The sequence below is a fragment of the Ligilactobacillus salivarius DSM 20555 = ATCC 11741 genome, assembly GCF_001435955.1.
Classification (GTDB): Bacteria; Bacillota; Bacilli; order Lactobacillales; family Lactobacillaceae; genus Ligilactobacillus; species Ligilactobacillus salivarius.
The window spans coordinates 1-57,671 of the sequence record NZ_AYYT01000010.1 but is presented as its reverse complement, the minus strand read 5'-3'; the positions used below and the strand labels follow the sequence as shown (position 1 = coordinate 57,671).

Annotated in this window: 47 protein-coding genes, 1 tRNA gene and 1 riboswitch (1 of these 49 running past the window's edge); of the genes, 41 read left to right on the top strand and 7 right to left on the bottom strand. The window is 32.5% G+C overall.

All coding sequences use genetic code 11. From position 1 onward, the window contains the following. The 6 genes from FC55_RS05905 to FC55_RS05880 form a co-directional block, all read left to right on the top strand. On the top strand, positions 1 to 1,409 hold the 3' portion of the coding sequence (locus FC55_RS05905) for a malolactic enzyme (RefSeq protein ID WP_035150363.1). The gene continues 217 nt to the left of window position 1, outside the view; only the last 1,409 of its 1,626 coding nucleotides appear in the window; its start codon lies off the left edge, out of view; the stop codon is at positions 1,407 to 1,409. Between the two features lie 43 nt (positions 1,410 to 1,452). Next, a complete protein-coding gene (locus tag FC55_RS05900; RefSeq protein WP_035150366.1) occupies positions 1,453 to 2,421 on the top strand; it encodes an AEC family transporter in 969 nt (322 codons plus the stop codon). Between the two features lie 141 nt (positions 2,422 to 2,562). After that, positions 2,563 to 3,159, top strand: coding sequence for an ECF transporter S component (locus FC55_RS05895; RefSeq protein WP_003705198.1), 597 nt, complete (start codon positions 2,563 to 2,565; stop codon positions 3,157 to 3,159). A gap of 32 nt (positions 3,160 to 3,191) precedes the next feature. After that, positions 3,192 to 3,848: a glycoside hydrolase family 73 protein gene (locus FC55_RS05890; RefSeq protein ID WP_003703028.1), complete on the top strand. Its 657-nt coding sequence runs from the start codon at positions 3,192 to 3,194 to the stop codon at positions 3,846 to 3,848. A 43-nt stretch (positions 3,849 to 3,891) separates the two neighbouring features. Continuing rightward, positions 3,892 to 3,989: riboswitch (purine riboswitch) on the top strand. Positions 3,990 to 4,056: 67 nt separating this feature from the next. Beyond that, a complete protein-coding gene (locus FC55_RS05885; RefSeq protein WP_035150371.1) occupies positions 4,057 to 4,635 on the top strand; it encodes a xanthine phosphoribosyltransferase in 579 nt (192 codons plus the stop codon). 2 nt (positions 4,636 to 4,637) lie between these two features. Continuing rightward, positions 4,638 to 5,972 (top strand): nucleobase:cation symporter-2 family protein, encoded by a 1,335-nt coding sequence (locus FC55_RS05880; protein ID WP_004563796.1) that lies wholly within the window; start codon positions 4,638 to 4,640, stop codon positions 5,970 to 5,972. A gap of 42 nt (positions 5,973 to 6,014) precedes the next feature. On the opposite strand, the gene FC55_RS05875 is transcribed toward FC55_RS05880, so the two are convergent. Then, a complete protein-coding gene (locus tag FC55_RS05875) occupies positions 6,015 to 6,551 on the bottom strand; it encodes a sugar O-acetyltransferase (RefSeq protein ID WP_004563797.1) in 537 nt (178 codons plus the stop codon). Between the two features lie 74 nt (positions 6,552 to 6,625). On the opposite strand from FC55_RS05875, the gene FC55_RS05870 reads away from it, so the two are divergent. The 17 genes from FC55_RS05870 (at position 6,626) to FC55_RS05790 (ending at position 30,265) form a co-directional block, all read left to right on the top strand. Further along, positions 6,626 to 8,701: a DNA topoisomerase III gene (locus FC55_RS05870; protein ID WP_004563798.1), complete on the top strand. Its 2,076-nt coding sequence runs from the start codon at positions 6,626 to 6,628 to the stop codon at positions 8,699 to 8,701. Between the two features lie 100 nt (positions 8,702 to 8,801). Next, positions 8,802 to 9,446 (top strand): GTP pyrophosphokinase, encoded by a 645-nt coding sequence (locus tag FC55_RS05865; RefSeq protein ID WP_003703093.1) that lies wholly within the window; start codon positions 8,802 to 8,804, stop codon positions 9,444 to 9,446. A gap of 20 nt (positions 9,447 to 9,466) precedes the next feature. After that, complete coding sequence (locus FC55_RS05860; protein WP_003703056.1) at positions 9,467 to 10,273, top strand: NAD kinase; 807 nt, start codon at positions 9,467 to 9,469, stop codon at positions 10,271 to 10,273. Next, entirely contained in the window at positions 10,263 to 11,150 is an 888-nt protein-coding gene (locus tag FC55_RS05855) for an RluA family pseudouridine synthase (RefSeq protein ID WP_011476266.1), read from the top strand. Before FC55_RS05860 ends, FC55_RS05855 begins: the two co-directional genes overlap by 11 nt. Before the next feature lie 17 nt (positions 11,151 to 11,167). Then, positions 11,168 to 12,535: a magnesium transporter gene (mgtE, locus tag FC55_RS05850; protein WP_004563800.1), complete on the top strand. Its 1,368-nt coding sequence runs from the start codon at positions 11,168 to 11,170 to the stop codon at positions 12,533 to 12,535. Positions 12,536 to 13,128: 593 nt separating this feature from the next. Beyond that, complete coding sequence (locus FC55_RS05845) at positions 13,129 to 13,443, top strand: hypothetical protein (protein WP_003703026.1); 315 nt, start codon at positions 13,129 to 13,131, stop codon at positions 13,441 to 13,443. Positions 13,444 to 13,460: 17 nt separating this feature from the next. Beyond that, positions 13,461 to 13,943: a GNAT family N-acetyltransferase gene (locus FC55_RS05840; protein ID WP_003703092.1), complete on the top strand. Its 483-nt coding sequence runs from the start codon at positions 13,461 to 13,463 to the stop codon at positions 13,941 to 13,943. Between the two features lie 178 nt (positions 13,944 to 14,121). After that, on the top strand, positions 14,122 to 15,495 hold the full coding sequence (locus tag FC55_RS05835) for an NAD-dependent succinate-semialdehyde dehydrogenase (RefSeq protein ID WP_004563801.1): 1,374 nt from the start codon (positions 14,122 to 14,124) through the stop codon (positions 15,493 to 15,495). A 186-nt stretch (positions 15,496 to 15,681) separates the two neighbouring features. Continuing rightward, positions 15,682 to 17,016, top strand: coding sequence for an NADP-specific glutamate dehydrogenase (gene gdhA / locus FC55_RS05830; RefSeq protein WP_003703082.1), 1,335 nt, complete (start codon positions 15,682 to 15,684; stop codon positions 17,014 to 17,016). Positions 17,017 to 17,105: 89 nt separating this feature from the next. Beyond that, positions 17,106 to 18,215: a hypothetical protein gene (locus FC55_RS05825; protein WP_004563802.1), complete on the top strand. Its 1,110-nt coding sequence runs from the start codon at positions 17,106 to 17,108 to the stop codon at positions 18,213 to 18,215. Between the two features lie 39 nt (positions 18,216 to 18,254). After that, positions 18,255 to 20,018, top strand: coding sequence for a glycoside hydrolase family 13 protein (locus FC55_RS05820; RefSeq protein ID WP_004563803.1), 1,764 nt, complete (start codon positions 18,255 to 18,257; stop codon positions 20,016 to 20,018). 205 nt (positions 20,019 to 20,223) lie between these two features. Further along, positions 20,224 to 22,173, top strand: coding sequence for a 1,4-alpha-glucan branching protein GlgB (gene glgB, locus FC55_RS05815; RefSeq protein ID WP_004563804.1), 1,950 nt, complete (start codon positions 20,224 to 20,226; stop codon positions 22,171 to 22,173). 101 nt (positions 22,174 to 22,274) lie between these two features. Further along, positions 22,275 to 23,417 (top strand): glucose-1-phosphate adenylyltransferase, encoded by a 1,143-nt coding sequence (locus FC55_RS05810; protein WP_004563805.1) that lies wholly within the window; start codon positions 22,275 to 22,277, stop codon positions 23,415 to 23,417. Then, positions 23,407 to 24,579, top strand: coding sequence for a glucose-1-phosphate adenylyltransferase subunit GlgD (gene glgD / locus FC55_RS05805; RefSeq protein ID WP_004563806.1), 1,173 nt, complete (start codon positions 23,407 to 23,409; stop codon positions 24,577 to 24,579). The genes FC55_RS05810 and glgD overlap by 11 nt, the downstream gene beginning before the upstream one ends. Then, complete coding sequence (gene glgA, locus FC55_RS05800; protein ID WP_004563807.1) at positions 24,579 to 26,009, top strand: glycogen synthase GlgA; 1,431 nt, start codon at positions 24,579 to 24,581, stop codon at positions 26,007 to 26,009. Before glgD ends, glgA begins: the two co-directional genes overlap by 1 nt. A 28-nt stretch (positions 26,010 to 26,037) precedes the next feature. After that, positions 26,038 to 28,461, top strand: a complete 2,424-nt coding sequence (locus tag FC55_RS05795; protein ID WP_004563808.1) for a glycogen/starch/alpha-glucan phosphorylase — start codon at positions 26,038 to 26,040, stop codon at positions 28,459 to 28,461. Continuing rightward, positions 28,442 to 30,265, top strand: a complete 1,824-nt coding sequence (locus FC55_RS05790; RefSeq protein ID WP_035150378.1) for a glycoside hydrolase family 13 protein — start codon at positions 28,442 to 28,444, stop codon at positions 30,263 to 30,265. Before FC55_RS05795 ends, FC55_RS05790 begins: the two co-directional genes overlap by 20 nt. A 109-nt stretch (positions 30,266 to 30,374) precedes the next feature. Here FC55_RS05790 and FC55_RS05785 read toward each other — a convergent pair whose 3' ends face one another. After that, entirely contained in the window at positions 30,375 to 30,740 is a 366-nt protein-coding gene (locus FC55_RS05785; RefSeq protein WP_004563810.1) for a DUF4828 domain-containing protein, read from the bottom strand. Positions 30,741 to 30,971: 231 nt separating this feature from the next. On the opposite strand from FC55_RS05785, the gene FC55_RS05780 reads away from it, so the two are divergent. From FC55_RS05780 to pgmB, 10 genes are all read left to right on the top strand, one after another. Further along, complete coding sequence (locus FC55_RS05780; protein WP_003703057.1) at positions 30,972 to 31,982, top strand: Gfo/Idh/MocA family protein; 1,011 nt, start codon at positions 30,972 to 30,974, stop codon at positions 31,980 to 31,982. Positions 31,983 to 32,000: 18 nt separating this feature from the next. Next, on the top strand, positions 32,001 to 33,281 hold the full coding sequence (locus tag FC55_RS05775) for a DEAD/DEAH box helicase (RefSeq protein WP_004563811.1): 1,281 nt from the start codon (positions 32,001 to 32,003) through the stop codon (positions 33,279 to 33,281). A 32-nt stretch (positions 33,282 to 33,313) separates the two neighbouring features. After that, entirely contained in the window at positions 33,314 to 33,727 is a 414-nt protein-coding gene (locus tag FC55_RS05770; RefSeq protein ID WP_003703086.1) for a DUF3284 domain-containing protein, read from the top strand. Positions 33,728 to 33,812: 85 nt separating this feature from the next. Further along, a tRNA-Arg gene (locus FC55_RS05765) sits at positions 33,813 to 33,886 on the top strand. Positions 33,887 to 33,985: 99 nt separating this feature from the next. Continuing rightward, positions 33,986 to 36,010, top strand: coding sequence for a KUP/HAK/KT family potassium transporter (locus FC55_RS05760; RefSeq protein ID WP_004563812.1), 2,025 nt, complete (start codon positions 33,986 to 33,988; stop codon positions 36,008 to 36,010). 139 nt (positions 36,011 to 36,149) lie between these two features. Next, the gene (locus FC55_RS05755; protein ID WP_004563813.1) at positions 36,150 to 37,145 is read left to right on the top strand and encodes a LacI family DNA-binding transcriptional regulator; all 996 of its coding nucleotides are present in this window, start codon (positions 36,150 to 36,152) and stop codon (positions 37,143 to 37,145) included. Positions 37,146 to 37,300: 155 nt separating this feature from the next. After that, positions 37,301 to 38,656 carry an SLC45 family MFS transporter gene (locus FC55_RS05750; RefSeq protein ID WP_003703075.1) on the top strand — a complete coding sequence of 452 codons (1,356 nt, stop codon included), beginning with the start codon at positions 37,301 to 37,303 and terminating at the stop codon, positions 38,654 to 38,656. Between the two features lie 3 nt (positions 38,657 to 38,659). Continuing rightward, positions 38,660 to 39,652, top strand: coding sequence for an aldose epimerase family protein (locus tag FC55_RS05745; RefSeq protein WP_004563814.1), 993 nt, complete (start codon positions 38,660 to 38,662; stop codon positions 39,650 to 39,652). 14 nt (positions 39,653 to 39,666) lie between these two features. Continuing rightward, a complete protein-coding gene (locus tag FC55_RS05740; RefSeq protein ID WP_014568610.1) occupies positions 39,667 to 41,931 on the top strand; it encodes a glycoside hydrolase family 65 protein in 2,265 nt (754 codons plus the stop codon). Positions 41,932 to 41,940: 9 nt separating this feature from the next. Next, positions 41,941 to 42,612, top strand: a complete 672-nt coding sequence (gene pgmB / locus FC55_RS05735; RefSeq protein WP_014568609.1) for a beta-phosphoglucomutase — start codon at positions 41,941 to 41,943, stop codon at positions 42,610 to 42,612. A 111-nt stretch (positions 42,613 to 42,723) separates the two neighbouring features. Here the strand turns inward: pgmB and FC55_RS05730 are convergent, their stop codons facing one another. Beyond that, on the bottom strand, positions 42,724 to 44,331 hold the full coding sequence (locus FC55_RS05730; protein ID WP_004563817.1) for an APC family permease: 1,608 nt from the start codon (positions 44,329 to 44,331) through the stop codon (positions 42,724 to 42,726). Between the two features lie 328 nt (positions 44,332 to 44,659). Next, a complete protein-coding gene (locus FC55_RS05725) occupies positions 44,660 to 45,895 on the bottom strand; it encodes an aminopeptidase (RefSeq protein ID WP_004563818.1) in 1,236 nt (411 codons plus the stop codon). Between the two features lie 125 nt (positions 45,896 to 46,020). On the opposite strand from FC55_RS05725, the gene wecB reads away from it, so the two are divergent. From wecB to FC55_RS05705, 4 genes are all read left to right on the top strand, one after another. Then, positions 46,021 to 47,163, top strand: coding sequence for a non-hydrolyzing UDP-N-acetylglucosamine 2-epimerase (gene wecB / locus FC55_RS05720; RefSeq protein WP_004563819.1), 1,143 nt, complete (start codon positions 46,021 to 46,023; stop codon positions 47,161 to 47,163). A 172-nt stretch (positions 47,164 to 47,335) separates the two neighbouring features. Continuing rightward, the gene (locus FC55_RS05715) at positions 47,336 to 48,130 is read left to right on the top strand and encodes a TrmB family transcriptional regulator (protein ID WP_004563820.1); all 795 of its coding nucleotides are present in this window, start codon (positions 47,336 to 47,338) and stop codon (positions 48,128 to 48,130) included. Positions 48,131 to 48,147: 17 nt separating this feature from the next. Next, the gene (locus FC55_RS05710; RefSeq protein ID WP_003703062.1) at positions 48,148 to 49,014 is read left to right on the top strand and encodes a sulfite exporter TauE/SafE family protein; all 867 of its coding nucleotides are present in this window, start codon (positions 48,148 to 48,150) and stop codon (positions 49,012 to 49,014) included. A gap of 13 nt (positions 49,015 to 49,027) precedes the next feature. Continuing rightward, positions 49,028 to 50,014 (top strand): ornithine cyclodeaminase family protein, encoded by a 987-nt coding sequence (locus FC55_RS05705; RefSeq protein WP_004563822.1) that lies wholly within the window; start codon positions 49,028 to 49,030, stop codon positions 50,012 to 50,014. Positions 50,015 to 50,072: 58 nt separating this feature from the next. On the opposite strand, the gene FC55_RS05700 is transcribed toward FC55_RS05705, so the two are convergent. The 3 genes from FC55_RS05700 to FC55_RS05690 all read right to left on the bottom strand — a co-directional run bounded on the left by FC55_RS05700 (position 50,073) and on the right by FC55_RS05690 (position 53,887). Next, positions 50,073 to 52,931, bottom strand: a complete 2,859-nt coding sequence (locus FC55_RS05700) for a YfhO family protein (protein ID WP_004563823.1) — start codon at positions 52,929 to 52,931, stop codon at positions 50,073 to 50,075. Positions 52,932 to 53,021: 90 nt separating this feature from the next. Continuing rightward, on the bottom strand, positions 53,022 to 53,432 hold the full coding sequence (locus FC55_RS05695; RefSeq protein WP_003702760.1) for a GtrA family protein: 411 nt from the start codon (positions 53,430 to 53,432) through the stop codon (positions 53,022 to 53,024). Continuing rightward, positions 53,432 to 53,887, bottom strand: coding sequence for a flavodoxin (locus FC55_RS05690; protein WP_003705137.1), 456 nt, complete (start codon positions 53,885 to 53,887; stop codon positions 53,432 to 53,434). The genes FC55_RS05695 and FC55_RS05690 overlap by 1 nt, the downstream gene beginning before the upstream one ends. A gap of 156 nt (positions 53,888 to 54,043) precedes the next feature. Here FC55_RS05690 and map point away from each other — a divergent pair, with 156 nt between their 5' ends. The 4 genes from map to FC55_RS05670 all read left to right on the top strand — a co-directional run bounded on the left by map (position 54,044) and on the right by FC55_RS05670 (position 57,346). Further along, positions 54,044 to 54,835 carry a type I methionyl aminopeptidase gene (gene map / locus FC55_RS05685; protein WP_003705135.1) on the top strand — a complete coding sequence of 264 codons (792 nt, stop codon included), beginning with the start codon at positions 54,044 to 54,046 and terminating at the stop codon, positions 54,833 to 54,835. Positions 54,836 to 55,004: 169 nt separating this feature from the next. After that, positions 55,005 to 55,877, top strand: coding sequence for a UTP--glucose-1-phosphate uridylyltransferase GalU (gene galU / locus FC55_RS05680; protein ID WP_003702763.1), 873 nt, complete (start codon positions 55,005 to 55,007; stop codon positions 55,875 to 55,877). A 114-nt stretch (positions 55,878 to 55,991) separates the two neighbouring features. Beyond that, the gene (locus tag FC55_RS05675) at positions 55,992 to 56,444 is read left to right on the top strand and encodes a LysM peptidoglycan-binding domain-containing protein (protein WP_225355445.1); all 453 of its coding nucleotides are present in this window, start codon (positions 55,992 to 55,994) and stop codon (positions 56,442 to 56,444) included. A gap of 17 nt (positions 56,445 to 56,461) precedes the next feature. Further along, positions 56,462 to 57,346 carry a YihY/virulence factor BrkB family protein gene (locus FC55_RS05670; protein ID WP_004563826.1) on the top strand — a complete coding sequence of 295 codons (885 nt, stop codon included), beginning with the start codon at positions 56,462 to 56,464 and terminating at the stop codon, positions 57,344 to 57,346. Positions 57,347 to 57,671 lie beyond the last annotated feature (325 nt).

Sequence of the window (57,671 nt, the reverse complement as noted above, 5' to 3'; positions counted from 1 at the left end):
CATTATTCTTTTATCTAATGGGACAACATTTAAGAGAATTTATGCCAATTGTTTATGATCCAGTAGTTGCTGAATCAATCGAAGGATACAATCATTTATTTATGCGTCCTCAAGAAGCAGCATTTATTTCAATCGATAAACCTGAATCAATTGAAACAACTTTGAAAAATGCAGCTGATGGTCGTGACATTCGCTTAATTGTAGTTACTGATGCTGAAGGAATTTTAGGTATTGGTGACTGGGGTGTTGATGGTGTTGATATTGCTATTGGTAAATTAATGGTTTACACAGCTGCAGCAGGTATTAACCCAGCACAAGTTTTACCAGTTTCTATTGATGCAGGTACTAACAACAAAGAATTATTAAATGATCCATTGTATTTAGGTAATAAACATAAACGTGTTTATGGCGAAAAGTACAACGAATTAATTGATAAATTTGTAGCTGCAGTTCAAAAACTATTCCCAGAATCAATGTTACATTTTGAAGACTTTGGTCGTTCTAATGCGGACGTTATTTTAAATAAGTATAAAGATAAAATCTTAACATTCAATGATGATATTCAAGGTACGGGTATTGTTTGTTTGGCGGGTGTCTTAGGTGCTTTAAACATTTCAAAACAAAAATTCACAGATCAAAAATTCTTAACTTTTGGTGCTGGAACAGCTGGAATTGGGATTGCTCGTTTAATGTTTGATGAAATGAAGCGTCAAGGCTTGAGTGAAGAAGAAGCTAAGAAACACTTCTATCTTGTTGATAAACAAGGATTATTATTTGACGATACAGAAGGATTAACTGAAGGTCAAAAAGCATTTGTTCGTTCACGCGATGAATTTGAAAATGCTGATGAATTAACAAACTTAGAAGCTGTTGTAAAAGCAGTTCATCCTACAGTTATGATTGGTACTTCAACTCAACCAGGTGCGTTTACTGAAAGTGTAATCAAAGAAATGGCTGCACATACAGAACGTCCAATCATTTTCCCAATTTCTAACCCAACTAAGTTGATTGAAGCACATGCAGATGACTTAATTAAATGGACTGAAGGTCGTGCCTTGGTTGCAACAGGTATTCCATCAGATGATGTTGAATATAATGGGGTAACCTACAAGATTGGTCAAGCTAACAACGCTTTGATTTATCCAGGTGTATGTTTTGGTGCAATGGCAGCAAGTTCTAAAGTGTTGAATGAAGAAATGATTTCCCAAGCAAGTCATGCTTTAGGCGGAATTGTTGACCCTGATGAACCAGGTGCACCAGTTTTACCACCAATTGATAAGTTACAAGAATTTACAACAACAGTTGCTGAAACTGTAGCTCAATCAGTTATTGATCAAGGATTGTCTAAAGAAAATGTGACAGATGCTAAAAAAACAGTAGCTGATATGAAATGGGAACCACGCTATTAATTAATTTAAGAGAGATAGAGAGATTAGATTAGGAGGAGATAGAGTGGCAGCATTTTTAACTTCAGTATCTAGCGTAGTCGTTATCGTTTTGATGATGGCATTAGGATATATTTTACGAAAGAATGGATGGTTTGACGATTCATTTTCAAGTAATATTTCCAAATTAATCACACAAATTGCTTTACCAGCTTCAATTTTTATTTCAGTTCAAGATCATTTGACAAGAGATGGCTTAGGCAATTTATTCCAAGGATTACTATTTCCAGCTTTAGGAGTAGTAATAGGTTATATCATTGCTTGGTTAACAGTTAAGATTTTTAAAATTTGTCCAGGTCGTCGAGGCATCTTTATGAACACAGTAGTAAATGCCAATACAATTTTTATTGGTATGCCATTAAACAATGCTTTGTTTGGTTCAAAGGGACTATCTTACTTTTTGATTTACTATATTATTAATACAGTTTCAACCTGGGCATTTGGTGTTTATTTAATTTACAATGATGATCCAGTTGCTAAAAATAAAAATGTAGCTAAAAAGATTAATTGGCGTAAATTATTACCAATGCCATTGGTAGGTTTCATTGTTGCAATTTTATGGTTATTGACTGGTATCAAAGTTCCAGCATTTGCGGCTCAAACATTGACATATGTTGGTGGTTTGGTAACACCATTATCTTTAATTTATATTGGTATTGTACTTTGTGATGCGGGATTGAAGAATTTTAAAGTTGAAAGAGACACAATTTTAGGTTTAATAGGAAGATTTATTCTTTCCCCACTTGTATTAATTTTACTTATAAAATTTGTTGCTCCAGCAGCAGGAATTCACATGGTAAGTTTAATGAGAGAAACATTTATCGTGCAAGCTGCGACACCAGCATTGGCAGTCTTACCAATCTTAGCAAATGAAGCACATGGCGATGTAAAATATGCCACTGACATTGTTGTCATGAGTACAGTATTATTTATTGTAGTAGTACCAATCTTAATGACAATTATCCAATATATTTAGTTTTAAAGCATAAGAGAGAGAAACTAATCATATTATGACGATTAGAAGTTCATAATATGATTAGTTTTATTTTTATAATTTTATTTCTAATAATGTGATATAATCTAAGCTAATGAATTATCTAAGAAGGGATTTTACATTTTGGAGAGTAAGGATAAGATTTTTAGACAGGTACTAATTGCTTTATTTAGTGCAATTATTATCATTCAAAATTTCATACCATTTTTAGGTTATATTCCAATGGGGCCACTAAATTTAACAATTATCCACATAACGGTAATTGTTACAGCCTTAGTTTTTGGTACTAAATATGGATCGATCATAGGTGGAATATGGGGTGTCATTACTTTTATTAGGGCTTTTGTTTGGCCAACCAGTCCCTTAGCAGCAATTGTTTTTGTTAATCCATTAATTTCAATATTACCTAGAATTTTAATTGGGACAGTCGCTGGCTGGTTATTCAAGTTCTTAACACTTAGAACTGGGAAAAAATATTTAAGTATGACAGTTGCAGCTGTTGCAGGATCATTAGTTAATACTATCCTGGTCCTAGGTCAAATCTATCTATTTTACCGTGGACATTCGATGGCTTTATATCATATCGACATTCAAGCATTATTACCTTATTTATTAGGGGTAATCGCAACAAATGGAATTCCTGAAGCTATCTTAGCAGGAATATTAGCTCCAATGATTGCAAAGCCTTTAAGAAAAATGATGATTGATCGTATCAAATAATAAATAGACTAATAGGAAGGAAGTTACAAAGTTTGGCACGAAAAAGAACACAAAACAAGAAAACAGTCAAAAAAAGACGGAAAAAAGCAAAATTTAAGTTCTTATACGTAAATGGCAAACTTCGGTTATCAGACTTATTATTAGTAGTTATTTTGTTAAGTTTATTATTTGTACAATTTATAAAATGGTCTGGTGTAAATAACAATACACAAATGACCAAAATTGAAGATGTAAAAAAGGAAGAATTTGTAGAGAAAATTGCTCCAATTGCGCAAGATGAACAGCGAAAATACCATATTTTTGCTAGTATTACTATTGCTCAAGCAGCATTAGAATCAAATTGGGGTCAAAGTGAATTAGCCACACAATATTACAATTTATTTGGGGTAAAGAGTGATACTGGAGGCTTAATGACAACTAAAGAGTATGTAAATGGACAATGGATTGTTGTAAGGGCACGATTTGCTATCTATCAAAGTTGGAGAGAATCCATTGAGCAACATACAGCACTTTTTGTAGATGGAACAAGTTGGGATAGTAGCCATTATCAAGCTGTGTTGTCAGCAGATAATTATGTGGAAGCTGCTCAAGCTTTACAACAAAGAGGATATGCCACAGATCCTAATTATGCTCAAAAGTTGATTTCATTGATAAAAACATATAATTTAGATAAATATGATAATAATTAGATTTAAAAACCGAATTATAATGGTTGTTAAAGTTGTTATTGTATGTTATCTTTAAATATATACTTATATATCGTCATAATATGGGTGACAGTTTCTACCCAGGACCTTAAATCTTGGACTATAAGTAATTAAGCATAGTATATTTTAGTATGGGCTTTTTTACTTATGGTAAAAGAGCTTTTATTATTTTATGGAGGAATTAGGAGTTATGAAGCTATTAGAAGAGAGAATCAAGAAAGATGGAGTTGTTTTACCAGGAAATGTGTTGAAGGTAAATCAATTTTTAAATCATCAGATTGATCCTGAATTGATGTACAAAATGGGAGAGGAATTTGCAAGATTATTCAAAGATGAAGAAATAACAAAAATTATTACAGTTGAATCATCAGGGATTACACCTGCTGTAATGGCTGGATTAGTTATGAAGTTACCAGTTGTTTTTGCACGTAAACACAAGAGTTTGACATTGGTAGATAATCTATATACTTCAGATGTTTATTCTTATACAAAGAAAGTTACTAATACAATTTCTGTTGATAAGAAATTTTTAACATCAGATGATAAAGTGTTGATTATTGACGATTTCTTAGCTAATGGCCAAGCTGTTCAAGGAATATTCAATATTTGCGATGCTGCTGGTGCTGAAATTAAAGGTGTAGGAATTGTCATTGAGAAATCTTTCCAAGAAGGTGCAAAGATTATTCATGATAGAGGAGTTAGATTAGAATCTCTAGCTGTTATTAGTTCATTTGATGATAACCAAGTACATTTTGAAGGGGAAGAATAATCATGCAAGAAAAAAATGTAAATCATGGTAGAGCTGCGATTTTAGGTTTACAACATTTATTGGCGATGTATTCAGGAGCAGTTGCCGTACCATTACTAATTGGTACAGCATTAAAATTTAATAGCGAGCAAATGACATATTTAGTTTCAATTGATATTTTTATGTGTGGTTTAGCTACCTTTATTCAATTAGCTCGTAATAAGTATTTTGGAATTGGACTACCAGTTGTTTTGGGATGTGCGATTCAAGCTGTAGAACCTTTGAAGATGATAGGTAAACAATTTACAATTGGAACGATGTATGGTGCAATTATTGTCGCCGGAATTTTTGTATTTTTGATTTCAGGTTATTTTTCTAAGATTAAGAAATTATTCCCACCAGTTGTAACTGGAACATTGATTACAGTTATCGGTTTAACATTAATTCCAATTGCTCTACAAAATATCGGTGGTGGCGATGCAACTGCTGCTGATTTTGGTAATTGGAAGAATTTAGTTACTGGTTTTGTAACAATTTTGATTATCTTGATTATTCAGATTTGGGGTAAAGGTTTTTTGAGTTCTATAGCTGTATTAATTGGTTTAATTTTAGGAACATTACTGGCAGCTACAATGGGTATGGTATCCTTGCAACCAATTGTCGAAGCTGCATGGTTCCACGTGCCACAACCATTTTATTTTGGAGCTCCACACTTTGAATGGTCATCTTCTGTAACAATGATAATCATTTCCTTAGTATCAATGGTTGAATCCACAGGTGTATTCTTTGCTTTAGGTAATTTATTAAACAAAGATATTACTGAAGATGATTTAAAGCATGGTTATCGTGCAGAAGGTTTAGCAGTAGTTTTAGGGGGTATTTTTAATACTTTCCCATACACAACTTTCTCACAAAATGTAGGTTTATTACAATTAACAGGAATTAAGACTAAGCGTCCAATTTATTGGTCAGCAGCTTTATTGATGATTTTAGGATTACTTCCAAAAATTGGAGCATTAGCAACTATTATCCCAACTCCAGTTTTGGGTGGGGCTATGTTGGTAATGTTTGCGATGATCAGCGTTCAAGGTATTAGAATGTTGATTGACGTTGATTTTAAAGATGAACGTAATATTTTGATTGTAGCTGTTTCAATTGGTTTAGGATTAGGTGTATCTATCTATCCTACAATTTTCCAAAACTTGCCTCGTACAGTGCAATTATTCTTAGGTAACGGTATTGTTGTTGCAAGTATCTGTTCAGTTGGTTTAAATGTTTGTTTCAAAGGTAAAGAAGGATTAGATCAAGAACAAATTACTCAAAAAGATGAACGACCAATGACAGTTGAAACTAAATAAAAAGCAAAATTCACGAGATGTTAAAACATTTCGTGAATTTTTTCATGGCTTATCATCAATATTGATTTTACGAATAACTCTGGCAGGATTTCCAACAGCAACTGAATTAGCTGGAATATTTTCTGTAACGACGCTGCCAGCACCGATAATAGAGTTTTTACCAACTGTTACTCCAGCACTAATTACAGCATGTCCTCCAATCCATACGCCATCTTCAATGTTAATGGGAGCAGCTGAAAGATAATGTTGTTTTCTCAATTTAGGATCATCAGGATAAATAGTAGTATAGATACCAACCTTTGGAGCAATATTGACATTATTTCCAATCTTAACTGGTGCATAATCTACAATAGTTGCATCATGATTTAGAAAAGAGTTATTTCCAAATGAAATATTGGTACCTAGTTCACAATAAAAATTAGATTCAATGTAAGGATTATCTCCTAAATTTTTAAATAAAGATGACAGTAATGAGTAATCATACTTACTTTCGAAATTTATTTTATTATTATATTTACGACAGATATCTTGAGCTTGAGCTTTTAATGCCGTAAGTTTATCAGTTTGACTATTAAACAATCTTACAATTCCTTTTCTTCAATATAGTGTATAATTTTATTGTAGCAAGAATGTAAAAGAATGGAAGATTTTTAATGAAGAAATTAATTTTAGCAGAAAAGCCAAGTGTTGCTCGTGACATTGGAAGAATTTTAAATGCTAATGAAAAGAGGAAAAACTATCTTGAAGGTAAAAATTATGTTATAACTTGGGCTCTAGGACATTTACTAGGTTTAAAAATGCCAGAAGATTTAAACAAAAAGTGGGAGAAGTGGCAATTAGAGACATTACCAATGTTACCTAAATTCATTGGAATAAAACCATTGCCAAAGACTAGAGGCCAATTAAAGACAATAGAAAGTTTAGTCAAAAGAAAAGACATAAATGAAATTGTAATAGCTACTGATGCTGGTCGTGAAGGAGAATTGGTAGCTCGTTGGATATTACAATATGTACATGCAAATAAAAAAGTTACGCGTCTTTGGATCTCTTCACAGACAGATAAAGCTGTTAAACAGGGATTTAAAGAATTAAAACCGGCAGAAAAATATGATAACTTATATGAATCAGCATTAGCTCGTGCCACAGCAGACTGGTTAGTCGGTTTAAATGTTACACGTGCACTAACTGTTAAGTATCAAGATAATTTATCAGCTGGACGTGTTCAAACTCCTACATTAGCTTTAGTAAGAAGACAAGAAGAAAAAATTGAAAAGTTCATGCCTCAAAAATATTATCGGGTAGCATTACGCATTGGTAAGCAAACTGCATACATGAAGCAGAAAAATATTTATGCGATTAAAGAACGCGATGAGGCTGAAAAGAAAAAGCGTCATCTGGATAATTTTAAAGGTCAAATAAAGGATATTAATTCAAAGATAAAAAGAGAACCAGCACCTTTATTGTACGATTTGACGGAATTACAAAGAGAAGCAAATAAGAGATACGGTTATTCAGCTAAGAAGACATTGAGCTTGGTTCAAAGCTTATACGAAATTCATAAAGTGGTATCTTATCCAAGAACTGATAGTAGATACTTGTCTAATGACATTAAGGCTACTTTAATGGAAAGGTTACAAGCAATTAGAAAATATGATAGTAGGGCTGAAGAAGCTATAAAAAACAAAGCTAAGGTTATCTTGAAAAAAGTTTTCAATGATAGTAAAGTTACAGATCACCATGCTTTAATTCCGACTGAACAAGTACCAAACTACAGTAAATTTTCTGCTGATGAACAGAAAATATATAACTTAATTGTTTCACGTTTCTTGGGGATTTTTGCGCAACCTTATACAGTTGAAGAATTAAGAGTAGTTGTAACTTTTGATAAAGATGAATTTATTTTCGTAGGAAAGAAAGTTCTAGATTATGGTTGGAAGAATAAAGATGCATCTGAAGAAGTTGCTTTAAATCTGAAAAAAGATACTATAGTAAGTCCAAACTTTACAGTTGAAGAAAAATTAACAACACCACCATCACCATTAACCGAAGCTGGATTATTAGCGCAAATGGAAAAATTTGGCTTGGGTACTCCAGCAACTAGAGCTGAAATTATTGAGAAGTTAGTAAAATCGGAGCTGATGGAAAGAACTGGTCATGCACTAAGAGTAACACATAAAGGAAAACAATTGTTAAATCTTGTAAATAAAGAACTTGTTAGTCCTAAATTGACTGCTAAATGGGAAAAACAATTGGAAGATATTGCTCATGGAAAAATGAAATCACAAAAATTTATTGGAGATATAAAAAATGATACTAAACGTTTAGTAAGTGAAGTAAAGAATAGTAAAGAAGATTATAAAGACTTTTCATTGACTAAGAAACGTTGTCCAGAATGTAATAGTTTCCTAAAAATTCGAAAAACAAGAGATGGAGAAATATATGTATGTTCTAATCCAGAATGCAATTATCGTCGTCGAAAAGATGCTAAAGTTTCCAACCATCGCTGTCCACAATGTCACCGTAAAATGTTAATTGTTGAAGGAAAAAATGGTAAATATTTCAGATGTAAGTATGACGGTACTACTGAAAAGATGACAGTTGGTAAGAAAAATAAAAAGATGACTAAGCATGAGGAAAGAAGATTGCTAAAGAAAATTAACCAAGATGATGAGCCACAAGAGAGTCCTTTAGCATTAGCTTTAAAAGCAGTAATGGGTAAAAACGAATAAAATTGAAAATTTTTGAAAAATAAAAGTATCTATTTCCAACAACAAACGCTAATATGTTAAACTAATAAGCGAAAGTATTTAGAATTGGAAGGTAAGTACGATGGATTGGCAATTATTTTTGAATCCCTACGAACAAACCGTAAATGAATTAAAATTAAAATTAAGAGAAATGAGAAAGCAGTATCGTCAAACTGATAATCATGCACCAATAGAATTTGTAACTGGACGAATTAAATCAGTAGATAGTATTAAAGAAAAAATGGTAAGACGACAGTTAACAGAAGATAGATTAGATGAGATGGAAGACATCGCTGGTGTAAGAATAATGTGTCAGTTCGTTGAAGATATTTATCAAGTTGTATCAGATTTACGTAAACGAAAAGATATGACAATTATTGAAGAACGAGATTACATTACAAATAACAAGTCTAGTGGATATCGTTCTTATCACATCGTAATTAATTATCCTCTACAACAAATTGATGGTGAAAAGATTATCAAGGCTGAAATTCAAATCAGAACTTTGGCGATGAACTTTTGGGCAACAATTGAGCATTCACTTAATTACAAGTATCAAGGAAAATTTCCTGATGAGATAGCAGCTAGACTGCGTAGAGCAGCTGAGGCGGCTTTTCAATTAGATACAGAAATGTCTAGTATTAATGGTGATATTAAAGAAGCTCAACAGATTTTTTCACAAAAAAAAGGTTATACAGATAGTTCGCTGGATGATATAGACAACTAAATTGAGGTGTAAAGTTAAACATGAGAGTCGGAATCTTTTCAAATAATGTTCGTCGTTCTTTAGAAGTAAAAGCTGCCTTGACTAGACGCTTTTTGGAAAGGCATTTTATAATTGATGATGAAAATCCAGAAGTGGTAGTTACGATTGGTGGCGATGGTACACTTTTGTCAGCCTTTCATAAATACATTGATATGTTAGATAAGATAAGATTTGTAGGTGTACATACTGGACATTTGGGATTTTATACAGATTGGCGTGACGATGAAATAGATGACTTAGTTATCAGTCTACAGTCTGATAATGGACAGTCAGTTAGTTATCCTCTCCTAGATGTGTTTGTTACTTATAAGGATTCAAATAAACGAGATGTATTTACTGCTTTAAATGAAGCTACTATTCGTCGTATTAGTAGTACTATGGTAACTGATGTTTTTATTGGTGGCGAATTTTTTGAACGTTTTCGTGGCGATGGTTTGTGTGTATCAACTCCAACTGGTTCTACTGCTTATAATAAATCTTTAGGTGGTGCGGTAGTGCATCCAACTTTAGATGTATTACAATTAACTGAAGTAAGTTCGATTAATAATCGTGTCTTTAGAACATTAAGTTCACCAATGATTATTGCCCCTAAAGATTGGATAACAATTGAACCTGAAGGAGCTGCAGATTTTATTTTAACTGTGGATTCCGATAGTTATCATAAATTGAAAATAAAAGAAATTAAATTTAAGATTTCGAAGAAGAAAATTCATTTCGCCAAATATCGCCACACACATTTCTGGCATCGTGTTCAAACTGCGTTCATTGGTGATGAAGATGCAGATTAATTGGATTTATTCAGAAGATGTTAGTTGTAAGTTAAAAACTTTCTTAAAAAAACAAGGAATATCTAGAAGATTATTAGCTAAGGTCAGATATTCTGATGGAAAGATTTTGATAAATGGTAAATCTGGGCGTAAGATAGATAAAATAAAAAAGAACGATAAAATAACTTTAGTTGTCCCAGATGAAGAATTTAGGCGGAGCGTTCCACCATCATTTGTACCAATTAAAATTTTGTATGAAGATGATAATTATCTTTTAGTAGACAAACCGGCTTTTGTAGCGTCAATTCCTTCACCTTTGCATCCTAATGATTCTTTAGTTAATCGAGTTGTAGGTTATTATCAAATTCGAGGATATCGTGGAATTATCCCACATATTGTGACTAGACTAGATAGGGATACGTCAGGGATTGTTATTTTCGCCAAACATCGCTATGCTCATGCTTTACTAGATAGTCAATTAAAAGAGCATAAGATTAGCAAGACATATACAGCAATATTGAGTGGAATTTTGCATAATAATCATTATATAATTGATTTACCTATTGGTAGAGATAGTACAAGTTTAATTAAACGGAAAGTACTATTCTCTGAAAAAGCTAAGAGAAGTAAAACTGAAATTTTTGTAGAAGAGAGAATAAGAGACAATACACTTTGTAAAATAAAGTTGCATACAGGTAGAACCCATCAAATAAGAGTACATTGCTCCTATTTAGGATATCCTTTGGTTAGTGATACTTTATATGGTGGGACTATTTCTATGCCACTACAACGTCAAGCTTTGCATTGTAGTGAGGTTGTATTTTGGGATCAATTTAGTTCTCAGTATATAAAAGTAAAGAGTAATATTTCCCAAGATATGATGAATTATTTAAAGTGAAAGGAGGATGATTAGCAATGGTAGAGAAACAAATTGAGAGCGAAGAAGAAATCAATGCTATTTTAAATTTATTAAATCAACAGAAGGCGCATGATTTTAGAGAGCAATACTTAGACTTACACGTCTATGAGCAAGCACAAATTTTTGCTGAAATGGACTATATTCAACGTTCTAGATTGTATCGCTATCTTACTCCTGAAGAAGTTGGGGAAATCTTTAATGTTAGTGAAGAAGAACCAGTGGTATTAGCAAATTATTTTGAAGAAATGACTCCGCGTTATGCAGCCCAAGTTATTAATTCAATGTATACAGATAATGCGGTTGATATTTTGGCGTATGCTAAGAAGAAAAACTTAGTAAAATATATGAAGTTACTGCCAGAAGAATCGGCAACTGAGATTAGAGAAATGCTGCATTATGAAGATAAAACTGCTGGAGCGATCATGTCTACAGAATATGTTGACATTGTGGGTAACCAAACTGTTAGATCGGCGATGCACGTTATCAAGAGTGAAGCTTTAGAAGCAGAAACTATTTATTATGTTTACGTAATTGACGATGAAGAAAAGTTAATCGGAGTTTTAACTCTACGTGATTTATTAACTAATGATGATGATACAATGATTAGCGATATTATGAATACTCCAGTAATGTCAGTTGAAGTTTCTGAAGACCAAGAAGAAGTTGCTCAAACAATCAGAGATTATAATTTCTTAGCAATTCCAGTAACCGACTACGATGATAAGTTAATAGGAATCATTAACGTCGATGATATTATTGACGTTATCGATGAAGAATCGTCTGAAGATTACTCAGGCTTGGCTGGGGTTGATACGGAGCAAGTTACAATAAATCCTTTTGAGAATGCTAAAAAACGTCTGCCAAGTTTAACGGTAATGCTATTGTTAGGGCTGTTGACAGTTTTGTTAGTTTCTCATTTTGAACACTTGATAAATCAAGCTACAATTTTAGCAGTGTTTATTTCAACTATTACCGGTGCTTCAGGTAATGCAGGTACTCAAAGTTTAGCTGTTGCAATTAAACGAATTGCTAATAATGATGATGAAGAATCTAGACTAAAAATTATGGCAAATGAAGTTTTAACCGGTATTTTAATAGGTGGGGTTACTGGTGTTATTATTTGGATTTTAGTTGGAGCATGGAAAGCAAATTTCATTCTAGGTTTTGTGGTTGGGATTGCGATGTTCTTTGCAATTATTGTGGCAAACTTAATTGGATGCTTGATTCCAATGGTAATGGAAAAATTCAATGTTGATCCATCTGTGGCTTCCGGTGCTTTTATTTCGACCTTAAGTGACGTGACCTCATTATTGATATATTTTCTTTTTGCACAAATGTTCTTACAATTTTTTATTGGACAATAACAAATGTGGTAGTTTCTGAACAGTTTATACTGATTAGAAACTACCACATTTTATTATCTAAACATATTTACTATGTAATTTAATATTCGGAAAAATAAGTAGATTGAACTACTAACAATAAAATAATATAAGAGAAGCAAAGCCAAAGGTAGATACCAAAGATTAAGAGAAAGTAAAACTGATACAAAGGCTAACTTTCCTTTTAAATATAGATGAATCATATAAATGAGGGTAATAATAAAGCCTAGAAAAATACTACTCTTAAATTGCTTCTTATTAATCATAGAAAAAACTCCTAACAATTTAGCTATCTCCATTATAGTATGAATATCAAGGAATTTAAACCAAATATAGATTAAATTAAAAAAGTTAGATAAAAATATCAAAAACTTGTTGACACCGCTTACAGATAGAAGTATTATTATGGAGTAAGGTATTTAATAAATTTACCTTCTAATCAATTCTCTTTCTCTCTTATGCCAAGGAGTTGGGATAAAGTCATTCGGCTATATCTCAGCTCCTTTTGCTATGGTTGAAAAATATTATTTGAGTTAAAATAGATATTGCATAATAGTTGGGAAAGGAAAAGTAAAATGGCAAGAAAAAGTAATGAAACATTAACTTTGATTGAAGAAATAACACGTAATGATGGCAGTAAATATTATGAAATTTCAAATATGGTTCAAAATGGACGTGCAGAATTAGCCGCAATTCGTGGAATGATAAAAGAAGTTAGAATTATTCAATTAAATATTCCACATTCTACTAACGTAATTAAATACGAAAATTATGTTAATGAGAATTTTGAAATGCCACCTGAAAACTTTACTGAATTTGAAGAATGGAAGAAAACCCCTGAAATGGAAGAAATAGTTGAAAAAATTTTAAAAGAAAATCATATTGGATAACCTGAAAGGAAGAGATTATGGAATTTAAAAAGGTATGTCCAGAAGAAATAGATGCGATAGTTAGAATTGAACAAAGCGGTTTTACCCCGGAAGAAGCGGGAAGTAAAGCTACTTTTATTGAAAGAATTAAGAATTTTTCCGAGACGTTTTTGGTAGCAGTTGAAGATGATGAAATTAGAGGATTTATTTGTGCAATTAGGACTGACGCTCGTTATGTAGAAGATTGGATGTATGAAGCACAAGCTAAGCCAGATGATAGTGGTAAGTATTTAAATGTTTTATCTGTTGCTGTCGCACCTGAGTATCGTGGGAATCATATTGGCAGTGACTTATTGATAAATTTGGAGAAAATTGCTAAAAAGTTAGGAATAGATGGCATTTCTTTGACTTGTTTAGAAAGTAAAGTGGGATTTTATGAGAAGAATGGTTATTCAAACAAAGGGAAATCATCTTCTGAACATGCCGGAGAAATTTGGTATAACATGAAAAAGGAATTATAATTGAATACGAAGAAAACTAGTAAATAAGCAAGTGATAATAAGTTTTTTTCACAAGATAAAACCTAATTTAAAAGCATTTGTTAGAATATTTTGTGAAAAAACAAAGCAAAATACTTGCTTATTTTTTATAATAGCATTATTATGTAAGCGTACTCAAATTTAGAAAGAGGTGCTTTTTATGGCATATAAAACAATTAATCCATATACAAATGAAGTAGAAAAAGAATTTCCTAATGCAACTGATGAAGAGTTGGAAGCTGTTTTAGCCAAAGCACACCAATTATATTTAGATTGGCGAAATGATTCTGAAAGCTTAGAAGATAGAAAAGCTATTTTACATAGGGTAGCTGATATTTTACGTGAAAGAAGAACAGAATATGCAACAATTATGTCTCATGATATGGGAAAATTAATTGGCGAAGCAGAAGGTGAAGTAGATCTTTGTGCAGATATTTGTGATTACTATGCAGATAAGGCAGATGAATTCTTAAAGCCTCGTACTTTAGAAACAGATGCTGGAAAGGCATATTATATTAAGCAATCAACTGGAGTTTTGGTAGCGGTTGAACCATGGAATTTCCCATTCTACCAAATTGCACGTGTATTTGCACCAAACTTTATTATCGGTAATCCAATGATTTTAAAGGATGCCTCTAATTGTCCTGCTTCAGCTCAAGCTTTTGCAGATGCAGTTTTAGAAGCAGGAGCTCCAGAAGGCAGTTTGAATAATATGTTTATTAGCTATGATCAAGTAGCAAAAGCAATTGCAGATAAGCGTGTTAGCGGTGTTTGCTTAACTGGTTCTGAACGTGGTGGAATGAGTGTAGCTGCTGAAGCTGGTAAAAACTTAAAGAAAACCACGATGGAATTAGGTGGTAATGATGCATTTATCATTTTAGATGATGCCGATTGGGATTTAGTTAAGGAAGTAGCTCCACAAGCTCGCTTGTATAATGCAGGACAAGTATGTACTTCATCTAAGAGATTTATTGTAATGGCTGATAAGTATGATGAATTCTTAGAAGTATTGAAAGATGCATTTTCAGCTGTTCGTATGGGAGATCCTACTGATAGAACTACAACATTAGCTCCATTAAATTCTAAGAGTGCTAAAGAAAAATTGGAGAAGCAGGTTGAACTAGCAGTTAAAAATGGTGCTAAAGTTTACTATGGAAATGAAAAGGTTGATTTACCAGGTCAATTCTTTATGCCAACTATCTTAACTGATATTACTCCTGATAATCCTATTTTTGATCAAGAAATGTTTGGACCAGTTGCATCTGTTTATAAGGTAAACTCTGAAGAAGAAGCAATTGCATTAGCAAATAACTCAAGCTATGGTTTAGGAAATACAGTTTTCGGTGAACCAGAACATGCTGCTCGAGTAGCTGCTAAGATTGAAACAGGAATGTCTTGGATTAATTCAGGCTGGGCATCACTTCCAGAATTACCATTTGGTGGAGTTAAGAACTCAGGATATGGTAGAGAGTTAAGTGAATTAGGATTCAATGCTTTTGTAAATGAACACTTAGTATTTGAACCAAAGAGATAATCAATGATTATTAATATCGACGAGTTTTTAAGGCTTGTCGATATTTTTTATTAAATAAATCTGGCCTTAAGTTTAATTTTAGATTAGGTAAATTTAATTTATTTTTAAAAAATATGAGAAAACAGTTGATTTTAAATAGATGTATTAGATATAATTAGGTCAACGATAAAATTGGAGGTGCTGCTAATGAGTTATGTTGATGACGTTTATTCAAGAGTAGTAGAACAAAATCCTAGTCAGCCTGAGTTCCATCAAGCTGTTAAAGAAGTATTAGAATCATTAAGACCAGTAATCGAAAGTGATGAAGAAAAGTATCGTAAAGAAGCTTTATTGGAAAGATTAACAACTCCTGACCGTCAAATTCTATTCAGAGTAAGTTGGGTAGATGATAATGGACAAGTTCAAGTTAATAATGGTTATCGTGTTCAATTTAATAATGCAATTGGGCCTTATAAGGGTGGTCTTCGTTTACATCCATCAGTTTACCTAGGTATTATTAAGTTTTTAGGATTTGAACAAGTATTTAAGAACGCATTAACTTCACTACCAATTGGCGGTGCTAAAGGTGGTTCGGACTTTGATCCTAAAGGTAAGTCTGACAGAGAAGTTATGGCATTCTGTCAAAGTTTCATGACTGAACTTTATAAATATGTTGGAGCTGATGTTGACGTACCAGCTGGTGATATCGGAACAGGTGCTCGTGAAGTTGGTTACTTATTTGGTCAATATAAGCGTCTAAAGTCTACATATGAAGGTGTTCTAACTGGGAAAGGCTTGACCTTTGGTGGTTCTTTAGCTCGTACTGAAGCAACTGGTTATGGATTACTATATCTAGTTGAAGAATTATTAAAAGATCATGGTAAAGACTTGAAAGATAAAGTTGTGACAGTTTCTGGTGCTGGTAACGTAGCTATTTATGCAATTGAAAAGGCACAACAGTTAGGAGCTAAAGTTGTAACATGTTCTGACTCTAATGGTTGGGTATATGACCCAGAAGGAATTGATGTTGAACTGTTAAAAGATGTTAAAGAAGTTAAACGTCAACGACTAACAGAATATGCAGCACGAAGAGAAAGTGCTCAATATCATGAAGGTCGTGGGGTATGGTCAGTTAAAGCTGATGTTGCCTTACCATGTGCAACTCAAAATGAGTTAGATTTAGATGATGCTAAGAATTTAGTTGCTAATGGTGTACTTGCTGTCTGTGAAGGTGCAAATATGCCAACTACATTAGACGCAACAAAGTATCTTCAAGAAAACGGGGTACTTTTTGTTCCAGGTAAAGCAAGCAATGCTGGTGGTGTTGCAGTGTCAGCCTTGGAAATGAGTCAAAATTCAGAACGTCTAAGCTGGTCATTTGAAGAAGTAGATGGCAAGCTAAAGGATATCATGGTTAACATTTATCATAATATTGATGAAGCTGCTAAGAAATATGGTTTAGATGGAGACTATGTAGCAGGTGCAAACATTGCTGGCTTCTTAAAGGTAGCAGAAGCAATGGAAGCACAAGGTGTAGTTTAAAGAATAACTAATTAATTAATTTAAGAGGCTATTAGGTTTTTCCTAATGGCTTTTTTTAGTATAATTATATCTGAAAGGAAGCGGTAACAATGTTAGGTGGATTTAGTGTTCTATTTGAAGCTCCCTTAGAGAAAGTTAAAATTGTTACAGATGATAGTGGGGGCTTACGACTTAGACCTCAAGAAAATGAAGAAACAAAACAAATAGTTATAATAAAGAAAAATGGAAAAGTTAGAGTTAAGAGATATAGCTATAGATTAGAAATTAATGGTGATCGAAAATTTTTTGATCGGACATTTAAATTTGATGAAGAAATCACTCAAAAGATTTTAGCAAGTATAAGGGATTGTTTCAATAACAGAGAGGGTAACATTATAGGTTTAGATGCTAGACCTTGGACTTTGGATGTAACTGATGAAAATGGTAGGAAGAACCAATTAGTAGGTATAGTCAATGGAGACGAATCAGTTAGCAAGATTTCAAGTTATATTCGAGAAACGTTAGATTTGGATTATTTATGGTTATTTGATGGTAAAGATACTAAGGATGAAATAAAAAAAGTTATTTTAGAAACTAGACATAATTTAAACAATACGATCAAGATAGAAAAGCTAATTATAACCGCTAAAGAAGATAAAATTGAATATAGTCAAAAAGATAATAAAGGAATGAAAATCGTTAAGACGTATGTAATTCCTAATAAGGTGAAAGAACTTTTAGAAAATTATTCTTTTACTAATTCATTTAATAGAATCTTAGGCAATCCTAAAGATGTTATTGAGCCAGAAGAAAAGCGGGATTACCAATTAATAATTGAAAATAGTCAAAATGATCGAAAGATTTATGTGGGAACTTATGATAAATATTCTCTTCCAACAGATTGGGGAGATTTTATTAAAGATATAACAAATATAATTTCACAAGAAGATGAAACAGAGATTTTTAAATCAAGTGTTTATAATAGGAGATTACGCAGAAAAGGCGAATATATTATTTGTGGTGTATTCTTTGAAGGTGGATATAAAGAATATAATTATTTGACTGATGATGAGAGTATTCAAGTTGGTGATGAGGTTGAAATCCCAGTTGGTGTTGATAATCATGTAGTAAAAGCTAAAATAGCTGATGTAAATTATTATTATAAGGAAGAAGCACCATATCCAATTGAAAAGACAAAAAAGATTCTAAGAAAAGTTTGATTGGAAGTATCAAGATAGCATAGGGGGAATTTGAGAAAAATGAATTTAGCAGCACTTTATCACAGGCCAGATAGTGAAATGGCATATTTAGTAAAGAAAGATGACTTTCAGATTAGGTTAAGAACGGGGACAAATGAAGTTGAAAATGTAATTTTATATTATGGAGATCCATATGACGTTACCATAAATGATAAAAAGAAGCAGATTTGGGAATATCAAGTTCAAGAAATGAATCTACAAGCTTCAACAAGTCTTTATGATTATTGGCAATTAAATGTGAGCGTTCCACTAAAAAGGTTACAATACTTTTTTAAAATCAAATTTAGAAATGGCAAAGAATTTTTATATGATGATAGACATATTTGGAGTTATTCTAAGACACATTTAGAGAATAGTTCTGGTTTTAGAATGCCTTATTTCCACGAAATAGATCGCATAAAAACGCCAGATTGGGTGAAAAAAACGGTTTGGTATCAGATTTTTCCTGAACGCTTTGCTAATGGTGATCATTCAATTGATCCCAAAGGAACATTGCCATGGGGAAGTGAAAAGCCTAGTAGAACAAATTTCTTTGGTGGTGATCTTCAAGGGGTAATCGATCATTTAGATTATCTGGAAGACTTAGGAATTAATGGAATCTATTTTTGTCCGATTTTTGCTGCACATTCTAACCATAAATATGATACGATAGACTATTTTAATATTGATCCTGCTTTTGGCAGTAAGGAAAAATTCAAAGAATTAGTAGATAAAGCACACGAATGTGGTATTAAGATAATGTTAGATGCTGTATTCAATCATATGGGGGACTTTTCCATGCAATGGCAAGATGTCATAAAGAATGGAGAAAAATCCCGCTTTGCCGAATGGTTCCATATTAATAAATTCCCAGTATCTTATGATGAAATTAGTCTGGAACAAGCAGAAAATTTAACCTATGAAGTTTTTGCTAAGACACCACATATGCCTAAATTAAATACAGCTAATCCTGAAGTGCAAGATTATTTGTTAGAAATTGCTAGATATTGGATTGAACAATTTGATATCGATGCTTGGAGGTTAGATGTTGCTAATGAAATAGATCATCACTTTTGGAAGAAGTTCTATCGAGAAACTCATAAGTTGAAATCAGATTTTTATGTTGTAGGAGAGGTCTGGCATTCAGCTCAATCTTGGTTAGATCAAGCTGAATTTGATGGTGTGATGAATTATCCATTTACTGATGCAATTATTGATGGAATTATTTTGAATAAGATCAATATTACAGATATGAAGGATACACTTATAAATAATTTAATGAAATATCGGGATCAAAATAATCAAGTTATGTTAAATTCATTAGATACACATGACACAGCCAGAATTTTGACGCTAGCAAAGGGTGATAAGAATAAAGTAAGACAAGCTTTAGTATTTATGTTCATGTTGACAGGAAGTCCATGTATTTATTATGGTACTGAAATTGGTATGACTGGAGGACCAGACCCAGATTGTAGAAGATGCATGATTTGGGATAAAAGTCAGCAAGATTTAAGAATGTTCAATTTTATGAAAGATTTAATTGCTATAAGAAAAAAGTATTCAAAAGTATTAAATTATAGTAATATAACATGGAGTTTAGTAGACAAGGGTAATTATAGTGTTGAGTTAATACGAGAATTACCTGGGTGTAAAGTGCAATCAATTTTTAATTTTGGAAAGAATAATATAGATGTAAAAGTGGATGGAAAGAAAATTTTAGCAAGTAATATCGGAAAAAATGAAATCGCTCCAGGTGGCTTTATAATAACTGTTACTGACTAAGAGAAATTTAGAGAGAAAAAATAGTTTTTCTCTCTTTTTTTTATTGGAATAAAATTAGTAAAAAATACATTTAGATGAAAAATAGATTAAAAAAGTCGGTTGATTTTGATAAAATTTGTGAAAGCTATTTCTTTAAATCAATATACGTTGTATTATAAAAGTAGATAATTTTAAATTTATCAATTCAACATAAGGAGGGGTGTCTATGGCTGTAAATACAGAAGAACGCCACGGACAAGAATCGCTAGAAAATCATAAACACATGTTTAATCAAGGTGTGAACTATGAACTCTATAATTTTTTAGGTGTTCATAAAATTAGTAGAGATGATGAAAGCGGTTATGTTTTTCGCGTTTGGGCTCCTCATGCTAAACAAGTATGGGTATGTGGAGACTTTAACAATTGGGATAAATCTCATCCGATGATTTTAGATGAGAAATCTGGTATTTGGAGTATCGAGGTAAAAGAATCTCGAGAAAATCAATATTATAAATATCTAGTCAAACAAGCAAACGGTAGAGAAATTATGAAGACAGATCCTATGGCACAGGTATATGAGAAAAGGCCTGAGACAGCAGCTGTCGTCAAAGAATTGGAACCGTTTAAATGGAATGACGGTCTATGGCGTGGCAGACAAAAACGTATGAATCATTTTAATAATCCTATCAATATTTATGAAGTACATGCACCATCATGGAAAGAACATGAAGATGGTAGTTTGTATACGTTTAAGGATTTAACAGCAGAGTTAATACCATACGTGAAGAAGATGGGTTACACTCATATCGAATTTATGCCATTGATGGAGCATCCCCTTCCAGCATCCTGGGGTTATCAGTTAACGGGGTACTTTGCTTTGTGTTCAAGTTACGGTACACCAGATGAGTTTAAGGATTTTGTTAATGAATGCCATCAAAATAATATTGGTGTTTTGGTTGACTGGGTTCCTGGTCACTTCAGTATTAATGATGATGCTTTAGCATATTATGATGGAACTCCAACTTACGAGTATGAAGATCCAGACAGAGCTAAGAATATAGGTTGGGGAGCTTTGAATTTTGATTTAGGTAAACCAGAAGTGCAATCATTCCTTTTATCAAGTGCCTTTTATTGGCTTAACGAATTTCATTTAGACGGTATGCGAGTAGATGCCGTATCAAACATGATTTACCTAGATTATGATGAAGGCCCATGGAAACCTAATAAATACGGAGATACTCGTAATTTAGAAGGATATGCTTTCCTACAAAAATTCAATAAAGTTGTGAAGTTCGCTCATCCTGAATCTTTGATTATTGCTGAAGAAAGTTCATCAGGTACACAAATATCAGGAACTATTGAATCTGGAGCAATAGGATTTGATTATAAATGGAATATGGGTTGGATGAATGATGTATTAGAATTTTTCGAAATGGATCCATATTTTAGAAAAGATAACTTGAATTTAGTTACATTTTCATTTATGTACTGGCAAGCAGAAAACTTTGTATTACCTTTATCACATGATGAAGTGGTACATGGTAAGAAGAGTTTAATGCATAAGATGTGGGGAGACAGATATCGTCAATTTGCACAATTGAGAACACTTTATACATTTATGATGATGCATCCAGGTAAGAAATTACTCTTCATGGGTGGCGAATGGGGACAATTCTTAGAATGGAAATTTGATCACGGATTAGAGTGGGTAGATTTACAAGATGAAATGAATGCTAAGATGCAACATTTCACTTCAGTTTTAAACCACTTTTACAAGGAAGAAAGGCCATTGTGGGAATTGGGTCAACAAGATGCTACGTTAGAAGTTATAGATGCTGATAATCATAATGATACAGTTTTAAGCTTTATTCGTCATGGTAAACGTAAAAAAGATTTCTTGATTGTTATCTTAAACTTTACACCAGTTGAAAGAAGAAACTTCAGAATTGGTGTCCCATATGAGGGTACATATACTGAAATTTTAAATACTGAGATGAAGGAATTTGGTGGAACATGGGTAGAGCATAATGCTGATAGTGTTAGCGAAGAAGTTAACTTTAAAGATTATGAACATTCTATTACTACAACAGTTCCAGCTTTAGGCGCAATTATATTGAAACCTAAAGATATTAAGGTAACTCGTCGAAGTTCTAAGAAACACTCACATAAGAAATAAGCAAAAAAAGAGAGAGAGAATTTGGTTGTTTTTGTTGTTTGATGTCTAGGGTAAGAACAAAGTGAGGTGAGAGATGAAGTTGTTACGCTTCATCGTAGTATATGAAAAATGAAATGTTAGGAGTAATCCTTGCAGGAGGTAAAGGTACACGTTTAGGAAAATTGACACATAATCAAGCTAAACCTGCTGTACCATTTGGTGGACGTTATCGCATTATTGATTTCACTTTAAGTAATTGCGTTAACTCAGGAGTTAAAAATATCGGTGTTATTACCCAGTATCAACCCTTAAATCTAAATGCACATATTGGAAATGGTGCTAGTTGGGGATTAGATGACTTGAATGCGGGAGTAACAATATTACAACCATATTCTAATAATGAAGGTAGCAAGTGGTTTGAAGGTACTGCTCATGCTATCTATCAAAATATTGGTTACATTGATCAAATGGATCCAGAATATATTTTAATTTTATCTGGTGACCACATCTATAAGATGGACTATGAAGCAATGCTTGACCAACATAAAGAAACAGGAGCTTCATTAACAGTTGCTGTTATTGATGTTCCTTGGGATGAAGCATCACGTTTCGGAATTATGAATACTGATGACAATAATCGTATTATTGATTTTGAAGAAAAGCCAGCTGAACCTAAGAGTAATCATGCTTCCATGGGTATTTATATCTTCAACTGGAAGAGATTACGTGAAGTTTTAGTAAATAGCTTTACTCGTAATCAAGATATGGTGGACTTCGGTAAAAATGTTATTCCATATTACCTAAAGAGTGGTGAAAGTGTATTTGCATACAACTTCAAAGGATATTGGAAAGACGTTGGTACTATCGATTCATTATGGCATGCAAACATGGAATTCTTAGATGAAAATAATGAATTAAACTTACAAGATAGAACATGGCGTATCTATTCTAGAAATCCTATTGCACCACCACAAATTATTGCTGAAACAGCTGAAATTAAAGATGCAATGATTGTTGATGGCTCTTATATTGCAGGTAAGGTTGATCATAGTATTTTATCTGCTAATGTAAGAATTCAAACAGGTTCTGTTGTAACAGATTCTGTGATCATGCCAGGTGCAAAGATTGGTAAAAATGTAACTATTCATCGCGCAATTATCGGTGAAGGTGCTGTTATCGGCGATGATGTTGTCATTGATGGTACAGATGAAATTGCAGTTATCGGAAATAAAGAAGTAGTTGGGGTGACAAGTCATGAAGAATAATAAAATGTGTGCAATCTTAGGGAATGAACATGAATATACGGAATTACTACCATTGACCAAAAGAAGAGCATTAGCTACTCTTTACTTTGACTGCAAATACCGTATCATGGATTTTGCTTTATCAAGTATTGTAAATGCTAATATTCGTAACATTTTCTTAGTGGTAAACCAAGCTAAATTAAAATCCTACTTTGACCATTTAGGTGGCGGTAGAGAATGGGGATTAGATAGCATTGGTAGTTATCGCTATATTAACTTTTCTCAAGATTTAGTTCGTCAAAAAGTAGAAGGTCAAAAATATTTTGATGATGTAATTGATTACTTAGAAAAATCACGTTCAACATATACTGTTTTTGTTGGTAATAAGATGTTAAACAGTGTTGATTTGAAAGCTGTTTTGAAGATTCATAAGGCACAAAAGAATGACATGACAGTTGTATTCAAACGTATGCCAAAAGATAAGATTGCTTCTGATGATCAAATTTTAGAAATTGATGATCAAACAAATCGTGTAAAGGGCAATCATAACTTTAGTGAATATCCACATAATTCTGATATTTACAACTTATCAATGAATATCTTCATCATTGAAACTCAAAACTTAATTAACCAACTTCGTAAAGGTCAAAGAATAGGTGCATCTGCTAACTTAGAAGACTTCTTCTTAAGTTTGATTAGTCGTTTAAACTGTGGTACATACGAATACACAGGATACATGTGCAATATCTTTGATGTGAAGAGTTACTATGATGCTAACATGGATATGTTGAATGTCGATCATATGAATTCATTGTTATACAGTAGCCAACACATTATTACTAGAACAAAGAATGAAGTAGCTACTCACTTTACTAAGACTTCCGATGTTAAGAATAGTCAATTTGCAACAGGATGCGTTGTTGAAGGATATGTAAGAAACAGTTTAGTATCACGTAGAACATTTATCTCTGAAAACTCTAAAGTAGAAGACTCAATAATCATGTCTAATGCTCGTATTGGAAAAGATGTAGAAATTAAATATGCAATCTTAGACAAAGATGTTGTAGTTAAATCTGGTGTAAAGATTATCGGAACTCCAGGAAACCCTGTAGTTATTGAAAAGAAGATGAAAGTAACAAGTGATGTTATTCAAGATACACCTAGGGAGGATGTTGAAGACTAATGAAACTTTTATTTGCCGGTAGTGAATGTGCACCTTTCTTTAAAACAGGTGGCTTAGGCGATGTAATGGGGGCATTACCTAAAACAATTGCTAAAACAACTGATAATGACGTAAGAGTGGTACTTCCATTCTTTACAGGAATGGCTGAAGAATACAAGAGCCAACTATCATTTGTAACAAGTTTTTATGTAAAAGTTGGCTGGCGTGATCAATATTGTGGTGTGCTAAAGTTAGAAATGGATAACGTTACTTACTACTTTATTGATAACTTGTATTATTTTGATAGACCAGGCTTGTATGGTTACTATGATGAAGGCGAACGTTGGGCCTTCTTCCAACAAGCAATTATTGAAATGTTAGAAAAAATTGGATTTATTCCAGATATTTTACATGTAAATGATTATCATACAGCATTTATTCCATTCTTATTAAAAGAAAAATACGGATGGATTAATGCATATCAAAACATTAAAACAGTTTTGACAATTCATAACTTACAATTCCAAGGTGAGTATGGCCGTGAAGTATTGGGAGAATTATTTAATTTAGATGCTTCATATTATGATGATGGAACTGTTCGTTTTGATACTGCTGTTAATTTCATGAAGACCGGTATTCTGTATGCTGATAAGGTAAATACAGTTAGTCCAACTTATGCAAGTGAAATTCAAACTGAAGCCTTTGGACAAGGGTTAGATGAAATTTTGAGAATGCATAATTGGAAGTTAAGAGGAATTCTAAACGGTATTGATTACGAAAGAAATAATCCTGCCACAGATAAAAATCTTGTTGCAAATTATTCTGCTAAAAAATTAAAGGGCAAAGTTAAAGATAAGCTAGCTTTGCAAAAGGAATTTGGTTTACCTCAACGTAAAGATGTTCCAGTGATTGCAATGGTTAGTCGTTTAACAGCTCAAAAAGGATTCCAACTAGTTGTTTCAGAAATGCAAAACTTAGTTCAATTTGATGTTCAAGTGATAGTTTTAGGAACTGGCGATGCTAATTTTGAACATGACTTTAGATACTTTGCAGATACTTATCCTGACAAAGTTGGAGCTGCTATTACATTTGATGTTGGATTGGCCCAAAGAATATATGCAGGGGCAGATATGTTCTTAATGCCATCAGCATTTGAACCTTGTGGATTATCACAAATGATTTCAATGCGTTATGGTACATTGCCAATTGTTCATCAAATTGGTGGCTTGCAAGACAGTGTTCAACCATTTAATCCTGTAACTGGTGAAGGAACAGGATTTGGTTTCCACGATTTTTCTGGCTTCTATATGATGCAAGAAATCCAAGAAGCATTACGTTTGTATGCAGAGCCAGTAGCATGGACAAAAGTTGTAAAGCAAGCTATGTCACAAGATTTTAGTTGGGAAACAGCGAGTCAAGAATATCTAAATATGTATAATGAATTAGTCTAATAAGGATAGCTTAGGAAAGAGGGTTAACATGGATTTTAATAAAGAGGTTTTTAAAGAAAAATTCAAAAATCGTTTGGATGAAAAATATGCTTTAGATGTAAAGGATGCAACACCTCAAGAACTTTATTTAACATTAAGTTCAATTGTACGATCAAGTTATAGTCGTTATTGGCGTAAAACTTGGAAGAAGTACATGGAAGATGGTAAAAAGCAAATTTATTATTTCTCTATTGAATTTTTACCAGGTCGCTTATTAATGAGTAATTTACTCAATATGGGTTGGTTAGAAACAGTCAGAGATGCATTGAAAGATTTAGACATCGATTTAGATGAAATTGCGGAAGTAGAAAAAGATATGGCTCTTGGTAATGGGGGATTAGGTCGTTTAGCTTCTGCTTTTATGGATTCTTTAGCTTCTGACGGTCTTCCAGGAAATGGTAATGGTATCCGTTATCGTTATGGATTATTCAAGCAAAAATTTATTGATGGTTATCAAATTGAATTACCTAATGAATGGCTTGATAGTGGTAATCCTTGGGAAATTCGTCGTGAAAGTAAATCTGTGACAGTTAGATTGGGTGGAAAGGTATATCTTGTTGACAGAGGAAGTTACCTTGAACCAGTTTATGAAGGTGCACAATTAATTAAAGCTGTACCGTATGATACTGCCATTGTGGGCTATAAAAATGGCACTGTTAATACAATGAGATTATGGGATGCTGAAATTCCATCTTCAGAAGAAGCCAAATACAGAACTATTGAACAAAGACGTGAAGTTGAAGATTTAGTATCTGTTCTATATCCAGATGACTCTAAGGAATCTGGACGAATTCTTCGATTGAAACAAGAATATTTCTTTGTATCAGCTGGTATCCAAAGTATTGTTCGTCACTTTAAGAAGTACAATAAATCAATGAATAAGATTGGTGAATATATTGGAATTCATATTAATGATACTCATCCAGCTATGAGTGTAGCTGAATTAATGCGTATTTTAGTGGACGAAGAACATATGAGTTGGGATGATGCTTGGAAACAAACTGTTGCTGTAATGAGTTATACAAACCATACAATCATGGCAGAAGCCCTTGAAAAATGGCCTGTTCATATCATGCAACAAGTTCAACCTCGTATTCTACAAATCATTCAAGAAATTGATCGTCGTTTTGTTGAAGAAAAACAAGGTCAATATGCACGTGATATGATCGAACGTACACGTATTATTAAAGATAATCAAGTGAGAATGGCTAACTTATCTATCATTGGTTCTCATAGTACTAATGGTGTAGCTAAGTTGCATACAGAATTACTTAAAGATGATGTGTTGCATGATTTCTATGTAATGTATCCTGAAAGATTTAACAATAAGACAAACGGAATTACAGACCGTCGTTGGTTACAAATTGCTAACCCAGAATTATCTAAAGTTTTAGACAAAGCAATTGGTACAGAATGGCGTCAAGATCCAACTAAGTTACAAAAGTTATTGAAGCATCAAAATGATAATAAAGTTTTGAACCAGATTGCTAATGCTAAGTTGAAGAACAAAGAAAGATTAGCTAAGTTTATCGAAAAAGAAACAGGAATTAAAGTTTCTACAGATGCTATCTTTGATGTTCAAATTAAACGACTACATGCATACAAACGTCAATTATTGAAATTGATGCATATTGTTAAGTTGTATCTAGACATTAAGCAAGGCAAGGTAGCCTCTGATTTCCAGCCAAGAGTATTTATTTTTGGTGCTAAAGCAGCACCTAGTTATTACTATGCAAAAGCCATCATTAAGTGCATTAATGAAGTTGCAAACATGGTAAATAATGACCCTGAAATTGGCGATAAGTTAAAGGTAGTATTCTTGGAAGATTATCGTGTATCTTTAGCAGAAAAGATTATCCCAGCTGCTAATATTAGTGAACAAATTTCTCTTGCTTCTAAAGAAGCTTCTGGAACAAGTAACATGAAGTTAATGCTTAATGGTGCTTTGACTGTAGCTACACTTGATGGTGCTAATATTGAAATTAAAGATTATGTTGGGGAAGATAATATCTTTATCTTTGGTTTGACTAAGGATGAAGTATACGATTACTACAATAATGGTAATTACCATTCATATGATTACTACAATAATCATGAAGAAATTCGTCGTGTATTAAATGCTTTTGTAGATGGAACAATTCCAAATTGCCAAGCTGAAGGTCAAGAAATTTTTGATTCACTTACAAAATACAATGATGAATATTTTGTATTAAGAGATTTCGAAAGTTATGTAAATATCCAAGAAATGGTTGATAGAACTTATGGTAATAAGCGTCATTGGAACCAAATGAGTTTGGTTAATATTGCTTACGGTGGTATGTTCTCTTCTGATGATACTATTAAGCGTTATGCTGAAGATATTTGGAACATTAGTCCATTAAAGGATGAAAAACATGGCACATATTCTTTATAATGCCTGGGATTCTTTATATAAAGAACCTTTTGGAGCTGTAAAAATAGGTCACGAAGTTGTATGGCGGATACAAATTTTTCCAGATGAGAATGAAGAAATTCATTATGTTAATTTAATTCTTACCAAGGATGGAGAAGAAGATGTACCTTATGCTTTAGAAAATTTAAATCATGATGGGTTATATCAAGTAAAGCTCCAAATTGGAACAGCTGGATTATATTTCTATCATTTTGAAATTGAAACTAGCCATGGTAGATCATACTTGGAAAAACGTCAAGGTGGTATGGCTCAACAAGTAAGTAGTCAATCAGATTTGTTGAGATTTCAGTTAACATGTTTTGACGAAGAAGTTCCAAGTCCTAAATGGTATCGCCAAGGTGTAGTTTATCAAATTTTCCCTGATAGATTTGCAAATGGATTGCCTAATGGTGAAGTTCAAGGAAGAAAGCCAAATAGCTTTATTTATGGTACTACTGCTGATAAACCTTATTATATTCGTGATAAAAATAATGAGATTGTACGTTGGGATTTTTATGGTGGTAATTTAAAAGGAATCTTGAAGAAGTTACCATACCTAGAGAAATTAGGTGTAACTACAATTTATCTGAACCCAATCTTTTTATCTCGTAGCAATCATCATTATGATACTGCGGATTTCTTAAAGATTGATCCAATGATAGGAAACGAAGATGATCTGAAAGAATTAATCACTGAGATGCATAAGAAAAATATGCACTTGATTTTAGATGGAGTTTTCAACCATGTGGGCAAAGAGAGTATCTACTTTAATGCCAGTGGGTCGTATGGGAAAAATGTTGGAGCTGCCCAAAGTAAAGAAAGTCCTTATTATTCGTGGTTTGACTTTATTCATTATCCTGATGATTATAAATCTTGGTGGGGTATTAAAGATTTACCGGTGATAGATAAAGATAATCCTGAATATCAGAAGTTTATTTATGGTGATAGTAATAGAAGTGTACTATCCAAGTGGAATAATTTTGGCATTGATGGTTGGCGTTTAGATGTTGCTGACGAGTTACCAATGAATTTCCTTAGAGGAATTAGAAAAAACTTGGACTCACATCATAAGCAAGTAATGATAGGTGAAGTCTGGGAAGATGCTTCGAATAAGATAGCGTATGATGAACGTCGTCAATATACAGTTGGAGATAATTTAACAGGTGTTATGGGTTATCCAACGAGAATCTTTGTAATGGATTTATTAGAGTCTGTAAAGAGTTCACAAGATATTAAGAAATATTGTAATGAATATTTACAGTTACAAGAAAATTATCCAAGGGATTTTTGGCTTAATACTTTGAATAATATTGGAACTCATGATACCCAAAGAATTAAGACTGTTCTGCATAATGATGATGATAAAGTAATTCAATCTTTCAGAATACTATTTAATTTACCTGGTGTTCCATGTATTTATTATGGTGATGAAGTAGGTGTTGAAGGTGATGCTGATCCGGATAACCGTAGATTCTTCCCATGGGGACAAGAGAAGAGTAGTAGAATTATACAAGAAGTAAAAAAACTTGTTGATAGAAGAAAGAAAAATATTTTATTACAAGAAGGTAGTTTGGGATTTGTTATTGCAAGAGGATCACATTGTCCAGCTTTGGCAATAGTTAGATATGATGATCAAGGTAATTCTGTGTATAATTGGTTGAATTTAACTCAATATAAACAGATTATTTCACCAGAGAACTGTGAATACCTTTGTCTACCACAAAATATTCAACAAAAATTCCAACATGAGTTAACTTTGGACTCGTGGGAATATAAAGTTATATAAATAAAAATGTACCAATTTTCAAAAGTTAGTTAAGAACTAACAATGAAGGTTGGTACATTTTTTTGTAAAAAAAAACAGTCTTTTAAAACTAAGACTGGTGAAATAATTGCTAATTTAATTTTTCTAAAGGATAGACACGATCATCTGCTTCATCATAAACACTAATTGGAAGCTGATTAACAGCATCTATACGGAGATGATATCCATAATTATCTAGGAACAATAATTCGCGATTATCTAGACTAACGATCTTACCGGGAAGACGCTTGCCATCGATAAAGATTTCCAAATTATCCGCAACTTCTAAGCGATGACTTCGTTTACTAATTTCATCAGTAAACATCCAAACTCCAAAATAAAATGCAGGAATAGTAATTTTGTTTTTTCTATGTTTCTTCTTAGCGTGAAAAAAATTTTTTATGCCATCTTTTAAGAACCACTTAGACCTAACGAAGTGCCTACGTTCCATCACCACTATCAACTCCTCCAAACTTAAAAACACACTAAATACCTCTTATTACCGACTATTATATACTATTTTTTTGGTTGTGGAATAGAAAAAATAAATAATAACTAAAATGAAATAATTCATTATTTTTGTTACAAACCAGAAACAATAAAACGTTTACAATAAAACGTTTACGTTGTAATATAACAGTAATTTTTGGTATGATAAATGTAATAAATTATATATGGAGGAATTATTATGCTCAGACTAGGAATTATTGGAACAGGATGGATTGCTGACCAATTTGTTGAAGCTGCTCATGCAACAAAAAGATGGCAATTATCAGCTGTTTATTCAAGAAGGATGAAGAGAGCTAAAGAATTTGGAAGCAAGTATTCTGAGGATATTGTATATTTTGATCGATTATCCGATTTTTTCCAAAGTGATAGTTTTGATGTAGTATATATTGCTTCTCCAAATAGTCTTCATTTTGAACAAGCTAAAGCTGCGATAATGGCTGGAAAACATGCAATTGTAGAAAAACCAATTACATCTAATCCACAAGAAATGTCACAATTAATAAAAGTATTAAGAAGACATCCACAACAATTTTTATTTGAAGCAGCTAGACATTATCATGAAGAAAACTTCAAAGCTGTCCAACAGGCTGTACAAGGAATGGAAGAAATTCAAGGTGCAACTTTGACTTACATGAAGTATTCATCAAGATATGATGCCTTCTTGGAAGGTAAGAATCCTAATGTATTTTCACCAGATTTTGCTGGTGGTGCTTTACAAGATTTAGGGGTTTATATGGTGTATGATGCACTAGCATGGTTTGGAGTACCAGATAGTGTAAATTACTATGCTACAAAGCTAAATAATGGAATTGATGGAAAAGGTATTGCAATTTTTAATTACCCACAATTCGAAGTAACTTTGCAATTTGGTAAAACTGCAAACTCATATTTACCTGGTGAAATCTATGGTAAGAAAGAAACAATTGTTATGGATAATGCTGCAGATTTAAATGAAGTTTACATTGTCAATGGCGAAGGTGAAAAGACAATTATTTCAGAGTTAGCAGATAATAATCCAATGTTAGCAGAAGTTATAGATTTTGCTGATGTATTAGAAAATCCAGATAGTCTTGAAGCTAGAGATATTGCGGATGAATGGTTAGCTATGTCAGTTGAAGTTAATAAAGTAATGTATAAATTACGTTACTATGCGAAAATAGAATTTCCAAGTGATTATGAAGAAGAGTAGAAAGGATTAATTTTAATAATGAATCCAAAATTTGAAGAACAATTCCGTCAAGAAGGATTTACTGAACCTACGTTAATTCAAAAATATGTGTATCCAAAATTAGCTGAAGGAAAGAATGTAGTAGGTTTAGCTCCAACTGGTTCCGGTAAGACTTTAGCGTATTCATTACCATTGCTAGAAAAAATATTACCCAAAGATGGAAGTCAATTATTAATCATGGCTCCTTCTCAAGAATTGGCTGCACAGTTAACAAATACGATAAGACCATGGGCTAAATTATTAGACTTAAGTGTTATTGGTTTGTTAGGTGGTGCCAATGTAAAACGACAAATTGAAAAACTAAAGAAGCATCCAGAAGTAGTTATTGGAACTCCAGGTAGATTGTTAAATTTAATAAATCTAAAGAAACTGAAGCTTCATAAAATTGAATCTATTGTTATTGATGAAGCAGATGAGATGTTAGGTGATGAGGATAGCTTAAACGATGTACGCGAAATCGTTAGTCACTGTCCATCTGAAGCACAAATTAGCTTTTTCTCTGCTACTGAAGCGCCTATTCTTTCTGAATTGCATCGTTGGTTTGGTGTTGATGTAGAAAAAATAGATGTTCGAAAAGAAGATAATACACGTGGTGAAGTAACTAACTATATGATAGAAACGCCAACACGTAAACGAACTGAAATATTAAGAAGATTGGGGCATGTTGATGATTTTTATGCTTTAGTTTTCTTTAAACAAACAGCCACTTTACGTGATGTGGCAGAAAAGTTACTTCATATGAAGGTACCAGTAGCTATTTTGTCTAGTGAACAAAGACAAGTAGATAGACAAAAATCATTAAGACAGTTACGTAAAAGAGAAATAAGATTTGTTTTAACAACTGATGTAGCTGCTAGAGGATTAGATTTACCTGATTTACCAGCAGTTGTTAATTATGATTTACCTAAGGATACTAATACTTACATTCATCGCGCAGGAAGAACTGGTCGTATGGGTGCAGATGGTATTGTTGTTAACTTGGGTAATGAACATGATTTGCGTTTATTTAAACAATTAATGTCTGGAACAGATTTTGTGATAGAAAAAGGTATACTATATGCTGGAAAGTTAATTTCAGAATCTGAAAAAGCATTGGTTGCAGTAGAAGATGAAAGGCCTAATAAGAAAGCAACAAAGAAAAAGATTAAAGATAAGAAGCCTACTCGTAAGGAAGAAAAGGCTACAGAAAAGAAGAAGAAAAAGCGCAAGCGTAATTTGAAAAATAAAGGCAAGCGTCATGGACGTAAAAAAGATAAGTAGAGTAGGACGAAGTAAGAGTTAGAGGTGAGCGGATGAAAGCAGTAACGACTTTACATGTTTCAGCTAAATATTTGTTTGAAAGAATTGCTGATAAAACGTTGTATGATATTTTTCAAACAACTGGTCAGGAACTTTCTTTGAATGAATTACAAGGGTATTCGTATTTAACTAAGATTGATATGTATAATGAAGCTCAAATTACAATTACTAGTGTCCTCCCTTACTCAAAGTTTCAGTATATTACTGATACAGCTGATAGTCATGTTACAGAAACCTATAAATTTAAGAGTTTAGCTCAAGATAAAGTAGAAGTTACATTTGAGCAAATAGAAGTTACATCTAATTTTTTGAAAGCTGTAGCTAATAAAGTAACTAATATATCTTTGGGCTGGTTAAAGAAACATAACTTTAAAAAGGTTTTAAAACATCTAGAAACTGGATATTAGTAATATAAATATTTTTAATTTAATGATTATTGACTAAACCAAGTTTAATTTATTATACTATATGGTGTTGTCAATAATTAACAATGCACTCGTAGCTCAGCTGGATAGAGCAACCGCCTCCTAAGCGGTAGGTCATCGGTTCAAATCCGATTGAGTGCATTTTATCGAAGTTATATACCGAGATAGCAAGTTAAACAGTCGGGGGAGCCAATAGGTTTTCCCGGCTTTTTAAGTATTTAAAAATGATTGGAGATTGAGATGAAAGTAAAAAGAAAAATCTTTTGGGGAGCTTTAATAACTCTAGGGATAGTTTATGGTGATATTGGGACTTCACCTTTGTATGTAATGAAAGCTCTAATTATGGATGCTGGAGGATTAAATGGACTAACCGAAGATTACGTAATTGGATGCCTTTCACTGGTTTTTTGGACTTTAATGTTAATGACAACAATAAAGTATGTTTTGATAGCGTTAAGGGCTGATAATCACGGCGAAGGTGGAATTTTTGCCTTGTATGCATTGGTGCGTAACAAGAAAAAGTGGCTGATATTACCGGCGTTACTAGGTGGTGCGGCTTTATTAGCAGATGGAACTTTAACACCTGCTGTTACTGTAACGAGTGCTATTGAAGGTTTAAAGGGTATTTCGATTGGTTCTCAGCCGTGGATAAATACACAGTTAGAAGTTAATCTAGTAACATTTGTAATTCTATTAGTACTATTTTTGATTCAACGATTTGGTACAAGTTTTATTGGTAAAGCTTTTGGACCATTGATGTTGTTATGGTTCTCATTTCTAGCAATTTTTGGAATTGTTAACTTAATTCATGAGCCACTGGTATTGAGGGCTTTGTCACCTCATTATGGATTAATGTTGTTGTTTTCTCCTGCTAATAAAGTAGGAATATTTATTTTAGGAAGTGTCTTCCTGGCAACAACCGGGGCAGAAGCTTTATATTCTGACATGGGTCATGTTGGTAAGAGAAGTATATATTTAACTTGGCCATTTGTTTGTGGGGCATTAGTATTAAATTATTTTGGACAGGGAGCATATTTGATTAAAAATCTTGGTAATTTTAAAACTACTGGTGATATTTTTAATCCGTTTTATGAGATGCTACCTTCCAGTGTCTATTTATTTGGCGTACTAATTTCAACGATTGCTGCAATCATAGCCTCTCAAGCTTTAATTACTGGATCATTCACATTAGTTGAAGAAGCAGTCGGATTGAAATTACTACCTAAAATGAAAGTAGAACATCCTTCTTTATCCAGAGGTCAAATTTATATTCGTACGATAAATTGGTCATTATGTATTTGTACTCTGTTAGTTTTGGCATACTTTAGAACTTCTGAAAGAATGGAAGCAGCTTATGGTTTAGCAATTACAATTACAATGCTTATGACAACTATTTTGTTATCACAATATCTTAAGGATAAAGTAAATGTAGTGTTTAATGGGATTTTCTTAGCTGTTTTCTTGTCAGTTGAATTGATATTCTTAATCTCTAGTTTAACTAAGTTTACACATGGTGGTTACGTAACTCTATTAATCACGCTTCTGATACTATTAATTATGGTAATTTGGTATTTTGGTAATAAATTACGTGATTATCTAAGTGATGAAGAAGAATGGGTATCGTTAAGTGATTATAAAGATGTATTACAGGAACTATCAAATGATGATAGGATTCCACTTTATATCAGTAATTTAGTAATGTTGACTAAAGTAGATAAAAGAACTTATAAAGTTAAAAGAGAAACACTGTATTCAATTTTAGATAAGTCTCCTAAGAAAGCCAAAGTATATTGGTTTGTAACAGTTAATACTACTAGTGATCCATATACAAATTATTATACAGTTGATATGATGGGAACAAGAAACATTGTTAATCTACAACTTTATTTAGGATTTAAAATGGATCATCGCGTAAACCTTTATTTGAGACAAGTAGTTGAAGACTTAATCGAAAATGATATTATCGATGAACAACCTCAAAAGTATACAACTATGCCTGGAAGAAAGATAGGGGATTTCCGCTTTATTATCATTCAAGAACTACTATCTCCAAATACAAGAGTAAGAGGATGGCAACATTTACTTATTTCTGCCAGAATCTTTATTCAAAATCATAGTACTAATCCAATTCAATGGTTTGGACTTGAATTTAGTGAGGTTAAGGTTGAAAAGGTACCATTGCTATTGAAGAAACGAAGAATACCAGCAATGGAACAAAGAATGATTTTGAATCCTAAAGATGTAAAACGTAGTACAAAAGAATAATATAAAAAAGATAGGTTGATAGTTAAATGTTACCTATCTTTTTTATATATGTCTTTAATACAATTTATAGTAGAAAACATAATGTTAAATATTGTATAGTAGATATGAGAATAAATTTAAGAGAAATACGAGGGATTGTATGACTACAATTAGAGATGTCGCAAAATTAGCTGGTGTTTCTCCATCAACAGCTTCAAGAGCGATGCATGACAGTAATTTAATTAGTGATAAGACGAAGGAAAAAGTAAGAAAAGCAATGGAGGAGTTGAATTTTTCTCCTAATTACGCTGCACAAAGTTTGGCCAATAGGTTTTCAAAAACAATTGGGGTTATTTTACCAATAAGAGAAGAATCTGTTGGTAATAATCCATTTTTTATTCAAATACTTCAAGGAATTTCGACTATTTGTAATGCACATGATTATATAGTTTCGTTAGCGACAGGTCAAAAAGAAGAAGAATTAATCCAAAATATCGATAATTTAATAAATAGGGGTAATGTTAAGAACTTTGTTTTTCTTTATTCGAAAGAAAATGATGTGATTCTAGAATATGTTAAGAAACAAAAAGATGTGTTTTATGTGATTGTGGGTAAACCATATGACAATATTGAAAGTACATCATATGTGGATAACGATAATATTCAAGCTAGTAGCGATGCGACTAACTATCTAATCAATAAGGGACATCAAAATATATGCTATGTATATACTAATCTAGACGAAATGGTACAAGATGATAGATATGTAGGATATAGGCTAGCGGTTAAAGAAAAATTATTTAATTCATATAAATTAAACTTTTCAAGTGATAATCGGGAAGAAAATAAGGAAAAGTTACTAACTTTTATCAAAGCAAATCCACAAGTAAATGGGATTGTTGCATGTGATGATATAACAGGATTAACTGTTCAACAAATATTGATAGAATCTGGGATAGATTTAGAAAAGTATGAAATTGTAACATTTAATAATTCTATCTATACTCAAATTGCTAAACCTATGATAACTGCAGTAGAAATTTTTCCAAGATTTTTAGGATCAGAAGCAGCTGTCTTAGCAATAAATAATGGGCAAAAAACATTAGATGTGGGGACTAAACACATAATTGTTCCACATAAAATTATAGAGCATTAAAAAGTCACGAAAAAAATTGTGATTTTTTTAAAATTTTTTATCGCAAACGGTTGCAAAAGAAAACGTTATCTGCTATTATATTCATTGTCGAAATGAAAGAATGCGATTTCATTTTTTGATAATTTTATTACATTTATCTAGGAGTGTGATCTTATATGAGCGAAAAGGCGCAAAGTTCACAAGCAACAAAAGGTTTGCCTGACGTTAGTAGAAGTTTAATTTGGATGATAAACTTTGGATTCTTAGGAGTTCAAACAGCATTTACGTTACAAAGTTCGCAAATGTCTCGAATTTTCCAAACATTAGGTGCGGATCCTAATAGTCTTGGTTGGTTCTTCATTTTACCACCTTTAGCTGGCTTATTAGTGCAACCGGTTGTAGGATATTATTCAGACCGTACATGGGCACCAAAATTAGGTGGTCGTAGATTGCCATATTTACTATTAGGTACATTAATTGCCGTTATTGTAATGATTTTATTGCCTAATTCTGGTAGTTTTGGTTTTGGATATGGTTCATTAGCAGCTTTGCTATTTGGTGCTATAACTGTTGCGTTCTTAGACGTTTCATCTAACATGGCTATGCAACCATTTAAAATGATGGTTGGTGATATGGTAAATGATGATCAAAAGAGTTATGCATATGGTATTCAAAGTTTCTTATCCAACACAGGGGCTGTAATCGCAGCTGTTCTTCCTTTCTTATTTGCATATATGGGATTAAAGAATACAGCTGCTAAAGGGGTTGTTCCTCAAACTGTTGTGGTAGCGTTTTATGTAGGCGCTGCATTACTTATCATTACAAGTTTGTTTACCATCTTTAAAGTAAAAGAATATGATCCTGAAACATATGCTTTATATCATGGTATTTCTACAGAAGCAAATGAAGAAAAAGTTAGTTGGATTCAATTGTTGAAGACAGCACCTAAAGCATTCTGGACAGTTACTTTAGTTCAATTCTTCTGCTGGTTTGCATTCCAATACTTGTGGACATATTCAGCTGGTGCAATTGCTGAAAATGTATGGCATACAACAAACGCAACATCTCAAGGATATCAAGCAGCTGGTAACTGGTACGGAGTTTTGGCAGCGGTTCAATCTATCGCAGCTGTTGTATGGTCATATGTATTAGCTAAAGTTCCTAATAAATATCACAAAGCAGGTTACTTCTCAAGTTTATTACTAGGTGCATTAGGATTCTTATCAATTTTCTTTGTTTCTAATCAATATGTTTTGATTGTTTCTTATATTCTTGTAGGTATTGCATGGGCAGGTATTAATACATATCCATTGACAATTGTTACAAATGCATTATCAGGAAATCACATGGGAACATACTTAGGTTTATTTAATGGTTCAATTTGTTTACCACAAATCGTTGCATCTTTACTAAGTTTTGGTTTATTCCCTCTACTAGGCGGACATCAAGCAAATATGTTCTTAGCAGCCGGAATTGTTTTAGCATTAGGTGCATTTTCAGTATTACTAATTAAAGAAACACATGAGGCATAATTTATGATAGAAGAAGAACATTTTGGATATATTGGAAATAAAGAAATTTCAAAATATATTCTAAAAAATAAGCAACAAACACGAGTTGGAATTTTAAATTTGGCAGGAATAATTCAAGAATTCTCAATAGTAGTAAATTCTAAGCGGAAAAATTTGGTTGTTAATTTTGACACACCTAATGAGTATGTAGAAAATAACTTTCAAATTTGTAAGCAAATAGGAAGAGTTGCTGGAAGAATAAAAGGTGCAAGTTTTGAACTTGATAATATGCAATATACAGTAGAAGCTAATGAAGGTTCTAATGCATTGCATGGAGGCTCACATGGTTTAAGCACCCAAATCTTGGATGCCAAAATTACAGGAAACACTTTAATCTTATTTACGAGATTAAAACATGAAGTAGATGGTTATCCAGGAGATATAGACTTGGAAATAAGTTATAGTTTGGATGATGATAATTGCTTGAGTGTGGGATATAAGGCTAAAGCAATTGGAAGTACAGTTTTTGATCCAACGGTGCATGTCTATTGGAGATTACCACAAGGGTTGAAGAATTCCAAGTTGATAATTCCTACTGGTCAACATGTAGAAACAGATGTGGAAAATATTCCAACTGGTAATTTTGATACGAATGAGAAGTATAATTTACAAAAAGAAAAATATTTATCAAATGTAATAGAAGAACTAAGATCTGATGAAATTGCAGGTTTAGACGATATCTATAAAGTTGATGCTAGTGACGATAAAGTGGTTGCTAGACTTACCAATATGGAAGATAATATTAATATAGATATTTTTAGTAATAGAAATGGACTGATTGTTTTTACAGCTGATCCTATAGATGTAGCTAATCATGACAAGGGTATTTACAATGCAGTGGCAACTGAAGCTCAAACAGTTTCTGATTCGTTGCATCATCCAGATTTTGGTGATATAAGGTTGTATGATGGTCAGGAAAAAAATTACGAAATAAAATATAAAGTAAGTATAGTTTGAAAGGAAGTCTAATTATGAAGAGAATATTTGAAGTTGATCCATGGAAAGTTATTTCTCATGAACTAAAGCCTGAAGATAAACGATTACAAGAAAGTATGACAAGTATTGGTAACGAATATATGGGTATGCGTGGGATGTTTGAAGAAAAATATTCTGGCGATACACATAAAGGTATCTATTTAGGTGGAGTTTGGTTCCCTGATAAGACAGTTGTTGGTTGGTGGAAAAATGGTTACCCACATTATTTTGGTAAAGTTATAAACGCTGTGGACTTTGTATCTGTTGATATTAAAGTAAATGGTGAATCCATTGACTTAGCTAAAGATAGTTATTCTGATTATGAAGTTAGTCTTGATATGAAGAAAGGTATTTTAACTCGTAGCTATGTAGTTGATAAAGATGGAGCTAAGGTAAAGGTAACATCTACTCGTTTTGTAAGTATTGCATTTAAAGAACTATATGCTAATAAATTAACTTTTGAAAATCTGGGCTCAGAACCTGTAACTTTAGAAGTTGATTCTGTAATTGATGCAGATGTATACAATGAAGATGCGAATTATGATGAACAATTCTGGAATGTTTTGAGTAAACAAGTATCTGCTAAAGATGGAAGATTAGTTGCACAAACAATTCCAAACAATTTTGGTACACCTCAATTTACTACTGAGATGGCAATGCATCATGTTACTGACATGGAAGCTAAAGGCTTAGGTAAAGAAGAAGACAAGCAAGTTGTTAATACTTTTGCTAAAGAATTGGCAGCTAATGAACAAGTAACATTTGAAAAACGTGTAATTGTTACAACATCTCGTGACTATGCAGATGAGAAAGACTTAGATGAAGCAACAAGTAAATTATTAGATTCACAAGCAGAAAAGACATTTAGTGAATTATTAACTGCCCATGAAGAAGCATGGGATAAGAGATGGGAAAAAGCTGACGTTAAGATTGAAGGCAGTGACGAAGCACAACAAGGTATTCGTTTCAACTTATTCCAACTATTCTCAACATACTATGGCGATGATGCTCGACTAAACATTGGACCAAAAGGCTTTACTGGTGAAAAGTATGGTGGTGCAACTTACTGGGATACAGAAGCATTTGCTGTTCCACTTTACTTAGCATTGGCTGATAAAGAAGTTACTCATAATCTTCTTGAATACCGTCATAATCAATTACCAGGTGCATACCATAACGCACAAGAACAAGGTCTAAAAGGTGCTTTATATCCAATGGTAACGTTTAATGGTATTGAATGCCATAATGAATGGGAAATTACTTTTGAAGAAATTCATCGTAATGGTACAATTGCATATGCTATTTACAACTATACACGTTATACTGGCGATGAAGAATATGTGACACATGATGGATTTGATGTTTTGACAGGTATTGCACGTTTCTGGGCAGATAGGGTGCATTACTCACAACGTAAGGGATTATACATGATTCATGGTGTAACAGGTCCTAATGAATATGAAAACAATGTAAATAATAACTGGTATACAAACATGCTTGCTAAATGGTGCTTAAATTACACTAATGAAATTGCAGATAAGGTTTCTGATGAAAAATTAGCTGAATTAGGACTTACTGAAGAAGAACGTAACAAGTGGCATGAAATTGCAGATAATATGTATCTACCAGAAGACAAGGAATTAGGAATCTTTGTACAACATGATACATTCTTAGATAAAGATTTAACACCAGTAGCTGATATTCCTGCTGATCAATTACCATTAAACCAAAATTGGTCATGGGATAAGATTTTAAGATCACCATATATCAAGCAAGGTGATGTAATGCAAGGAATTTGGTACTTTATCGATAAATTCCCAGAAGATGTTAAGAAACGCAACTTTGAATTCTACGAACCATTAACAGTACATGAATCTAGTTTATCTCCTTCTGTACACGCAATTATTGCTGCTGATTTGCACAAAGAAGATAAAGCTGTAGAAATGTATTCTAGAACTGCACGTCTTGATTTAGATAACTACAACAATGATACTAATGATGGATTGCATATCACATCAATGACTGGTTCTTGGTTAGCTATTGTTCAAGGATTTGCTGGTATGAGAGTAATTGATGATGAACTTCAATTCTCACCATTTGTACCAAAAGATTGGGAAGGTTATAACTTCCGTATTAACTTCCGTGACAGATTACTTGAAGTTACTGTAAATAAAGAAGGTTCATCTATTAAATTGCTAAAAGGCGATGATTTAACAATTAAGTTAAATGGTGAATCTTTGACATTAACAACAGAAAAGTAGGTGAATAGTTTGAAGGGTGTAGTATTTGATTTAGATGGTGTAATTACTGATACAGCTAAATTTCACTTTGAAGCTTGGAGTCAACTTGCAAAAGAAAAATTTGATTTAACTCTACCAGCTGAATTTGAAAGTAAGTTGAAGGGAATTAGTAGAATTGAATCTTTAGAAAGAATTTTGGAATTTGGTAATTTGAGCGATAAGTATACAAGTGATCAAGTAGCTGAAATGGCAAATGAAAAAAATACTTACTACGTAGCAGCAATTGATAGTCAATTAACTGAAAATGATATCTTACCAGGAGTAAAAAGATTACTTGATGAGTTGAAAGAACATGACATGAAACTAGCAATAGCTTCTGCCTCTAAGAATGCTCCACATATTTTAGAAAAGCTAGGAATCATTGATGAGTTTGATGCAATTGCTGATCCAGCTAAGGTAGCTAAAGGCAAGCCAGCTCCAGATATCTTTATTGCAGGTGCTGAAGCAATTAATTTAGATCCTAAAGATTGTGTAGGCGTAGAAGATGCAGTGGCTGGAGTAGCTGCTATCAAGTCTGCAGGAATGGTTGCAGTTGCAGTTGGTGATAAGGATGAATTAAGCCAAGCTGATGAAGTTGTACCAAGTACACAAGATTTTAGCTATGAATTGTTTAATCAAGTGTGGAATAAAGTGAATAAGTAAATAAGAGAATAAGATGTGATTGAGAGAAGAAGATATTAACTGATTTTGGTTAATATCTTTTTTTGCGTATAAAAATGAGGATTAGAGAAAGAACTCTAATCCTCATTTCTTTTAAATATTTGGATTCTTACGACCTATCATAGTAATTACAATCAAGGCAATAATTGATTCAATTGCAATATATAATCCGCGCCAAGCTAGATGAGTACCACCAAGCCAGAGATTAAAAATAATAGATACAATGACGATGCCTAAAATAGCAATCCACTGACCTTTATTAAAGGCGATACCATATTTTTCTTCGCGTCGACGGATAGAAGGTAAGATAGCACCTAAACCAATTAAAACTACAATTGCAACAATATTAATAATTAATTCATACCACCATGTATGACTGAATTGCTTAACATCTTGAGGTGTAATTCCCAAAATAGTAGCAATAGCAGTTACAGCAAGTAACAAGAAACCAACAATATAAGCCAGTTTGTCATTTTTTATGTAAACATATTCTGATGGATATTTAGCTGAATTTTTACGAACACGCATGAAGGCATAGAAAATCCAGCAGGTAACGCCAGGAGAAATAATACCGTTTAAATTCAAAAGCCAATTAAATACATCATTCATTTCTGGTAAGAATACCCCTAATAGCATGATGAAAGCTGATAATGAGCTAGTTAAAATATAGCCATTAATAGGTAAGCCATCGCTATTAGTTTTACGTAAGAATTTAGGCATGAATTTATCACCAGTATCTGAGATTAACATACGTGTCATAGCATCTAATAGAACCGCTAGTAAAGCACACATATAAAGAACAGAAGTCCAAGCGTAGATGTACATGAATAATTTACCCACACCAAGTTGTTGTCCTAAAGCTTGAAAAGCATAGTAAGAACCGTTCATCTTTAAATCATTTGGTAAGTGATAAGCATTAAAATAGATACCTAATGCAAATGAACCAAAAATAGTTAAGAAAGCTGTCATGATTGATAAAGCGATCATTGCCTTAGGAAAATCACGCTTAGGTTGTTTCATCTTAGTAACATAAGGAGCAATGAGTTCACAACCATTAACTGCATAGATTAACATACCAACAGTTGACCAGTATTTTAGATCAAATTTAGGGATAATTGTTTTCCAAGTCATAGGCTGAGTTGCCATATGACCGCCATTCTTAGCTAAACCAAAAAAGGCTAAAACAACAAATAAAATTGTCATGATGAACATCATACCGCCACCGATTGTAGAAAGGAGTTCCATTGAATTTTTCAAGTGACGTTGAATAAAAATAAATACGATGAAAATTAAAAAAGTCCAAAATGTAAATTCGGCATTAGACATTGTATCTTGAAATTTATTTGATCCAGTAAATGCCCAGCCAAAACCAACTACAACAGAATTTGCAGAATCAACTACGTAAGGTACGGAAGCAGCCCAATAAGTCCAAGCAGTGAAGTAACCGAGAAATTCTCCGTTAGTTCCACGAATCCATGAACTAAGACCACCACCTTCTTTATTAAAAATACCGCCAAGTTGTCCAACGATTAAAGAATAAGGAATAACATATAAAAATAGCATCAAAACCCAGGAAGTAATAACAGTCATTCCTTGGTTTTGGAAGTTATACATGATGTCATCAAAACCGATAACAGTAACAAAGGCCATTAGAGTTAGAATAGGCCAGGAAATATAATTTTTACTGCTTAAGTCATCCATTAAAATTTCCACCTCTTTATAAAGTAATAAGATTATACGAATAAAAGAATAGCTTAAGATAAATATTTATGCAAGCTAAAAAAGTAGAAAAAGCAATTTATCAAGATTTGGATATAGGACCAATTTTTTAATTTATACAAAATAATCGTTTTCAAAATTNAATCGTTTTCAAAATTAGAAATTGCAGAAATTAAAAAATTGGTCCTGTGTGAAAATAAGAAAATGTTAGTAAGTGGTGATAAATTATGTAAAGCAAAGTTATATGTTTAAACAATATAAATAGCGCTTGAGAAAAATTCCTCTCAAGCGCATTTTAGCAGTATTGTTTTTATGCCCAGTCACCGTTTCTAAAAATAGGAATAACAGTACCATCTTCTTTGATACCATCAATATCCATATCAGCTGAGCCCATCATGAAGTCGACATGAGTTTGACTAATATTGATGCCGTGTTCCTTTAATTCTTCGTCCGACATTTTAGTACCGCCTTGAATTGAGAAAGGATAAGCAGCACCTAAAGCCATGTGATTGCTTGCATTTTCATCAAATAAAGTATTAAAGAAAGTAATACCAGATTGTGAAATTGGTGATGGATCTGGAACCAATGAAACTTCTCCTAATGAAGTAGCACCATCGTCAGTTTTGATAAGTTCTTCTAAAATATTTTGTCCTTTATCAGCTGTGACTTTAGTAACTTTGCCATTTTCAAATTCAAAGTGCATATTTTCAATGATATTACCAGCATAGCTCAAAGGTTTAGTTGAACCGACATAACCGTCAATGTGACGAGCATCAGGTGCTGTGAAGACTTCTTCAGTTGGCATATTTGCCATAAACTCAATTCCAGCAGCGTTATAACTGCCAGCACCTTCCCAAATATGATTCTTTGGAAGTCCAACAGTAATATCAGTAATTGGCGATGTGTAATGAAGAGCTTTAAATTGCTCTTTATTTAACCAATCAGCTTTAGTACGTAAAGTTTCATCATGTTTCTTCCAAGCAGTAATAGGATCTTCTTGATCGATGCGTGTAGTTTTAAAAATTTCTTCCCACAATTTGTCAACTGCTGCATCACCCTTTAAATCAGGGAAAACTTTTTCAGCCCATTTAACACCAGCTGCACCAACAACAGTCCAGCTTAAATCGTTATTTTGAGTGGCTTTTCGTACAACATTTAAAGCTTTACCATTAGCTTTTTGGAATGTAGATACACGATTATGATCTAATCCGTTAAAAGCATCAGGATCTTCAGAGATAACAGAAATACGTGCAGCTTTATTATCAGCAATATATTCAGCTTCTTTTACAAGATAGTCAGGAATATTTTCAAGACGTTCTTGATTAGCAAATTCTAAAAATTGACGAGAAGTAAATGTATCTGACCACTTAACCATAACTTCACTTGCCCCAGCAGCATATGCTTCTTTAACAATTAAGTGAGCTAATTCTTGTTGTTCAACGTTAATGTATAATACAACTGGTTGGTTTGGTTGGACATTTACACCAACTTTAACAATTAATTCAGCATATTTTTGTAGTTTTTCTTTAAAATTTGGAATTGTCATAATGGACCTCCATTCAAAGCAGATTTGTAAATTTAATATATCATAAATACCATAAAAACTGACAATAAAAGCACTGGATTTGTTATACTTTTAATGAAAACATAATTTGAAGAGGACGGATGTTAATGAAAAAAATAAAAGTAATGACGGTTTTTGGAACAAGGCCAGAAGCAATAAAAATGGCACCGTTAGTATTGGAATTACAAAAACAAAGTCAGCGTTTTGAAGCAATTACAACAGTATCTGCACAACATCGCGAAATGTTAGACCAAGTTTTAGATATTTTTCATATCAAGCCTGACTATGATTTAAATATTATGCATGCCAGACAAACTTTGACTGATATAACTTCTAATGTACTAATCAATCTAGATAAAATCTTAAAAGAGGCTAAGCCGGATATTGTATTAGTTCATGGGGATACAACAACTACATTTGCTGCAAGTGTAGCAGCATTTTATAATCAAATACCTATTGGACACGTGGAAGCAGGACTTAGAACATGGGAAAAATATTCTCCATATCCTGAAGAAATGAATCGCCAAATGACAGATGCGATGACAGACTTGTACTTTGCTCCTACAAATCAAAGTAAAGCTAATTTGCTTAAAGAAAACCATAAAGAAGATAATATCTATATTACAGGAAATACAGCTATAGATGCACTTAAACAAACAGTAGATAAAGAGTATCACCATGATATTCTAGATAAGGTTTCTCCTGATAATAAATTAATTTTACTAACAATGCATCGTCGCGAAAACCAGGGAGAACCTATGAGACGTGTGTTTAAAGTAATTCGTGAAGTAGTTGAATCAAGAGAAGATGTAGAAGTTATTTATCCAGTTCATTTAAGTCCGGCAGTTCAAGAAGCAGCAAAAGAAATTTTAGGAAATACAGAAAGAATACACTTGATTTCACCACTTGATGTTGTTGACTTTCATAATTTAGCAGCTAGAAGTTACTTTATTATGACAGATTCTGGTGGTGTTCAAGAAGAAGCACCTTCATTAGGTAAACCGGTATTAGTATTGAGAGATACAACTGAACGTCCAGAGGGTGTAGAAGCAGGTACTTTAAAATTAGTCGGTACAGAGTCTGAAAAAGTAAAGGAAGAAATGGAAGAGTTGCTAGATAATGATGCTGAATATCAAAGAATGGCACAAGCAAAGAATCCATATGGCGATGGAAAGGCATCGGAACGAATTTTAGATGCAATTGCGTATTATTTTGGTGTGACAGATAAAAAGCCAATAGAGTTTGAATAATAGTAATAGGACTAGTTGTTTTCTGACGACTAGTTTTATTTTTTTACAATTTGTGAAAAAGATATCAATCTGTACTATTAAAATGCTTTTGTGAAAAAATACACTTGAAATTAATCAACAATTGCATTATAGTAGTTACTGTAAGATACTACTATAAGGAGGTGAAGATTAAATGCTTGATATATCAACAATTATGAGAAAATATGGGTTCAATGAATCAGAAATAAAAGTTTATCTCACCTTAATTAATCATGAACAGATGACAGGGTATGAAGTTAGCAAATTATCTGGTGTGGCTCGTTCAAAAGTTTACAATGTCTTAGAAAATTTAATACAAAAGAATATGGTTTTAGTAAATCAAACAGAAAATAAGATGTACCGTGCAATTCCTACAGATGAATTTTTAGCAAGACTTGAGCATATTTTTAAGAATGACTTAAAAAATCTGAAGCAAGGCTTTAAAGAGATTAAAGAACCTAAACGAGATGCTGGACACCTTTGGAAGATTAATGATTACACAAGTATGATTGAAAAAATAAAATATGTTATCAGTAACGCAAAAGAAAGTATATATATTCAAATATGGACTTCTGATATTGATGATGAGCTGGTTAATTTAATAAAATTGGCAGAAAAACGACTTACTAAAGTAGTTATTATTTTGTTCAAAGATAGTGAAGATAATTTTGATTTTAAAAATGTGTATTACCATGGTTTTGAAAAAGATAAGTTATCAGATTTCGGTTCTCGTTGGATTAATGTTGTTGCAGATAACAAGCAAGTAGTGTACGGCACTATTAATCATTATACAACAAATGTAATTTGGACAGAAAATACAGCTATGATAAGTTTAGCTTCAGAATATGTAAAACATGATGCGTATACTTTGAAGATTTTTAGAGATTTACCGGAAGATCTAAAGAAAGAGTATGGTGTGGATTTTGAAGGAGTAAGGGAAATTTATTGAGAGGATAGTGAAAGAAAATGGTTAGGTATATATTATTAACAATGGTTGTAATTGTAAACGGATACTTTGCAACTGTATTTATCCGTGATTTATTGAAACATAAGCAGGAATTTAAGGAAGAACCAGCTGATTCCAAATGGTTAGCATTGTCATCATTTATTATATTCTTTTTATCAACATTTGGAATTTCTGATTTTGCAATTGGTACTGTTCTATATCAAAAAGCTAAATGGGTAAGCATGAAAAAATTGCCAGGAACTTTGAATACAGAATGCGTAATACCTGTAGCAGTTATGGCTTTGAGCTATATTACTGGAATATCAGTTGGTATCAAAACTTTATTGGTTTGTATCATTTGCCAAGTTATCGGTGCATATTTAGGACCACGTTTTGTAGTTAAATTGCCAGAAAAAACCATTAAAGTTTTTGTAGGGATTGGTTTAATTATCGCTTCACTTTTGATCGTTGCTGGTCAGTTAAAATTAATTCCTTCAAATGGGACTGCAACAGAATTATATGGTTGGAAACTGATTTTAGCAGGATTTTTACTTTTTGTATATGGTGCGTTGAATAACATTGGGATTGGATCATATGCGTTGACAATGGTGACAGTATATTTACTAGGATTAAATCCAATTGCAGCTTTTCCTATTATGATGGGGGCATGTACATTCTCTGTTCCGGTTGGTTCAGTTCAATTTATTAAATTGGATGACTATAGTAGAAAAATAACTCTATTCACTGCAACTTTTGGGGTATTAGGTGTATTAGTAGCTGTATTTTTGGTAAAGCAACTAAATACATATCTTTTAAATTGGTTAGTAGTAATTGTCTTGCTATATAGTGCCTATACTATGTTATCAAAGCAAAAAGAAGAAGCTTAGGGAGGAAATATAAATGTTAATTTTAAAAAAAGATGATATAAAAAAGTGTTTTACAATGAGAGATGCGATTGAAGCAGATAAAGAAGCTTTAGAGATATATTCTGAAGGAAAAGCTAAGGTGCCATTAAGAACTAATATTGATATAGATGAAAAAAATGGACAAAATCTTTATATGCCAGCTTATGTTGGAGGAAACCAAGCTGCTGCTGGATTAAAAATCGTTTCTGTTTATCCTGATAATATTTCTAAGGGTTTACCAAGTGTGCCAGCGACAGTAATAACTTTAGATGCTGATACTGGAGAATTAGGTGCGGTAATTGAAGGTACTTATTTGACACAGTTAAGAACGGGTGCTGTTCAAGGTGCAGCCACAGAGTTATTAGCTAGAAAAGATGCTAAAGTTGGAGCTTTGATAGGGACTGGTGGACAAGCAGCAACACAACTAGAAGCAATGATAGAAGTTAGAGATTTAGAAGAAATTAGAATTTTTGATATAGATTTTAGCAGGGCTAAAAAATTTGCTGAATTAATGGCAGATAAATTCAATAAAAATATTTATCCATGTCAAACTGCTAAAGAATGTGTTGAAAATGCCGATATTATTACAACAGTTACTACTTCAAAACGTGCAACTTTCAATGATGAATGGGTTAAACCAGGAGCACATATTAATGGGATTGGAGCATATACGCCAGAAATGTGTGAAATACCATGTGAAACAATAAAAAGAGCTAAAACCATTGTTTTTGATACCCTTGATGGAGTTTGGCAAGAAGCTGGTGATTTTATTCAACCATTAAATAAAGGTGAAATTAGTAAAGATATGATTACTGGTGAGTTAGGACAATTAGTGGCAGGAAAAATAAAAGGTAGAACTAGTGATGATGAAATAACTATTTTTAAAACAGTTGGAACAGCTGTTTTAGATGTTTATATTGCAGATAAGATTGTAAAAAAAGCACAAGCTAATGGATATGGACACGAGTTTGAATTAAATTAAAGAGTTAGCAACTAAAAAAGGAAGCAAAGATCAAAAAAATCTTTGCTTCCTTTTAATATTATTTTTTCTTAAATTTAGTATATATCAAACTAATTGCTAAAAGAATTAATCCAACGATTGAGGTAATCATCCCTAGTTTCAAACCTGGAATATTATAGACTAATTTAACTTTATGTGTGCCTTGAGGGAGTTTTAATCCTACAAAAGCTTGGTTAGTTCTAATAACAGGAGCTTTTTTTCCATCTACTGTGGCAGTCCAACCGGTAGAATAAGGAATTGAAGAAGTTAATATTCCAGTACGATTAGTAGTTATTTTTCCTTCAAGACCGTGCTTATTGAATTTTAAGTTTTGAAGTGCATGTTTTTGAATTTTAGCTACTTCTTTATCGTAACTAGTATTTAATGGTTCAGCATAAACCTTTAATTTAAAACTATAAGTTCCCATTTTTGAAGGAGTAAGTTTTAAAGTCTCCGGTAAATTCTTGAAATATCCCATATTCATGGTTCCACTGTTTACGATTTTAAAGAATGAAGTTTTGCTTTGACGAGGTTGAGCAATTGTTTCAGTTCCAAGATTAGAGCTGATATTTAAAGCATAACTCATATCAGGTGATCCCTTCAAAACATGATATCTAAAGTATTTATAGTAGGCCAATTTTTCATTAGCAGCTAGAAGACCATTAGTTAGATCATCTGTTTGATTTTTTTCTTCCAGTGCAATTTGTTTCTTGAAAGAAAATGGAGTGTACTTGATATCATTTATTTCAACATGTAATTCTACATTTTGAGGAAGATTATTCTTTTCCTTCAATTTATCTAATTGTAAAACAAGTTTGTAAGTTTCATTAGCATCAAGTTTTTCTAAGTTATTAGTATCAATAACATTTCCACGACTAGAAACCAATACATAAGGAATGTCAATTACATCAGTATTGGAAATTTTAGCTTTTTTCAATCCTTTGGCATTATTACTAGATGTAAAGACTGCCTTACTTAATAAGCGTTCCTTTTGAGAGACACTGAGTTTATCGTAATTTTTAGGAGTGATAGCAGTGTCTTGCCAATAAAGCAAAGGAAAATTATTTTTAGTAGCATATCTACGTGTTTGTTGGTTTTTACTAGAATTTTGGTTTACATCATAGATTAAACGAGTAGTTTTATCGAGATGATAACCATATGGAATTTTAGTATCATTTTCTTGATTCAACTGAGTAAATAAATATTTAACTCCTAAAAAGTTTAAGATCACTGAGCGGTCATCAAACTGTTGCAGAGGCACATTAGTTTCATATTGGACATTTTGCATATTTAAAGCAAACTGACCTATATATTTGTTTTGTAAGGAATAATATGAACTAAGTCCATGCAATTTTTCGTTAAGAGTGTTATACATTTTAAAGTCTTCACCTAAGTAATAGTTATTACTAATAGTAGAAACTTTAAAAGTATTATCATTATCAATATCTGAATCTAAACCAGCATAACGTTGATTTTGCAATTTATCATAAGCACCAGCTGGTAACATTTCATTAGCAAAACCTCCATTATAAGGTGTTTCAAAATAAATAGCATTTAAAATAACATTTAACAATACTAAAATATTTGCCCATCGATAAGCGTGTTTATAATCAATGAAACGTAACCAAAAAATCAAACCTAAAAATACAAATAAGAAGATGATAGGAATAAATAATTTTTCACTATTTTGGAAATAATAATTAATACCTACAATACTGATATAAATAGCGGTAGTAATTGTAATGTACTTTAACATTTTTGGAGATAGTTTTTTAACATGTTCTAGTAAAATACATACAGATAATGAAACTGGTAAGCAAAGCATTAGAGTCCAACGATTTGAAGGAGACATTAAACCATTGAATGCTGCACCAAAAGCGGGGAATAAAAGCATAATCCCACTAAGGATGAAAATAGCAGTCATAACTGGATATTTTCGATACTTAGCAAGGACATAAATTACTCCGAAAAAGGCGATGCTAGAAAAACCTAAAGCACTCCAAAAGTAAAAATCACGGTTTCCACCATTAATTAGCTGCGATGGTAAGGCTAAGTAATAGTAGAGTGGATAAAATTTTAACCCATTGGCGAAAGTACTACCAGCTCGAGTAGAGTTTTGTACTGCAAGTAATTCAGGGATTAAAAGTACAGAGCTCAGTAACAAACTTAAAATAGTAGAACCTGCGAGCTTCCGAAATATTAAGAAGTAATTTAAAGTCTTATGATAAGTGAAAAAGACTCGAATTACTAAATAAATCATAGCTCCAATGCCTAAAATAAAGGCAAAATAAAAGTTATTGATTAACATCCAAGTGAATGCAAATGTCAACATCCAAGCGGATTTTTCTTGCAAAACTTTTTCTAAACCTAAGATAATTAGTGGAAAAATTATGAATGCAGTTGTGAAAAAAGGTTGTGCAACGTTGGCGTATAAAAGATACGCATTAAAAATATAAACCATTGCTCCTGGAATAATGACTGACTTTTTCAAGTCGAAATGATTAGCAAAATATGTAAAAGCTAATCCAGCAAAATATAATCGTAAAATAATCATTAACTGGTAAGCAAAAATTATTTTACTTGCAGGAAATAGTAAGGTTAGGTAAGCAAAGATATCTCCAACTGTATAATAAGAATAAATTTGAAAAGTATCAGCACCTAATCCGTATTTCCAAGACCAAGTCGTTATACCAGAAAAAGGATGGTGTAAAAATTCAATTAAAGCTCTGCGATAATTAATTAATAGAGGTAAATGTTGTTGAGAACCATCTATTTGCCAAATTAATGAATGGCCTGAAAAATAATAGGAGCCATAAACAAAAAAAGCGACTATCGCAAATGAAATTGAATACCAAATAAATAATTTTTTGAAATCTTTTTTTTCAAATGAGAAATTCACGAAAGAAAACCTCCTAATATGCTCACAACATATTTTACCGTAATTAGTAATAAGTGTGAATGATTAGGAGGTTTTTAAAAGAATATTTAATTAATCTCGTTTTTTAAAAATGAAAAATTTACTAAAAAAGTAATTTAGAACTACGATTACTACTTGGTCAATAAGTTTAGTCAAACTACTATTAGCATGCAATAAAGAAATACCAACAAACATAATACCCGCATCAATGAAATAGGAAAGAATTCTATAGAAGAAAAAAGACCACATTTCAATGAAAAAAGCTTTAACAGTTGTATATTTTGAGCCAAAAACCCAAACTTTATTGGTAAAAAATGCAAATAAAACAGATAAGAACCAAGCAATAAAATTAGCAACTTGGTAGTTCCAATGCAAACCAGAGTCAAAGATGAAAAATACAACAAAGTTAATTAATGTTGTTAATCCTCCAAAAAATAAGTAGGCAATTACGCTTTGATATTTTTTGAAAAGCTTGAAAATCATTAATTTTCCTCCAATTTAGCAGCAAATTCACCGGCAAAGTTTTCTAAGATTTCAATATCTTCATCTGAATCAGGTGCCAGATTAATTTTTACATTTTCAGCACCCTTAGTAGCACCAGCCTTAGCTAATTGTGTTCCAAAATCGTCAACAGCTGTACAGAAGTATTCACCATAGAATGTATCGCCTGAACCTGCAACACCATAAACTTTACCTGATAAATCAACATCTGCCAAATCTTCATAGAAGTCCATTCCTTCATCAGGTAATGCACCTTCGTCATATGTGTAAGGACATACAATAACACCATCGAACTCTTCTAGGTCAAAAGCATCAACTTGTGAAATTTCTTCAACGTCAACTGTAATTCCTTTGTTTTCTAATGCTTCTGCGATAATATCAGCAACATCTTCATTATTTCCTGTAATTGTTGCAAATACAACTTTTACATTAGCCATTTAAAAGCCCTTCTTTCGTAAAATTACAATAATTATTTCATTTCCATATTATAACAGATATTTCAGAATAGGTTGCTAAAATTTCTAATCATCACAAATTAAGCGATAAGTGCTATAATAGATTAGTCGGAAATGATTTATTGGAGGAAGAATATAATGATTACTTTAAAATCACCACGTGAAATTAAAGAAATGCAAAAATCTGGTCAAATTTTAGCTGGAATGCATATTGGCTTGAGAGATATTATCAAACCCGGAATTTCTAGTTGGGAAATTGAAAAATTTGCTAGAAAATATTTTAAAGAACACGATGCGATTGCAGAACAAATTGGTTTTGAAGGTTATAAGTATGCCACATGTGTAAGTGTTAATGATGAAATTTGCCATGGTTTTCCACGAAAGAACTTAATATTAAAGGATGGAGATTTGGTTAAGGTAGATACAGTTGTTAACTATCACGGAGCTATGAGTGACTCTTGCTGGAGTTATGTTGTAGGTAAGTCTACTCCTGAAATTGACAGACTAATGGAAGTTACAAAGAATGCTTTGTATTTAGGGATTGAACAAGCACAAGTTGGAAATAGAATTGGTGACATTGGTGCTGCTATCCAACATTATGTAGAAGATGAAAATGGATATGGCGATGTACGTGAATTTATAGGACATGGTATTGGACCCACAATGCATGAAAGTCCTAATGTCCCTCATTATGGCGAAGCTGGACAAGGTGTTCGCTTAAAAGAAGGTATGACAATTACAATCGAACCAATGGTAAATATTGGTGGTTGGGAAGCAGAAATGGATGATCCTAACGGTTGGACAGCACGTACAGCAGATGGTAGTTTATCTTGCCAATATGAACATACTATTGCAATCACTAAGGATGGTCCTAAGATTTTAACTTCTCAAGATCCTGAAAGAGATAAAAAATATCTATTGGACGATTAGTATAAAAAAGTAAGTACTTATTGTTTTTTAGCAATTAAGTACTTATTTTTTTATGAAAGCCCTTATTTTAATCTTGTAAATCTCGCTATTATTGGTATAATCAGTAAGGAGAGTATATAAACATTTATTGTTGATATACTAACTTAAATTTAAGGAGTCTACGAAAGATATGAAAGTAAGAAAAGCTGTTATTCCTGCTGCAGGTTTGGGGACACGTTTTTTACCTGCTACAAAGGCATTAGCTAAAGAAATGTTTCCTATTATTGATAAACCAACAATTCAATATATTGTTGAAGAAGCTAAAAAATCTGGCATTGAAGATATTTTAGTTGTTACCGGAAAGGGTAAGCGTCCAATTGAAGATCATTTTGATTCAGTACCAGAATTGGAACAAAATCTAACAGAAAAAGGAAAGACAGAATTACTTCGATTAGTACAGCAAACAACAGATATTAATTTGTACTTTATTCGCCAATCACATCCACGTGGCTTGGGTGATGCTGTATTAATGGCAAAAGATTTTGTAGGTAACGAACCATTCGTTGTTATGTTAGGTGATGACCTTATGGAAGATAAGGTTCCTTTGACTAGACAGTTAATTGATCGTTATGAAAAAACACATGCTTCAACATTAGCTGTAATGAAAGTACCTCATGAAGAAGTAAATAAGTATGGTGTAATTGATCCAGCTGCAGAAACTCAACCAGGTTTGTTTGATGTTAAGCAATTTGTTGAAAAGCCAGATGTTGACAAGGCCCCAAGTGATTTAGCAATCATTGGTCGTTACTTATTAACACCTGAAATTTTCGATATGCTTGAAACACAAAAGCCAGGTGCTGGTAATGAAATCCAATTAACTGATGCTATTGACCGTTTAAATAAGATTCAAAGAGTATTTGCACATGAATTTAAAGGTCAACGTTATGATGTAGGTTATAAGTTTGGATATTTGAAGACATCTATTCAATTCGGTTTACGTCATCCTGAAGTAAGAGATGAATTGAAAGAATATATCAAAGAACTTTCTAAGAAGATTAAATAATACTATTTACTATTTATTATTTTTATAGGAGTCTGAAAAGATTTTGTTTCTTTTCAGGCTTTTTAATTTTATAATAGGTTAGGTATGTTAATTAATCTAATTAATTTTTTAGAGGTGAAAATTTTGAAAAAGAGACATAAGAAAAAAAGAAGATGGATAGCTTATTCCATTATCTCAGTAATTCTTATCGCTATTTTGTTAGTGATGGTAACTCCTGTAAAGGGGATAATTGTTGAGCGTGCAATGCCAACTGCAGCGATGCAGAAAGCAGAATATGAAAGTAACAAAAAAGTTGCGCGTGAAAAATATGGAGTAAAAGTTACTAAAAAAGAATCTGAACCAAAGAAAAATAATGAAGAAGCAAGTTTTGAAACAGATACAATGAGTAGTAGTAGTTCTAAAAAATCTAAGTATATTACTTATACAGTTAAAGCAGGCGATAATTTGACAATGCTTGCGGAAGAATACAATACAACGATTGAAGAAATTATGCAGGTTAATGGATTGACTCAAAGAACTGTTTCAACAGGAACTACACTAAAAATACCAAAGAATAGTGTACGTTAAAAATATTGAAAGTAATGATGAATTTGAAAGAAAAATTACATAAATTTCGTGATTTATTTCTCTTAATTGTTGAACGTGCGAGTGAAGCGGATATAAATAGTACATCTATAACAATTGCTTACTATGCATTATTAGCGATCTTACCTACAATCATTTTGTTAGGAAATATTCTTTCGATAATTAATTTAAAAGAAGCAGATGTTTTAAATGGATTACAAGTAATAGTTCCAAGTAATGTTTTTACGACTTTAAAGCCAATTATTGAGACCATGCTAAAGAAAGGTTCAGGTGGAATTGCCTCTGTTAGTGGTATTTTAGCACTTTGGGCGGTTAGTCGAGGAATAAATGCTTTAAAAAATGGTTTAAATATGGCATATGGAGTAGGTAAGGGAACTGGAACAGGTGCAGTATTAGGAAGAATATTCTCTATTTTTATTACAGTAGTTTTAGGATTGTTAATAGTTGCGCTATTTTTAGTATTCAGTTTTGGACAGATAGCTTTGGACTATATTACACCTTTGCTGAATCTTTCCACTAATTGGATAGATTTATTTATGCGTTGGAAATGGCCAACAGCTGCAATTGGTATTTTTGTAATTATAATACTGATCTACACACTAATCCCCAACGCTAAATTACATTTTATTTTAGTATTACCGGGAGCTATTTTAGCAACAATAGGTTGGCTGGGATTATCGCAAGGCTTTTCTATTTATGTTAGATACTTTACGCGGACTTTGTTAAGTTATGAAGCCCTAGGTACATTTATAGTTCTGTTATTATGGTTAAATTATACCGGTTGGGTAATAATGCTAGGTTCGGTAGTAAATGCAGGTTTAGAATATTATTTCTTTGGCGAAGTAAAGACTAAGAGTAGTACAATAAGAAAAATTTTTCAGTAAAAGTAGCTATTAATTGATGAAATATTCAATTTTAATAGCTATTTTTAGTATCCTAAAAAAAATTCAAAAAAATTTTCTGATGATTAAACCGAAGTATTTGAGTGGAAAGTAGAGTTTGTTTGTGGTTTTGAGATTAAAATGGTGATAGTGAATCAAAATGAAACTGTTTTTAAATTACAAAATACGAACTTTGTGATTTTGGATACCCGAAATACCTTGAAATAAAGGGGTTGACGAATAGTATTGAAGTCGGTATAGTAGATTATGCTGTTAGGGCAGATGAGTTGTTCTAACCAAGTATATGATCTTTGAAAACTAAACAAAG

Coding starts and splice junctions, on each gene's coding strand:
- FC55_RS05730 (WP_004563817.1), bottom strand. CDS start 44,331: ATGGATGACTTAAGCAGTAAAAATTATATTTCCTGGCCTATTCTAACT.
- glgB (WP_004563804.1), top strand. CDS start 20,224: ATGGCTGTAAATACAGAAGAACGCCACGGACAAGAATCGCTAGAAAAT.
- FC55_RS05825 (WP_004563802.1), top strand. CDS start 17,106: ATGTTAGGTGGATTTAGTGTTCTATTTGAAGCTCCCTTAGAGAAAGTT.
- FC55_RS05820 (WP_004563803.1), top strand. CDS start 18,255: ATGAATTTAGCAGCACTTTATCACAGGCCAGATAGTGAAATGGCATAT.
- FC55_RS05795 (WP_004563808.1), top strand. CDS start 26,038: ATGGATTTTAATAAAGAGGTTTTTAAAGAAAAATTCAAAAATCGTTTG.
- glgA (WP_004563807.1), top strand. CDS start 24,579: ATGAAACTTTTATTTGCCGGTAGTGAATGTGCACCTTTCTTTAAAACA.
- FC55_RS05745 (WP_004563814.1), top strand. CDS start 38,660: ATGATAGAAGAAGAACATTTTGGATATATTGGAAATAAAGAAATTTCA.
- FC55_RS05775 (WP_004563811.1), top strand. CDS start 32,001: ATGAATCCAAAATTTGAAGAACAATTCCGTCAAGAAGGATTTACTGAA.
- FC55_RS05880 (WP_004563796.1), top strand. CDS start 4,638: ATGCAAGAAAAAAATGTAAATCATGGTAGAGCTGCGATTTTAGGTTTA.
- FC55_RS05845 (WP_003703026.1), top strand. CDS start 13,129: ATGGCAAGAAAAAGTAATGAAACATTAACTTTGATTGAAGAAATAACA.
- FC55_RS05810 (WP_004563805.1), top strand. CDS start 22,275: ATGAAAAATGAAATGTTAGGAGTAATCCTTGCAGGAGGTAAAGGTACA.
- FC55_RS05760 (WP_004563812.1), top strand. CDS start 33,986: ATGAAAGTAAAAAGAAAAATCTTTTGGGGAGCTTTAATAACTCTAGGG.
- FC55_RS05835 (WP_004563801.1), top strand. CDS start 14,122: ATGGCATATAAAACAATTAATCCATATACAAATGAAGTAGAAAAAGAA.
- FC55_RS05690 (WP_003705137.1), bottom strand. CDS start 53,887: ATGGCTAATGTAAAAGTTGTATTTGCAACAATTACAGGAAATAATGAA.
- gdhA (WP_003703082.1), top strand. CDS start 15,682: ATGAGTTATGTTGATGACGTTTATTCAAGAGTAGTAGAACAAAATCCT.
- glgD (WP_004563806.1), top strand. CDS start 23,407: ATGAAGAATAATAAAATGTGTGCAATCTTAGGGAATGAACATGAATAT.
- FC55_RS05715 (WP_004563820.1), top strand. CDS start 47,336: ATGCTTGATATATCAACAATTATGAGAAAATATGGGTTCAATGAATCA.
- FC55_RS05790 (WP_035150378.1), top strand. CDS start 28,442: ATGGCACATATTCTTTATAATGCCTGGGATTCTTTATATAAAGAACCT.
- FC55_RS05740 (WP_014568610.1), top strand. CDS start 39,667: ATGAAGAGAATATTTGAAGTTGATCCATGGAAAGTTATTTCTCATGAA.
- FC55_RS05855 (WP_011476266.1), top strand. CDS start 10,263: ATGCAGATTAATTGGATTTATTCAGAAGATGTTAGTTGTAAGTTAAAA.
- galU (WP_003702763.1), top strand. CDS start 55,005: ATGAAAGTAAGAAAAGCTGTTATTCCTGCTGCAGGTTTGGGGACACGT.
- FC55_RS05710 (WP_003703062.1), top strand. CDS start 48,148: ATGGTTAGGTATATATTATTAACAATGGTTGTAATTGTAAACGGATAC.
- FC55_RS05870 (WP_004563798.1), top strand. CDS start 6,626: ATGAAGAAATTAATTTTAGCAGAAAAGCCAAGTGTTGCTCGTGACATT.
- FC55_RS05750 (WP_003703075.1), top strand. CDS start 37,301: ATGAGCGAAAAGGCGCAAAGTTCACAAGCAACAAAAGGTTTGCCTGAC.
- FC55_RS05840 (WP_003703092.1), top strand. CDS start 13,461: ATGGAATTTAAAAAGGTATGTCCAGAAGAAATAGATGCGATAGTTAGA.
- FC55_RS05885 (WP_035150371.1), top strand. CDS start 4,057: ATGAAGCTATTAGAAGAGAGAATCAAGAAAGATGGAGTTGTTTTACCA.
- FC55_RS05695 (WP_003702760.1), bottom strand. CDS start 53,432: ATGATTTTCAAGCTTTTCAAAAAATATCAAAGCGTAATTGCCTACTTA.
- FC55_RS05770 (WP_003703086.1), top strand. CDS start 33,314: ATGAAAGCAGTAACGACTTTACATGTTTCAGCTAAATATTTGTTTGAA.
- FC55_RS05725 (WP_004563818.1), bottom strand. CDS start 45,895: ATGACAATTCCAAATTTTAAAGAAAAACTACAAAAATATGCTGAATTA.
- FC55_RS05670 (WP_004563826.1), top strand. CDS start 56,462: ATGAATTTGAAAGAAAAATTACATAAATTTCGTGATTTATTTCTCTTA.
- mgtE (WP_004563800.1), top strand. CDS start 11,168: ATGGTAGAGAAACAAATTGAGAGCGAAGAAGAAATCAATGCTATTTTA.
- FC55_RS05860 (WP_003703056.1), top strand. CDS start 9,467: ATGAGAGTCGGAATCTTTTCAAATAATGTTCGTCGTTCTTTAGAAGTA.
- wecB (WP_004563819.1), top strand. CDS start 46,021: ATGAAAAAAATAAAAGTAATGACGGTTTTTGGAACAAGGCCAGAAGCA.
- FC55_RS05705 (WP_004563822.1), top strand. CDS start 49,028: ATGTTAATTTTAAAAAAAGATGATATAAAAAAGTGTTTTACAATGAGA.
- FC55_RS05755 (WP_004563813.1), top strand. CDS start 36,150: ATGACTACAATTAGAGATGTCGCAAAATTAGCTGGTGTTTCTCCATCA.
- FC55_RS05865 (WP_003703093.1), top strand. CDS start 8,802: ATGGATTGGCAATTATTTTTGAATCCCTACGAACAAACCGTAAATGAA.
- FC55_RS05780 (WP_003703057.1), top strand. CDS start 30,972: ATGCTCAGACTAGGAATTATTGGAACAGGATGGATTGCTGACCAATTT.
- map (WP_003705135.1), top strand. CDS start 54,044: ATGATTACTTTAAAATCACCACGTGAAATTAAAGAAATGCAAAAATCT.